Source organism: Dyella flagellata, from assembly GCF_030160275.1.
Taxonomy (GTDB): Bacteria; Pseudomonadota; Gammaproteobacteria; order Xanthomonadales; family Rhodanobacteraceae; genus Dyella_B; species Dyella_B flagellata.
In genome coordinates this window covers 115,343-173,013 of sequence record NZ_BSOA01000034.1, presented here as the reverse complement: position 1 = coordinate 173,013, position 57,671 = coordinate 115,343, and the positions used below count along the sequence as shown (strand labels likewise).

Annotated in this window: 49 protein-coding genes and 2 tRNA genes (2 of these 51 running past the window's edge); 23 read left to right on the top strand and 28 right to left on the bottom strand. The window is 60.6% G+C overall.

The annotated features are described in order from the left end of the window. Window positions 1-680 carry the 5' portion of a DUF433 domain-containing protein gene (locus QQJ96_RS15105; RefSeq protein WP_284332841.1) on the bottom strand. The gene continues 55 nt to the left of window position 1, outside the view, so 680 of the gene's 735 nt are visible here — the first part of the coding sequence; the start codon lies at window positions 678-680; the stop codon falls past the left edge of the window. A 341-nt stretch (window positions 681-1,021) separates the two neighbouring features. Between QQJ96_RS15105 and QQJ96_RS15100 the strand changes: the two genes are divergently transcribed. After that, window positions 1,022-1,309, top strand: a complete 288-nt coding sequence (locus tag QQJ96_RS15100; protein WP_284332840.1) for a DUF1488 family protein — start codon at window positions 1,022-1,024, stop codon at window positions 1,307-1,309. Window positions 1,310-1,377: 68 nt separating this feature from the next. Then, on the top strand, window positions 1,378-2,109 hold the full coding sequence (locus QQJ96_RS15095) for a hypothetical protein (RefSeq protein ID WP_284332839.1): 732 nt from the start codon (window positions 1,378-1,380) through the stop codon (window positions 2,107-2,109). Window positions 2,110-2,156: 47 nt separating this feature from the next. Here QQJ96_RS15095 and QQJ96_RS15090 read toward each other — a convergent pair whose 3' ends face one another. From QQJ96_RS15090 to QQJ96_RS15060, 7 genes are all read right to left on the bottom strand, one after another. Further along, window positions 2,157-3,122 (bottom strand): toll/interleukin-1 receptor domain-containing protein, encoded by a 966-nt coding sequence (locus QQJ96_RS15090; RefSeq protein WP_284332838.1) that lies wholly within the window; start codon window positions 3,120-3,122, stop codon window positions 2,157-2,159. Between the two features lie 52 nt (window positions 3,123-3,174). After that, a complete protein-coding gene (locus QQJ96_RS15085) occupies window positions 3,175-3,642 on the bottom strand; it encodes a hypothetical protein (protein WP_284332837.1) in 468 nt (155 codons plus the stop codon). A gap of 49 nt (window positions 3,643-3,691) precedes the next feature. Then, a complete protein-coding gene (locus QQJ96_RS15080; protein WP_284332836.1) occupies window positions 3,692-3,925 on the bottom strand; it encodes a hypothetical protein in 234 nt (77 codons plus the stop codon). A gap of 1 nt (window position 3,926) precedes the next feature. Further along, entirely contained in the window at window positions 3,927-5,312 is a 1,386-nt protein-coding gene (locus tag QQJ96_RS15075; RefSeq protein ID WP_284332835.1) for a DUF6861 domain-containing protein, read from the bottom strand. 195 nt (window positions 5,313-5,507) lie between these two features. Next, complete coding sequence (locus QQJ96_RS15070; protein WP_284332834.1) at window positions 5,508-5,849, bottom strand: hypothetical protein; 342 nt, start codon at window positions 5,847-5,849, stop codon at window positions 5,508-5,510. A gap of 23 nt (window positions 5,850-5,872) precedes the next feature. Beyond that, complete coding sequence (locus tag QQJ96_RS15065; RefSeq protein WP_284332833.1) at window positions 5,873-6,244, bottom strand: hypothetical protein; 372 nt, start codon at window positions 6,242-6,244, stop codon at window positions 5,873-5,875. A 2-nt stretch (window positions 6,245-6,246) separates the two neighbouring features. Beyond that, window positions 6,247-7,581, bottom strand: a complete 1,335-nt coding sequence (locus tag QQJ96_RS15060) for a DUF6861 domain-containing protein (RefSeq protein ID WP_284332832.1) — start codon at window positions 7,579-7,581, stop codon at window positions 6,247-6,249. A 381-nt stretch (window positions 7,582-7,962) separates the two neighbouring features. Between QQJ96_RS15060 and QQJ96_RS15055 the strand changes: the two genes are divergently transcribed. Further along, window positions 7,963-8,418 carry a hypothetical protein gene (locus tag QQJ96_RS15055; protein WP_284332831.1) on the top strand — a complete coding sequence of 152 codons (456 nt, stop codon included), beginning with the start codon at window positions 7,963-7,965 and terminating at the stop codon, window positions 8,416-8,418. 22 nt (window positions 8,419-8,440) lie between these two features. Here the strand turns inward: QQJ96_RS15055 and QQJ96_RS15050 are convergent, their stop codons facing one another. After that, the gene (locus QQJ96_RS15050) at window positions 8,441-10,036 is read right to left on the bottom strand and encodes an MASE1 domain-containing protein (RefSeq protein ID WP_284332830.1); all 1,596 of its coding nucleotides are present in this window, start codon (window positions 10,034-10,036) and stop codon (window positions 8,441-8,443) included. A 391-nt stretch (window positions 10,037-10,427) separates the two neighbouring features. Between QQJ96_RS15050 and recC the strand changes: the two genes are divergently transcribed. The 3 genes from recC to recD are packed head-to-tail and all read left to right on the top strand — an operon-like array spanning window position 10,428 to window position 19,520. Continuing rightward, window positions 10,428-13,913: an exodeoxyribonuclease V subunit gamma gene (gene recC, locus QQJ96_RS15045; protein WP_284332829.1), complete on the top strand. Its 3,486-nt coding sequence runs from the start codon at window positions 10,428-10,430 to the stop codon at window positions 13,911-13,913. Then, window positions 13,910-17,563: an exodeoxyribonuclease V subunit beta gene (recB, locus tag QQJ96_RS15040; protein ID WP_284332828.1), complete on the top strand. Its 3,654-nt coding sequence runs from the start codon at window positions 13,910-13,912 to the stop codon at window positions 17,561-17,563. The genes recC and recB overlap by 4 nt, the downstream gene beginning before the upstream one ends. After that, window positions 17,553-19,520 (top strand): exodeoxyribonuclease V subunit alpha, encoded by a 1,968-nt coding sequence (gene recD, locus QQJ96_RS15035; RefSeq protein WP_284332827.1) that lies wholly within the window; start codon window positions 17,553-17,555, stop codon window positions 19,518-19,520. Before recB ends, recD begins: the two co-directional genes overlap by 11 nt. Window positions 19,521-19,571: 51 nt before the next feature. Here recD and QQJ96_RS15030 read toward each other — a convergent pair whose 3' ends face one another. From QQJ96_RS15030 to pilV, 6 genes are all read right to left on the bottom strand, one after another. Next, window positions 19,572-20,393 carry an arylamine N-acetyltransferase family protein gene (locus QQJ96_RS15030; RefSeq protein ID WP_284332826.1) on the bottom strand — a complete coding sequence of 274 codons (822 nt, stop codon included), beginning with the start codon at window positions 20,391-20,393 and terminating at the stop codon, window positions 19,572-19,574. 88 nt (window positions 20,394-20,481) lie between these two features. Further along, window positions 20,482-20,901 carry a type IV pilin protein gene (locus QQJ96_RS15025; protein WP_284332825.1) on the bottom strand — a complete coding sequence of 140 codons (420 nt, stop codon included), beginning with the start codon at window positions 20,899-20,901 and terminating at the stop codon, window positions 20,482-20,484. A 13-nt stretch (window positions 20,902-20,914) separates the two neighbouring features. After that, entirely contained in the window at window positions 20,915-23,071 is a 2,157-nt protein-coding gene (locus QQJ96_RS15020; RefSeq protein ID WP_284332824.1) for a pilus assembly protein, read from the bottom strand. A 40-nt stretch (window positions 23,072-23,111) separates the two neighbouring features. Beyond that, the gene (locus QQJ96_RS15015; protein ID WP_284332823.1) at window positions 23,112-23,732 is read right to left on the bottom strand and encodes a pilus assembly PilX family protein; all 621 of its coding nucleotides are present in this window, start codon (window positions 23,730-23,732) and stop codon (window positions 23,112-23,114) included. A 15-nt stretch (window positions 23,733-23,747) separates the two neighbouring features. Next, on the bottom strand, window positions 23,748-25,097 hold the full coding sequence (locus tag QQJ96_RS15010) for a PilW family protein (protein ID WP_284332822.1): 1,350 nt from the start codon (window positions 25,095-25,097) through the stop codon (window positions 23,748-23,750). Next, entirely contained in the window at window positions 25,094-25,606 is a 513-nt protein-coding gene (gene pilV / locus QQJ96_RS15005) for a type IV pilus modification protein PilV (protein WP_284332821.1), read from the bottom strand. Before pilV ends, QQJ96_RS15010 begins: the two co-directional genes overlap by 4 nt. A 148-nt stretch (window positions 25,607-25,754) precedes the next feature. Between pilV and QQJ96_RS15000 the strand changes: the two genes are divergently transcribed. Beyond that, window positions 25,755-25,830, top strand: a tRNA-Thr gene (locus QQJ96_RS15000). A 170-nt stretch (window positions 25,831-26,000) separates the two neighbouring features. On the opposite strand, the gene QQJ96_RS14995 is transcribed toward QQJ96_RS15000, so the two are convergent. The 3 genes from QQJ96_RS14995 to QQJ96_RS14985 form a co-directional block, all read right to left on the bottom strand. Further along, a complete protein-coding gene (locus QQJ96_RS14995) occupies window positions 26,001-26,396 on the bottom strand; it encodes a type II toxin-antitoxin system VapC family toxin (RefSeq protein ID WP_284332820.1) in 396 nt (131 codons plus the stop codon). After that, window positions 26,393-26,659 (bottom strand): AbrB/MazE/SpoVT family DNA-binding domain-containing protein, encoded by a 267-nt coding sequence (locus QQJ96_RS14990; protein WP_284332819.1) that lies wholly within the window; start codon window positions 26,657-26,659, stop codon window positions 26,393-26,395. Before QQJ96_RS14990 ends, QQJ96_RS14995 begins: the two co-directional genes overlap by 4 nt. A gap of 518 nt (window positions 26,660-27,177) precedes the next feature. Beyond that, window positions 27,178-27,489, bottom strand: coding sequence for a hypothetical protein (locus tag QQJ96_RS14985; RefSeq protein ID WP_284332818.1), 312 nt, complete (start codon window positions 27,487-27,489; stop codon window positions 27,178-27,180). A 299-nt stretch (window positions 27,490-27,788) separates the two neighbouring features. On the opposite strand from QQJ96_RS14985, the gene QQJ96_RS14980 reads away from it, so the two are divergent. Next, entirely contained in the window at window positions 27,789-27,929 is a 141-nt protein-coding gene (locus tag QQJ96_RS14980; protein ID WP_284332817.1) for a hypothetical protein, read from the top strand. Between the two features lie 56 nt (window positions 27,930-27,985). Here the strand turns inward: QQJ96_RS14980 and QQJ96_RS14975 are convergent, their stop codons facing one another. The 3 genes from QQJ96_RS14975 to QQJ96_RS14965 form a co-directional block, all read right to left on the bottom strand. Continuing rightward, window positions 27,986-28,957, bottom strand: coding sequence for a DMT family transporter (locus QQJ96_RS14975; RefSeq protein ID WP_284332816.1), 972 nt, complete (start codon window positions 28,955-28,957; stop codon window positions 27,986-27,988). A gap of 47 nt (window positions 28,958-29,004) precedes the next feature. After that, window positions 29,005-29,829 carry an AraC family transcriptional regulator gene (locus QQJ96_RS14970; protein ID WP_284332815.1) on the bottom strand — a complete coding sequence of 275 codons (825 nt, stop codon included), beginning with the start codon at window positions 29,827-29,829 and terminating at the stop codon, window positions 29,005-29,007. A gap of 170 nt (window positions 29,830-29,999) precedes the next feature. Continuing rightward, on the bottom strand, window positions 30,000-30,416 hold the full coding sequence (locus QQJ96_RS14965) for a hypothetical protein (RefSeq protein ID WP_284332814.1): 417 nt from the start codon (window positions 30,414-30,416) through the stop codon (window positions 30,000-30,002). A gap of 309 nt (window positions 30,417-30,725) precedes the next feature. Here QQJ96_RS14965 and QQJ96_RS14960 point away from each other — a divergent pair, with 309 nt between their 5' ends. Further along, window positions 30,726-31,301: a glycine zipper 2TM domain-containing protein gene (locus QQJ96_RS14960; RefSeq protein WP_284332813.1), complete on the top strand. Its 576-nt coding sequence runs from the start codon at window positions 30,726-30,728 to the stop codon at window positions 31,299-31,301. Window positions 31,302-31,520: 219 nt separating this feature from the next. Here QQJ96_RS14960 and QQJ96_RS14955 read toward each other — a convergent pair whose 3' ends face one another. Next, window positions 31,521-31,859 (bottom strand): hypothetical protein, encoded by a 339-nt coding sequence (locus QQJ96_RS14955; protein WP_284332812.1) that lies wholly within the window; start codon window positions 31,857-31,859, stop codon window positions 31,521-31,523. Between the two features lie 321 nt (window positions 31,860-32,180). Between QQJ96_RS14955 and QQJ96_RS14950 the strand changes: the two genes are divergently transcribed. Continuing rightward, window positions 32,181-32,834, top strand: coding sequence for a hypothetical protein (locus QQJ96_RS14950; RefSeq protein WP_284332811.1), 654 nt, complete (start codon window positions 32,181-32,183; stop codon window positions 32,832-32,834). Window positions 32,835-32,851: 17 nt separating this feature from the next. Here QQJ96_RS14950 and QQJ96_RS14945 read toward each other — a convergent pair. Further along, a tRNA-Arg gene (locus QQJ96_RS14945) sits at window positions 32,852-32,928 on the bottom strand. Window positions 32,929-33,100: 172 nt separating this feature from the next. Between QQJ96_RS14945 and amaB the strand changes: the two genes are divergently transcribed. The 7 genes from amaB (at window position 33,101) to poxB (ending at window position 43,095) form a co-directional block, all read left to right on the top strand. Next, window positions 33,101-34,636, top strand: coding sequence for an L-piperidine-6-carboxylate dehydrogenase (gene amaB / locus QQJ96_RS14940; RefSeq protein WP_284332810.1), 1,536 nt, complete (start codon window positions 33,101-33,103; stop codon window positions 34,634-34,636). Between the two features lie 88 nt (window positions 34,637-34,724). Further along, the gene (locus QQJ96_RS14935) at window positions 34,725-35,501 is read left to right on the top strand and encodes an SDR family NAD(P)-dependent oxidoreductase (protein WP_284332809.1); all 777 of its coding nucleotides are present in this window, start codon (window positions 34,725-34,727) and stop codon (window positions 35,499-35,501) included. Window positions 35,502-35,523: 22 nt separating this feature from the next. Continuing rightward, window positions 35,524-36,291 (top strand): class I SAM-dependent methyltransferase, encoded by a 768-nt coding sequence (locus tag QQJ96_RS14930; protein ID WP_284332904.1) that lies wholly within the window; start codon window positions 35,524-35,526, stop codon window positions 36,289-36,291. After that, entirely contained in the window at window positions 36,291-37,328 is a 1,038-nt protein-coding gene (locus QQJ96_RS14925; RefSeq protein WP_284332808.1) for a quinone-dependent dihydroorotate dehydrogenase, read from the top strand. The genes QQJ96_RS14930 and QQJ96_RS14925 overlap by 1 nt, the downstream gene beginning before the upstream one ends. Window positions 37,329-37,338: 10 nt before the next feature. Beyond that, window positions 37,339-38,367 carry a UDP-N-acetylmuramate dehydrogenase gene (gene murB / locus QQJ96_RS14920; protein WP_284332903.1) on the top strand — a complete coding sequence of 343 codons (1,029 nt, stop codon included), beginning with the start codon at window positions 37,339-37,341 and terminating at the stop codon, window positions 38,365-38,367. A 1,230-nt stretch (window positions 38,368-39,597) separates the two neighbouring features. Next, a complete protein-coding gene (gene dld, locus QQJ96_RS14915) occupies window positions 39,598-41,328 on the top strand; it encodes a D-lactate dehydrogenase (RefSeq protein ID WP_284332902.1) in 1,731 nt (576 codons plus the stop codon). Between the two features lie 36 nt (window positions 41,329-41,364). Further along, complete coding sequence (gene poxB / locus QQJ96_RS14910) at window positions 41,365-43,095, top strand: ubiquinone-dependent pyruvate dehydrogenase (RefSeq protein WP_284332807.1); 1,731 nt, start codon at window positions 41,365-41,367, stop codon at window positions 43,093-43,095. A gap of 9 nt (window positions 43,096-43,104) precedes the next feature. On the opposite strand, the gene murJ is transcribed toward poxB, so the two are convergent. The 3 genes from murJ to QQJ96_RS14895 all read right to left on the bottom strand — a co-directional run bounded on the left by murJ (window position 43,105) and on the right by QQJ96_RS14895 (window position 45,445). Next, a complete protein-coding gene (murJ, locus tag QQJ96_RS14905; RefSeq protein WP_284332806.1) occupies window positions 43,105-44,685 on the bottom strand; it encodes a murein biosynthesis integral membrane protein MurJ in 1,581 nt (526 codons plus the stop codon). A gap of 124 nt (window positions 44,686-44,809) precedes the next feature. Then, window positions 44,810-45,118 carry a hypothetical protein gene (locus QQJ96_RS14900; protein WP_284332805.1) on the bottom strand — a complete coding sequence of 103 codons (309 nt, stop codon included), beginning with the start codon at window positions 45,116-45,118 and terminating at the stop codon, window positions 44,810-44,812. Between the two features lie 3 nt (window positions 45,119-45,121). Beyond that, the gene (locus QQJ96_RS14895) at window positions 45,122-45,445 is read right to left on the bottom strand and encodes a YbjQ family protein (RefSeq protein WP_126683637.1); all 324 of its coding nucleotides are present in this window, start codon (window positions 45,443-45,445) and stop codon (window positions 45,122-45,124) included. Between the two features lie 140 nt (window positions 45,446-45,585). Between QQJ96_RS14895 and QQJ96_RS14890 the strand changes: the two genes are divergently transcribed. The 3 genes from QQJ96_RS14890 to QQJ96_RS14880 all read left to right on the top strand — a co-directional run bounded on the left by QQJ96_RS14890 (window position 45,586) and on the right by QQJ96_RS14880 (window position 51,348). Beyond that, entirely contained in the window at window positions 45,586-48,300 is a 2,715-nt protein-coding gene (locus tag QQJ96_RS14890) for a M16 family metallopeptidase (protein WP_284332804.1), read from the top strand. A 308-nt stretch (window positions 48,301-48,608) separates the two neighbouring features. Continuing rightward, entirely contained in the window at window positions 48,609-49,559 is a 951-nt protein-coding gene (locus tag QQJ96_RS14885; RefSeq protein ID WP_284332803.1) for a glycosyltransferase family 2 protein, read from the top strand. A gap of 7 nt (window positions 49,560-49,566) precedes the next feature. Then, complete coding sequence (locus tag QQJ96_RS14880; protein WP_284332802.1) at window positions 49,567-51,348, top strand: ABC transporter ATP-binding protein; 1,782 nt, start codon at window positions 49,567-49,569, stop codon at window positions 51,346-51,348. Between the two features lie 73 nt (window positions 51,349-51,421). Here QQJ96_RS14880 and QQJ96_RS14875 read toward each other — a convergent pair whose 3' ends face one another. Next, window positions 51,422-52,633, bottom strand: a complete 1,212-nt coding sequence (locus tag QQJ96_RS14875; RefSeq protein ID WP_284332801.1) for an MFS transporter — start codon at window positions 52,631-52,633, stop codon at window positions 51,422-51,424. A gap of 115 nt (window positions 52,634-52,748) precedes the next feature. On the opposite strand from QQJ96_RS14875, the gene QQJ96_RS14870 reads away from it, so the two are divergent. Together QQJ96_RS14870 and ppk1 are read left to right on the top strand one after the other, a co-directional pair. Beyond that, window positions 52,749-53,534, top strand: a complete 786-nt coding sequence (locus QQJ96_RS14870; protein WP_284332800.1) for an AraC family transcriptional regulator — start codon at window positions 52,749-52,751, stop codon at window positions 53,532-53,534. A gap of 156 nt (window positions 53,535-53,690) precedes the next feature. Then, a complete protein-coding gene (ppk1, locus tag QQJ96_RS14865) occupies window positions 53,691-55,823 on the top strand; it encodes a polyphosphate kinase 1 (protein WP_284332901.1) in 2,133 nt (710 codons plus the stop codon). Between the two features lie 52 nt (window positions 55,824-55,875). Here ppk1 and QQJ96_RS14860 read toward each other — a convergent pair whose 3' ends face one another. Then, entirely contained in the window at window positions 55,876-56,433 is a 558-nt protein-coding gene (locus QQJ96_RS14860; RefSeq protein ID WP_284332799.1) for an NADPH-dependent FMN reductase, read from the bottom strand. 478 nt (window positions 56,434-56,911) lie between these two features. Here QQJ96_RS14860 and QQJ96_RS14855 point away from each other — a divergent pair, with 478 nt between their 5' ends. Next, window positions 56,912-57,671 carry the beginning of a sensor domain-containing diguanylate cyclase gene (locus QQJ96_RS14855; RefSeq protein WP_284332798.1) on the top strand. 833 nt of this gene lie beyond the right edge of the window, so the window shows 760 of its 1,593 coding nt (coding positions 1-760); its start codon is at window positions 56,912-56,914; its stop codon lies beyond the right edge, outside the window.

The following is a 57,671-nucleotide window of genomic DNA, read 5'->3' as shown; positions in this document are numbered from 1 at the left end:
TTGCGGTAAGGAACATCGCGGTTCTCACGTACCCTGGCTCCCACTGGCGGCATGATGGGCTCACGCGGCCGCCCTCGCATGGGATTTGTCTTTGCATACAACGCGGCCCGCTCCACATCCACCTTGGTAAGACTCGGATAAGCCGCCAGGACTTCTTCCATGGGATAGCCCGTATTGGCAGAAGCGGCCACATCGTAGACAGGAATCCGCGTCCCCTTAATCACGGGAGTCCCGTTAAGGATGTCGGGATCGGAAACGACCCAATCACGGGCATCCACCAATTGATCATAGTGACCAATGGTGTCCTCCACGTATCGACGCAAGTTGACTGACACCGGGTCCGAAGAAACGGTTATCTCCTCAAACGCCAAAGTCCAGTTCTTTTCCAAAAGCTCTCGCGTCACCTCATTCACTGAGGGAACCGGAATCAGCGCTTTCATCCGATCGATGATTTGGCGGCGTACGTTGGCCGTCAACAGTTCCGATGTTCGGTAGTAAACCGCCAGGAACAAGCAAGCGATCGGCGACAACTCACGCTCTCCAACGCGGAACAACTCGGCCGGCAAGATACGTTCATCCATCGCACGATTGACGTCTTGGATCTCAACGCCCGCGACAAACGCAGCCTCCGCCGTTTTGAGGCGACGGAGCGTGTTCATGGCAGCGGGATAGGTAGTCATCGCAGCACCACTAATATTTCAATTTTATAAGAATCATTCAATTAAGCCTGAATATATATACTAAAAATCGATATGTCAATTACTTAGCACTCTAGGGGCCAGGGATCGGCTTTCATTCATCACCCTTTTCGCGACCGCACTTCTCGATAGCTGCTGTCTTTTCGATGGCTTAAAAGTTATATAAATGTTAAATACACAAGCAGGGTGACGCTTCAGAAGACAAGGCCCGATGCCACCACCGGATGAAAGCCTTGGCGATGGATGGCCCGTTTGCCGCGATATACTCGCTGGATTGATGCCAAGAGTCGCACTTACACACTAGTTCAGCCCCGGAGATACTCATGGACGACAGATGGACGTTCCCAGAAGAGCCCCATTACGACATGGACTTCGCGGCCATCAAATTTGTCGCCGTGCACGGGACAGAACGTCAGGTCTGCGCCATATCAACGGCGGCGATCAACGACCAGTTCCGCACCGAGGACACCCCCGAAGCCGCTATGCGGAACTATCGCGAACATGCCGATTGGGTTCATGGCGTTGCCATCAAGCTCATTGAGCAGAGAGAACCCCACCACAAAGGGTTCTACCTCATCACATCCCAGATCGCGCAAATGTTTGGCCGTTAGGCCCTACGATCCGGATAAACATCCGTGGCGAACGCCGCTCGCCAGCATTCTTGGAACATCAAACGCCGATGAGAACGACAACCCCAATTGCATTATTCCTGTCGAGCGCGCAACTGGTACGCATGGGACAAGACTCCTTCCCGACCAAGGTAGCCTCGGCATGCCTGGCCGACTATCGCGGCAAGCGGATTCTCTTGACCGTCGCCCACGCAACCGGCGATCAGGGCGATTGGGCGCTGCAGGTTCGCTTCGCCCCTCAACAAAACCGAACCCTGTTGCGTTGGCTAGGCGCGATGAACTTCTTCGCCATCGGGAACCTCGGGTCCTCTGAATTGAAAAGAGTCGATCTATCGTTTGTAGAGATCGATCCATCCGTGACTGCATATCGGCAAGAGATTGATCCAACCAAGAACACCATCAAATGCGAAACGCCAATTACAGTCCATGCACTGACTCTTTGCGAAAAGCCAGACCCAAATGATACGTTCGGCTTTTGTGGCATGGTCCTTCCCGCACAAGAAGAGCACTTCGGGCAGCGATATTTCTCAGGCGAAATCCGAACCTACCCAGAGTTGTCCTTCCTTAGAACGGAGGGTAACTACCATGTCTTCAAACTGCCCTTTGACCATCCTGGGCATGAGCATTTCGAAGGCTGTAGCGGCGCCCCCATCATCAATAGCGCCGGAATCCCCGTAGCACTTGTTTGCTCAGGCTGCGACAAGCATGATGAGATATGGGGCATTTCTTTGGCGGCCTACAAAGTCCCAATCGACCTCGCGCTAGACCATGCCGCTGAATGACATTTCGCCATAGCAGCCGCGACCGCGCCTCGATGGGCAGAGTGAGCCTAACCGCGACGTTGAAGATGCTCAATGAGGAACGCCCACAACAGCTCGGCGGCCCCTTCTTGAGAAAGCTTCTGGTCATGCCCCCGTGAAAACGAAGACATACCCAAACTGGCCAAGTAAAGCATCTGGTCATCCGCTTTCACCGAGAGCGACTCGTTGAGGCTATTGCTGTCGGTCGTCTGGCCATTGGCGTAGCTGATACCCTTTTGAAACATGCCGCCCATGAAGACAGTCGCACGCGCGACGTCCTCACCATTTTTGTAAATGGTGGCAAAGAACCGATTCGCATCCACGCGCCGAAAGTCGCCTTCGAAACCTGGGTTGCGGGTTCCGAGTTCGGTCAGCGAGTTCTCGAAGAACCGCGCGATGTATTCGAACGTATCGAGCAGGAACTTGTCCTGATCCCGCTGTGTGAACGTCTTCGCCAACCGAAGGTTGCTGGACCTGGGACCTGTCGTGGCCACCGCCGTAGGGTTGCTTGATACGAGTGGATGGGCTGGTGCAGGAGGTCTTGCCCCCTTCGCACCCTGCCATCGTTCAGCAGATTTGCGAATCGCCTGAGCGACCTCCAAAAACGCCTGGTCCGTGTCGGGCCATTGGGTAATGGGCTTACCGTCACGCGGCGTAGCCAGGAGTTTTCCAAATGGAGCGTGATGCCAGTCGCAAGCGCGAAGGATGACCGGAATAACAATGGCCGTCCCGGCTTCGTGCCGGTCCAGGGCGCGCGTCATCTCGATGTCGTAGCAGTAATCCGACGCAATGAAGTCGGGACTCACAAGCAACAGGATGATCTCGTCGCTCTCGATGTGCTGATTGATAGCCTTATCGATCTCCTGACCTGCACCAATGCGCCGATCGTGCCAGACCTCGATGATCCCTTGCCGCTTCAACATGGCAAGCTGTTTCTCGAGCTGGTCCCGCAGCCCCTCGTCAGCATGTGAGTAAGAAAAAAACAGATTGGGCAAGGCGGCGCTCCCTAGGCGATTGGATTCGAATGGTAGTCCAATGGATCTGATTTTATCCAAACGGGAACGTGCCTGCTGCGCCGCGACCAGCGCCGCTCCCGAAGCAAGGGCTCCCTGCTACTCGCATCAGTTGTGCGCGGCACCGCCACGTGGGGGTACTGGCAGTTGCCTGCCACCATCCCGTTTGACGCGGCTTTTTCTCGAAAAGTTGTCCTAGCGCTTTCAGCACGAAGCGCCCGTGCTTCTCGTGTAGCGCGTGGAGGTCATCACCCACCTCATCCGCAAATGCAAAGGCTACTGTTTGAAGCTTGTCGTGCTCGAAGCCTAGGGATAGATGGGCAGTGTGTCCTGCCATTTCGTAGGGTCTGGCGGTGCGAAACACCCAGCCGGTCTTCATATCGAATTCGCGGTTGAACGTCACACCGCTCGACTCGACGTCATGCAGCGTCATACCCGCTAGAAAAATCAGCTTTGAATTGAAACTGACCGCCCCATGGGTGATGTCAAATACGTCTGACACTGACACGCCTTACTTCAATGGGATCGAGTACACGGGAGTGAGTGCATCCTCACTCAATATTTGAAACGTACGGGTCAATTCCAGATTGAATGAGCCTCTTCTGCAATTCAAACAACACCTTGTTCGCCTCCACAGGACCGGCCATTATCCGTGCTGCATCTTGCTCGGATATTTCATCCTCGCGCATGGCAATTTGATGAGTACCAACGTCGTACTTGACGTAAAACTTGGTTCCTTTTTTTGATACAAGCAGCCCATCGGCATCATAAATAACTTCGCTCATTTCAATCTCCAAACACAGGGTTCACTACATAGCTACCGGCAGGCACGGGATCGATGACGGCCTCAGGCAAGCCACCCGGCCAAGTAGCGCCGCCAGGACGCCAGAAGCCATTGGCTGCAAATTCGTTGCCGGTAGGAATCCTATATCCAGCAGGATTCGGAATATCCACTCGAACTGGCGCATCCCCGAGATAGCCTTCGTCCAGACCCAGCATGTTCTCCAGGGCTCGAACATCACCCCCGGATTTTGCTATCGCATCGTCCGCCAACGACTTTGGAAAAACCCAAGTTTCGGTCCGCCCGATCGTGCCGGTTGGGGCGGCCGGCTGGATGCGCACTGCACCATCCTCGAAAAGCGCTGCATGCGCATCCCGGTAGGACTGGGTTAGGTAGGTCGAGGGGTCAGGACGCTCACCCTTGGGGATGTTTAGGATGCTGTCCTCGTTGTAACCAGGCGAGTATTCTGGCTTAAGCGTCTTCGGGCCTGCCTTAGCAGCTGCATCTGCCTTGTCTGGAACTTCGGTGCCGCGAGCACTATCAGCGCCGGGAGTATCGGAGGCCTTCGGCGAACCGGCTGCGCCCTGCCTTTTCCCCTGCAACGGCCGCGTTTCTTCTTTCTGCGCCTGCGCCCGCTCTCGCAGCTTCGGCTGCAGGCGCTCATCTTCCAGCAATTTCCCTTTGTTCGCCGCCAGCCAGTCGGCAAACTTCGAACCCAGGCGTTCGCTCTTGCGAATCGCCTCCATAAGCGCTTTTTCGCTCTTGCCGCGGGTGAGATAGGCAATCAGCGCGATCAGGATCGCGATGATCATCAGCACGTGGCCATCCGCGAAGCGATGGGCGGCCATGTTCTCGTTGTGGTAGTAGTCTGCGCTGTAGGGCGCGTCGGGACGGTCCTGCTCCGCCGGCCCCCAGGCGATGCGGAAACCTTGCACGTAAAGGCGCAGCGCTTGCGGGATGGTATCGGCCAAGCCCTCGGCCAGCATCTTCAGGCCCAGGAACATCAGCACCCACTCACCCAGCAGGTTCCCCGCCTCAGCGCCTACGACTGCGCCAGGAATCGCGCCGACGCCGCCGGCCAGCGAGCCCAAACCGGCGCCGACCGCCGTGCCGAGCACAACGCTGCCGCCGTAGTAAAGCGCCATGTCCCGCACGGCCGAGAACAAGATGTCCCAGACGGCATCCAGACTGATGCCTTCCAGTTTGCGGGTTACCGTTTGGCGTGCGATCGGGCCGGAGTCGGCCAAGGCCGCACGCATTCGCATTACCCGGCTCTTATAGCCGTAGATGGTTCGGTAAACCTTGTGCTCTGCTTCCGAGGCTTCGGCCTCAAGACGATGCTCGGCCCTCTGCAGCGAGTTCCAGAAGCCATCCAGCATTCCGTCGGACATCCCTTTCCCTTTTTAAATCCAGTAAAAATCCACGCCTGTGGGGGCATCGCCCGAACCGGCCGCCAGCGTGCCCCAACCGGCGAAACCTTAGCACGTGGTCCAGTGACAGGTGTATGGCACGATCGGCAAGTTGGGGAGACTTGTTTCTGTCATACCTTCTGAGGCCGCCGCGGACGCCCGACTGTTTCATGGGCATCACTTCGAATACTTGACCTGCTCCATGATCAAAGGCGGATTGCCGTATTTGTAGTCGAACTTGTACTGCCCCGTCTTATCGATGAAGAACTCAAGCCAAACCCATCCTTCCGACTGCCCGTGCGGCTTGAGTTGCTTCAGCTTCAACAACAGATCAAGTACATCAAGCGGGAGCTTTATGCTTTGCTTAGCGCCGTTGAGCAGCAGCGATGCCGTGAAGACTTCCCTAGGCACGCCTGCCATCTCCGCATTTTCATAGTGGACTTGAATCTCGTCCCAGGGTGACTTCACCAAGCCGGCCACGCGCGCGGCAAACTTGTCCTGTAAATCAATCATATCCACTTCAAATCATCCCCAAGGACCGTTCAGAGACCCTCTGGAATTCCGCTGCGCCCGTCCATCTTCGAGATCTCCCAGCGGTGCAGATCGTTCCACTCGAACTTAATGTCATAGTCGAGCTGATTATCCACAGTTAGCAGGAAGACACCTTTCTTCTTGTCCAGATGCTTCAAAAGCTCAGCGCCCTTTTCGTTCATCAACTCATAAAAAGGCCCATGCCTGATCGCTCCCACGAGCGTCACTCCAGTTCCACCCACATAAGAGGCGTTCGAGCCGTAGCGAAGTTCCTCCGCTCTAAACCTGTAGTAAGCCTTCGTCCAGCCTGGATCGAGCGATCCAACCAGGCTTACAAATTCTTTTGCGAGGTCGATGACGATCGCGGAAGCTTCGTTATTCATGTTTAGAAGGCTCTTCTGGTGTAAGTCTGGCCGGCCTGATTCAAGAATTTATCGGAGAACGTATCCACAACGTTTCCGCCAGCATCGGTCACTTCGTATTGAACACTCAGTGATCCCGGCCTGCCTGTGACAGGATCAAAGTCGCCAAGCGTATGCACGAAATCTACTTGATAGCCCTTAGCAGTATAGCGGGCATAGTCATTCTCAAGGGTCTTGAAGGCAGACATATTGAAGTTGCCTTCTTGTGGAAACAAATTTCCTGAACCCTGGTCGAGCACAAACCGATGACCGACCAAGTGCCCACCCTGGTCTCCTGCAACACCCGCTGCTGCTGCATCCGCCTGCGCCTGCACCTCTGCAGAACTTCTAGCGGCGCCAGAAAAGGATTCTTTCAAAGTGCCTGATGCCGAAATGGGGTTGCCATTGGCGTCAAGCGTCCATGTGACGGTGTTCTTACCGACTGTCTTCGTTACGGTGCTCTGCGCGACTTTGCCCGCGGGTGTCGCTGTCGCTGCTCTCTGCTGCGGCGAAGGACTACGTGCCGCCTGATTCGCCTCAGGCTCTTTCTCGCCTGCAGCCCGTTCCCGTATTTTCGGCTTCAGGCGCTCATCCTCCAGCAGCTTCCCTTTGTTCGCCTCCAGCCAATCGGCGAACTTCGAACCCAGCCGCTCGCTCTTGCGAATGGCGTCCATCAACGCTTTTTCGCTCTTGCCGCGAGTGAGGTAGGCCACCAGCGCGATCAGGATCGCGATGATCATCAGCACATGGCCCTCGGCGAAACGGTGCGCCGCCATGTCCTCGCTGTGGTGGTAGTCCGCGCTGTAGGGCGCATCGGGTCGATCCTGCGCCACCGGTCCCCAGGCGATGCGGAAGGCTTCCACATAGAGCCGTAGTGCTTGCGGGATAGTGTCGACCAGGCCCTCGGCCAGCATCTTCAGGCCCAGGAACATCAGGACCCACTCGCCCAGCAGGTTGCCCGCCTCAAAGCCAATGGCCGCGCCGGGGATCGCACCGACACCGCCCGCCAATGAGCCCAGGCCGGCGCCGACCGCCGTGCCGAGCACGACACTGCCGCCGTAGTAAAGCGCCATGTCTCGCACGGCCGAGAACAAGATGTCCCAGACCGCATCCAGGCTGATGCCTTCGAGCTTCCGCATTACCGTCTGGCGCGCGATCGGGCCCGAATCGGCCAGGGCCTCGCGCAAGCGCATCACCCGGCCTTGGTAGCCGTAGATGGTCCGGTAGACGTTTCGCCCTACGTCGGAGGCTTCCGCTTCGAGTCGATATTCGGCTCTCTGCAACGAGTTCCAGAAGCTATCCAGCATTCCGTCGGACATCCTTTCCCCCTTTTATGCACAGTGAAATGCCCCTTCTAAAGTGGGGCATTGCCTAAACGGGACGTCAGAACTACTGAGCGTGATCCTACCGGCGGAACCTTAGCACGCGGTCTGACGCTTGGTGTATGGCGCGTTTGGCAAGCCGGAAGGACTTGTTTTTGTCACATTTTTTATCGGCCGCGGACGCGGCAGCCGTGCCGAGGTAATCGCTTACGGCCTTACCAGGGCAAGCGCTACTCCCATTTTCACAGGCCCATCACGCCCCTCTGTGGCTTGCTGAATGGCGCACTCAGTGCCCTGCGCCATCACCTTTCCAGCGCGGGTCGGAAGCTAGATTGCATTCCACTTCAATTAACCGCTCACCGCGCAAGGGGAAACATCATGCATAAACTGTCTCGTGCTGCGCTCGGCGTATGCCTGAGCCTGAGCTTGTCCGGACTGGCCATGGCGGCGGAACCTCATGCCACCGGCCTGGGCCAGGCCTGGCCCAATGCCGTGGACGTCAGCACAAGCCCGAACTGGCATGTCTACGTATTCGTGTTGAACGGCATCGAATACATCCAGGTCAATGACCTGAATGGCCATGTGATTGGCGCGGTCGGGACGGCGGGCGGGCAGTTCTTTACGCTGCCGGTGGGGGAATCTTCAAACTACGTGACGACGCCCCAGCAGCGGGCCGCAAAGACTTCCTCGGTCGACACGGCGGCACCGACAACGGTCTACAGAGATAGTACGACCGTAATTACGGTGACTCCTCAGAATAACGGCATGACGAACCTAAACGCGTCCCCCAACAGCACATGCACGGACCCCGAGCAATGTGCCGGCTTCAATTGAAATAGGGATTTCGCCGGCGGCGCTAGTCGCCGCCGGCGACAGGGTCGAACAACAGTGCGCTGACAAGCCTTCCGTCGGGATACGTACGCACCTTCGCTTTCCCTTCAAAAATCGCCGCTCGATCTCGAATAGCACGCAGGCCCAGGCCACTGGCCGTTCGTGTCACATAAGCATGCAGTTCGTCCCAACGAATGTAAGACATGCGAACCGGGTCGGACTTGAGGCCAATCCTAACCATGACAGCATGACGACCATGCCCTTGGATGCAACGGATTTGTACACGGATGTCGCTCATGTCTTCTTTACAGCAAACGTCGGCTACCGCCTCACAGACGATGCGATAAACGGTCATTCGCAACGTCGTGGATAAGCAACTCAAGGGGCCACGCACGTCATACGAATACTGCAACCCAGCATCGGCCAGTAGTCGGACCAAAGGTCCCTCGCTAAGCGCTGTAGGCAACCCTCTCTCCCGTACTGAAACCGGGTACAAGCTGTCCGCCAGTTTATGAAGCTGCTCTTGCGCAACAAATGCGTGACGTTGATAGCCACGATCATCCAGTGCCGGCTGCAAATGCCGAAGACGTCCCAACATCATGGTAAAACCGGCCTGAATGGTTTCGCGCACTTGCTCCAACGTTTGCGATGCCATCCGCAACTGCATTTCTCCAATGTAGACATTGCGTTGCGCGACGGCGAAGGCCATGCGTACGTCTTCCCGCTTTTGCTCGGCATGACGATCAAGTGCCGCAATACGGGCTCCCATCAGAAGCATGCTGGAGATGGCAAAGGCGACGAGAATTTCCGCCTGGATGGTGTGCTCGTCGTATAACCCGGGCATCAATAATTTGATGGCGCAGCTCGCGATGGCTCCCCCTATGGCTGCGCCTTGCCAGCCATGCCGGAGGGCAAGCCAGACCACCGGCAGGAACATCGCGACCTGGGCCAACTGGCGCATTTGTGAATCTGCTGGCGAAGAAAATCCGAACCACAGTAAAAACGCCAAAACCGGCAGACCTAGACAAGTGCTCTCGAAGACCAGGCGGCTGTCCGCGACCCGGCTATACAATTGGCGCCAACCGTGTCGCTTGACCACTTGGTAGATAGCCAGCACAAGCGGGGCGATGGTTAGCGTGCCCAGGTAACCGCCGATGAAAAAACGCGCAGCCATGGCACCATTGTGGACCACGTAACCCTTGGGCAGGTCCATCAAATTCACGCTCAATATGGACCTTCCCGCAAGCACGCATGACAGCAACAACGTGCAAACAAGCAAGGCCCCAACCCCTGCCGCGTTTCCGATCGGCTGCCAGCGTTCGCGTACCCAATAAATGAGCGGCGCCACGAAAGCGGCCGGAGACAGCAAATTAAAGACGGCCCAGGTAGCGCCCCAAGTATCCAGACAAGCGTAGCTCAGGTAAGCGTAATACCCCAGGTCACCAACCAATAGCGCCGGCCAATAGCGGTACGGGAAAAGCAGAAAAGCACTCAGTCGCAAGCCATCGGCGATCATCCAATACGAGACAGACAACTCTCGCAATGCCGCCGCCAACACACCATAGCCCACAGCCACCGCAAGATGGCGAACCCAAGGTCTCTCCCAAAATCCCTTCCCCATCCATCACCCCTTATGTATTTTGACCGGCCCCCTCACGACGCCGGCAGGGACGTCCAAAGCGAAACGATCATTCGATTGCAGGCGTGAAACTGTGGTGAAGCGGCGTGCGCTCCTGTTCGACGAGCTTGCGCCGTGTCGGACAATGCGCGACCCGCCACAGATTTTTTGCGATGCCTATCACAGGGATCGAGGCGGAACCGGAGGCGCTGTCTGAGCTGGGCGCGCGCATGAAGCAGTCCCTTCAGCCCGGCATGCGCCGAAGCGGACAGGGTCGATAGCGGCTAGAATCCCCTGGCGGCCCGACGGCCTGCCTTGCAGGGCGATCGCAAGCCACGCGACAGGGTGAAGCCATCGTCCCAGCCGCCATAACAACAAGGAAGCGCAAGCAACCGTGAGTGCATCCGAGCAACAGCCTCACCTTCCCTTCGTCGAACCCGGCCTGATGGTGATCCACGGCAATCGCCAGGAGGATCTGCGCGACCTGCTGGCTGCCTGGCTGCAACGCACGCCATTGGCTCCGCTGGAAAACGAGCTGATGCTGGTACAGAGCAACGGCATCGCCCAGTGGCTGAAGCTTGCATTGGCACGGCCGGTCAAGGCCGGCGGCTTGGGAGTCAGCGCGGCGGTCGACATCCAGCTACCGGGACGATTCCTGTGGACGGCGTATCGCAGCGTGCTGGGCGAAGCAGCCGTGCCGGCCACCTCGCCTTTCGACAAGTCGCGCCTGGTTTGGCGCTTGCTGCGCTTGCTGCCACAGCATCTGGAGGAGACCGCTTTCGCGCCCTTGCGCGCCCTGCTGGGCGAGGCCGGCGATTGGCGGCGGCTCTACCGCCTGGCCATGCAGGTGGCCGACCTGTTCGATCAGTATCAGGTGTTCCGCGGCGACTGGCTGGAAGACTGGGAGCACCGTAACGACGTGCTGCGCGATAGCGTACGCAACCGCGTTGTCGAATTACCTGCCGCGCAGCGCTGGCAGCCCAGGTTGTGGCGCTTGCTGCTCGATGACGTTCCTCCCGCGCAACGCGACAGCCACCGCGCGGGAGTACACCGCCGCTTCATGCAGCACATGCAAGCGCCTGGCTGGTCGACCGAAGAGATCCCGCGCCGTATCGTGGTATTCGGCATCACTTCATTGCCGCCGCAGGTGCTGGAAGCGCTTACGGCGCTGGCTCGCCACAGCCAGGTGCTGCTGCTGGTCACCAATCCCTGCCGACACTATTGGGCCGACATCATCGAGGATCGCGAGCTGCTGCTCGCCGAACACCGTCGCCACGCGAACAAGCCGGGGCTGCCGCCGGAACCTCGTTACCAGGATCTGCATTTGCACGCCAATCCCCTGCTGGCCGCCTGGGGCAAGCAGGGCCGCGATTTCATTCGCCAGCTTGATGCCTTCGACCAGCCCGAGCGCTACCGCGATCGCTTCAGCTCGATCAAGCGCAGCATCGACCTGTTCCGGGAATTCGGCAACGACTCCTTGCTGCATCAGGTGCAGCAGGCCGTGCTGGAACTGGAGCCGGCGCCCACTGACCCGACCGCGCGCAAGCCGCTGCCCGATACCCGTTCGCTGCATTTTCATGTCGCGCACAGCCCGCAGCGCGAAGTGGAAATCCTGCACGACCAATTGCTTGCCCAGTTCGAGCAAGCCGCGCGCGCTGGGCAACCTCTGTCACCGCGCGACGTGATGGTGATGGTGCCGGATATCCGCACCTACGCACCGCACGTGCAGGCCGTGTTCGGACGCATTGCCGTCAGCGATCCGCGCTACCTGCCCTACAGCGTGGCCGACCAGCCGGGCCGTGGCACTTCACCGTTGTTGACCGCGCTGGAACACCTGCTCAAGCTTACCGAGTCGCGCTTCACCGCCAGCGATGTGCTGGACTTGCTCGACGTGCCCTCGCTGCGCCGCCGGTTTGGCATCGGCGAAGACGATCTTCCTACGCTACGCCGTTGGATTGCCCAAGCCGGTATTCGCTGGGGCCTGGATGGTCGGCAGAAGCAAGCCTTTGACCTGCCACCGCAAGAACAGAACAGCTGGCGCTTCGGTATGCGCCGCATGTTGCTCGGTTATGCGACCGGCGATGGTCCGTCGCTCAACGGTGTCGCGCCCTATGCGGAAATCGGCGGCCTGGATGCCGAATTGCTAGGGCCGCTGAGTCAACTGCTGGAAACACTGGAGCGCTACTGGCAGCTATTCGCGTCATCGGCAACACCGGGGCAATGGAGCGAGCGCCTGCGTCATCTACTGCGCGACTGCTTCGATCCGCGCGGCGACGAAGACGACGCCCTGCGTATCAGCCGCCTGGAAGACGCCCTGGACAGCTGGCTGGATGCCTGCCAGGAGGCAGGCTTCACACAAGCCATTCCCCTGGCCATCGTAAGCGAGGATTGGCTGCAGGCCATCGACCAGCATCAACTTTCACAGCGTTTCATGGGTGGCGCGGTGAACTTCGGCACGCTGCTGCCGATGCGCGCAATCCCTTTCCGGGTGGTGTGCCTGCTGGGCATGAACGATGGCGATTATCCCCGCCGCCTCTCGCCACCGGATTTTGACCTGATGGCAAACGCCGGCCAGCACCGGCCGGGGGACCGCTCGCGGCGCGAGGATGATCGTTATCTGTTTCTGGAAGCCTTGCTGTCGGCGCGCGACGCGCTACACATCAGCTGGGTGGGACACAGCGTGCGCGACAACAGCGAGCTGCCGCCCTCGGTGCTCGTGGGCCAGTTGCGGGACTACCTTGCCGCGGGTTGGTGCTTGCCCAATGACAGCACCGACGCCGGGTCCCGCGATCGGCTGCTGGATGCCATTACTACCGTGCATCCGCTGCAGGTGTTCAGCGAACGCTACTTCGATCCCGCCTCGCCGCTTTTCACCTATGCCTCGGAATGGGCGCACGCGCGCCGCGCAAGGGCCGACACAGAAGTCTCGCCGCTTCCCCCCTGGCAAACAGAATCAGTGCTCGACATCCGCAGCTTGCAACGCTTTCTGGCCAGGCCGGCTGCCTGCTTCTACAGCGAGCGCTTGAAAGTGCGCTTCGAGGACATCGACGCGGGCATGCAAGACGAGGAGCCGTTTGCGCTGGACGGCCTGGAAAATCACGCTGCCACGCAAGCGTTGCTGCAATGCGCGCTGATGGCGGACGACGCAGATACCGAAGCGGCCCTGCTTAGCGCTGCTCAGCGCTTGCGGCAGCAGGGCGTTATGCCGGCAGGCGGATTCGGTGCGCTGGCCGTGGAAGCTATCGGCAACAATGTGCACCAGATCATGCACCAGTGGCGGGCATCGCTTGCCCATTGGTCTGGGCTGGCACCCGCACAAGAGTTGCGCTACACGCACGGCGACCTGAGCGTAGAGGGCTGGCTCGACGATCTGCGCACCAGCGATGACGGTTCGTTCGTACGCCTGTTGCCGATGGCCGGTCAACTTTGCCAAGGCAAAACCATACGCTACGACAAGCTGCTGCAGCCCTGGGTGCTGCAGTTGCTTGCCAATGCGAACGGGATTGGCCTGGCCAGCCGCTTCCTGGCTTCGGATGCCACGGTAGTGTTGAAGCCTCTCGACAAGCATGAAGCGGCTAGCTGGCTGGAAGCATTGATGGATGGCTGGCAAACCGGCATGCAGCGGCCCCTGCCGATCGCACGCCTCACCGCTTACGCATGGCTGCTGGCAGAGCGCAACGAAAAGATTCCAGCCGATGCCGCCCGCCTCTGTTATGAAGGTAGCGATGCGCCGGGTGCGCCATCCGGCGAAGTCAATCGGGAGCCTTGCCTGGCGCGCACCTGGCGCAGCTTTGCCGCGCTACACGCCGACGGTTTCGAGCAGTGGCTGCCGCTATATCGCCCGCTGCTCGACGCCGCCGTGCTGGAGAGTGACGCATGAGCGCGATGACGCCACTGGATCCCTTGCGCCTGCCACTGCAAGGCCTACGCCTGATCGAGGCCAGTGCGGGCACCGGCAAAACCTGGACGCTTGCCGCGCTGTACCTACGACTGGTGCTGGGGCATGGCGGGCAGCAGGCGCAACTGCCGGCGCAGATCCTGGTGGTCACGTTCACTCGCGCCGCTACGGCCGAGTTGCGTGAGCGCATACGCGAACGACTTGCCACTGCAGCTGCCGCCTTTCGCGGGCAACAGCAAGCCGATGAATTCCTGCGCCAACTGATCGCGGAATACCCGCACACAGACGAACGCGCGGCCGCCGCCCGCCAACTGGACCTAGCGGCGCAATGGATGGACGAAGCGGCCGTTCACACCATTCATGGCTGGAGCCAGCGCATGCTCGCGCAGCATGCGTTCGAAGGTAGCGAAGCGATCGATGAGGTAGCGGATGAAAACGCGCGCCTTGCCGAAGCCGTGCGCGACTACTGGCGTCGCTACTACGCGCCGTTGGATGAAGCCGAGGCGGCTTGCATCGCCACGCAGTGGCGAAGCCCGCAAGCATTGCAACGCGCCGTGCGCCCCTTGCTGCACCTTCCCGTGGATCGCGTGCGCATTCAAGGCCGGCAGTTGCCGATAATCGAAGACCTGCCCGAAACCTTGCGCCGCCATCAGGCGCCGCGACGTCAGGCCGAACAAGCTGCGCGCGCGTTGTGGCAAGCCGATGTGGATGCAATCGAATCGATGCTCCACACGGCCGTGCAAACCAAGGCACTGAAGAACAATATCTTCCTGCCCAAGACGGTGGAGCGCGAACTGCCGGCCCTGCGCCAATGGGCTGAGGGAGCCGACATCGAGCAGGCTACGCTGGAGCGCTACACCCAGGCCAAACTCAACAGTGCGGTGAGCAAGGGCAACGAACCGCCTGAGCACGAAGTTTTCGCGGCCATCCAATCCTTGCTTGATGCCTGTAAGGCCGAACCGCCGCTGGTCCCCTTGCTGCTTTCGCACGCGCTGCCGTGGATCACCACACGTACCGACCAGATACGCGAACGCCAAGCCAAGCCCGGTTTCGACGATATGCTGCGCCAGCTCGACGCGGCTTTGCACGGCCCACACGGTGCGCAGCTCGCCGATACCATCGCCGGACAATATCCGATTGCCCTGATCGACGAATTCCAGGACACCGATCCGTTGCAATGGCGTATCTTCCAGCGCATCTACGCGGATCGCCCGGGCACCGGCTTGTTGTTGATCGGCGATCCCAAGCAGGCCATCTACGGTTTCCGCGGCGCGGATATTCATACCTATCTGGCAGCACGGGAGCAGGCCCAATCGCCGACCTGGACGCTCACTACCAACTACCGCTCCACCTCGCCCTTGGTGGCAGCGGTGAACCGCATTTTCCACTATGCGGATCAATGGCCACAGGGCGCGTTTGCGTTTGGCCAGGGCTCGCATGGCCTGCCCTTCCAGCCCATCCAGGCCGCCGGTGCACAGCGTAGCCTGCTGAAGGATGGCCAGCCCGTCGCGCCAATCCACCTGGAAGTGCTCAGCGGCGACAAGCCGATGGGTGTTGGCGTTTACATGGACACGGCCGCTGCCCATGCGGCATCGCACGTTGTCGACTTGCTGGAAGCCGCGCAAACCGGCCGCTGCAACTTCGTTGACGCAGCCGGCGGGACAGTCGCATTGCGCCCCCGCGACATCGCCGTGTTGGTGCGTAGCAAGCGAGAGGCCGCTTGCATGCGCATGGCGTTGCGTCAGCGCGGGGTGTACAGCGTCTATCTCTCGGAAAACGAATCGGTTTACGCCGCCGAAGAAGCGCCGGATGTGCTTTTGTGGCTGCAAGCCTGCGCGATGCCGTCCTCCGACCGAGCCATGCGCGCAGCGCTCGCCAGCGCCACCCTGCAGCGTAGCCTGGAGGAATTGGATCGGCTCAATCACGACGAGGCCTATTGGGAGTGGTGCGGCGAAAGCTTTCGTGAACTGCAAGCCCTGTGGCAACGGCACGGCGTGCTGGCGATGCTGCACAATCTGCTGCATGTGTTCGACCTGCCTGCACGTCTGTTGGCCAAACCCAGCGGGGAACGCGTACTAACCAACCTGCAACACCTGGCGGAACTGCTACAGCACGCGGCGACGAACCTGGATGGCGAGTACGCTTTGATCCGCTACCTCGCCTCGCAAATAACGCGCGCCGGCGAAGGTGATACGGAAACCGCTGAAGAACAAGTGGTACGCCTGGAGAGCGAGGCCGACCTGGTCAAGCTCATTACCATTCACAAATCCAAGGGCTTGCAGTATCCCGTGGTGATGCTGCCGTTCGTCAGCCGCTACCAGGAAGCGCCGCGAGGCAGCGTGCAGCCCTGGCATGACGATGCGGGAAAGACCTGGATCGACCTGGATCCCGATGCGGAAGCGCAACAGCGCATGGAGCGTGAGCGCCTGCAGGAAGACTTGCGTCTATTTTATGTCGCCCTCACGCGGGCCGAGCATGCGTGCTGGCTGGGCGTGGCTTGCGTTGCCGACCGCAACAAACCCTTGTTGCACCGCTCTGCCTTCGGCTATGTGCTTTCGGGCGGGGAACAAGCCATCGAACCGGCCGAATTACGCACGCGTGTCGAAGTGCTGCGCAACGGCGCAAGCGATATCCAAGTGCACGTAGCTGAGGAATTCCTTGGCCTGCGCATCTTCCATCCCGTGCGCCGCGCGGGCGGCGAACGCCATGCGCGCGCCTATGCATTGTCACCGCCTGAACCATGGTGGATATCGAGCTATAGCGCGCTCACCCACGGTGAAGCCGGGTCGACTCGCCAGAGCGCCCCGGAAACCGCTACCCAGGATGTGCTCGCAGAAGCGGTGCGCGAGTCAACCGACTGGGCAGCCGTCAGCATCGATTACGGCATGCACGCGTTTCCGCGCGGCGCGGATGCCGGCACTTTCCTGCATGACTTGCTGGAGTGGATCGCCGAAACCGGCTTCGCCACCGTAGCCCGGGATGCCACCGCACTCGAACAGCAGATCGCACGCCGCTGCCAGCGCCGTAGCTGGCAAGCATGGATATCCCCCCTCGGCCTATGGTTACCCGCTTTGCTGCAGACGCCTCTGATGCTACCTGATGGCGGCACGCTGACATTTGCGCAACTCACAGATCGAAGACGCTATCAGGCCGAGCTGGAATTCTGGTTCGAGGCGCATCGTGTCGATACGCAGCAGCTGGATCAGCTCGTTACCCGCCACACGCTGGGCGGCGTGCAACGCCCCTTGCTGCCAGCCACTCGCATCAACGGCATGCTCAAGGGCTTTATCGACCTGATCGTCGAGCAGCAGGGCCGCTACTACGTGATCGACTATAAATCCAATTGGTTGGGCGACTCTTCCGCAGCCTATACGCCCGCTGCCATGCGCGAGGCCACGCTGCAATCCCGTTACGATCTGCAGTACGCCATCTACACGCTGGCCTTGCATCGCCTGTTGCGCGCACGCTTGCCTGGATACCACTATGACCGCCACGTAGGCGGTGTGCTCTATCTGTATCTGCGCGGCGTGGATCAGGCCGGCCATGGCATTCATACCGAACGGCTGCCCTTCGCCTTGATCGACGCCATGGATCGGCTGTTCGCGCAGGAGGCGCAATCGCATGTCGCGTGATGCCATGCTGGCAATGCTGGTTGAAGCGGCGGCTCGGCACCTGTTGCGCTCGCTGGATCTGGCGTTCGCGCGTTTTATCGCCGACTGCGATCCGCATGCCGAACCCGCGTTGTTGCTGCTAGCGGCCCTGACGAGCCGGCAGCTAGGCGACGGCCATCCATGCTTGGATCTCCATGCGCTGGATGCACTCGCCGCAGAACAGGCATGGCCGGCGCCGTGGTTTGAATTGCTTTCCACCACCGTCTTACCCGTATCGCCGGTCATGGCCAACGCGGATGGCGTTCCGGCCGAAGCACCCCTGGTGTTGGACGGTGGCCGACTGTATCTGCGTCGCTACTGGAACTATGAATGCCGCGTGGCCGCGGGCATTGCCACACGACTCACCGAAAGCATGCTGCCGGCGGAAGAGCTGCACGAAGAATTGCAGCGTCTGTTTCCCACTCCTGCGGGCGAACCTGTCGTGTGGCCCCGCGTAGCATGCGGGCTCGCGGCGCGTGGCGCTTTCAGTGTGATCACTGGTGGACCGGGCACGGGCAAGACCACCACGGTTGTGCGCTTGCTCGGCCTGCTGCAAACCTTGCATCTACGCCAACAGGCCACGCCGCTGCGCATTCGTCTGGCCGCGCCGACCGGCAAGGCAGCGGCGCGTTTGAATGCCTCGATCGCGCGCCAGATCGCCTTGCTTGACGTGGAAGAGCAGGTGCGCGCGGCGATTCCCATGCAGGTGGAAACCCTGCACCGCCTGCTGGGTGCGCGCCCGGACAGCCGCCGCTATGCCCGCGATAGCCGCCATCCCTTGCACGTGGACGTGCTGGTGGTCGACGAAGCCTCGATGGTCGACCTGGAGATGATGGCCGCCGTGCTGGATGCACTACCGCCGCAGGCGCGGCTGATCCTTCTGGGCGACAGGGATCAGCTCGCCTCGGTGGAAGCCGGAGCTGTGCTGGGCGAACTGGGGCGGCGTGCGGACCAGGGTTGCTATAGCCAGGCCACCGCGAAGTGGCTGCTTGCTGCAGGCGGTGATGACGTTACTGGGTTCGTACGGGAGGATGCGCAAGCACTCGATCAGCACGTCGCCATGCTTCGCAGCAGTCATCGCTTCCACGCCGCAAGCGGTATCGGGCAGCTAGCCGCCGCCGTTAACGCCGGCAATGGCGCTGCCGTGAATGCGTTGCTCGACTCGGCATCCGGCGACGTCACGTGGGTGGCTTCCAGCGTCAACGCCACGCCGATCGCGCCGCTGGTCATGGATGGACAAATCGTCCCAGTGGACACCGACGGCCCGCAAGGTTTCCGCCACTATCTTGAACAATTGCGACTGCAGCGCCCTGCCCTGGATGCCGATGACGCAAGCTACCAAAGCTGGGCACACGACTTGCTGGAGGCCTTCAACCGCTTTCAAGTGTTGTGCGCAGTGCGCCATGGACCTGCCGGGGTCGAGCAACTGAATCGCGATATCGCCACCATGCTGCTGTCCGCTGGGCTGATCGAAGCGGACCGCGGCTGGTACGAAGGCCGGCCGGTGATGATGATGCGTAATGACTACAGCCTTGGCCTTATGAATGGCGACGTCGGCATGACTTTACGCATGCCTGGGGCCGACGGCGAACCGCGCTTGTATGTCGCCTTTCCTATCACGCGTGGCACGTCATCCCATACACCGCAAATGGACGATGCGCTAGTGCGCTGCGTATTACCTTCCCGGCTGGGTGACGCGGAAACCGTCTACGCCATGACGGTGCACAAGTCGCAAGGCTCGGAGTTCGAGCATACCGCGTTGGTGCTGCCGGAAGATTCGCCGGTCGTGCTCACACGGGAATTGCTGTATACCGGAATTACCCGCGCGCGGCGTTGGCTGACTTTGGTCGGCACGCAAACTGCGATCGAGCATGCGCTGGCGCAGCGGACGCGGCGCTATTCGGGACTTGCGCAGAGGCTTTCCAGCCACGTCCTTTGAAGCGCCATCGCCAGACTGCATGCATGGCAACGCTGGGATTGTCATCCCAGCCTACGTATCCATCGGCAATGCATCCAGGCGCTGCAGCAAGTGGGGATGCTCGGGCAAACGAATCCCGAAGACTTCGCGCAGCACCTCGCAAATTTCTTCCGCGCTCCCAAGCGTGCGTTTCACCGATTCGCCACCCAGGGTATGCAGCGTGAATTGGCGACCGGACAGATTCATCCGCTGCATCGGCGCAAGACGGGCGACCCTCAGGGTGTGCCGGAAATGCGAAGCCGGATAAGTCGACGTGTAATGATTGGCGACCTCATAGTCGGCCGAAAAGCGGGGTTGCAGGTCAAAGCGGTAGAGCGTGAGCCATTCGCCGCGTACCAAGGATTGTGACCACCAGTTGCCGTCGGCCTGGGTCAGGCGAAAAGGTTCATGCGGCGTAGGCTGTTCGATATCCGCACGCAAATGCAACACGCCACTGAGTGTTTGACCACCAAAACCGACATCCGCCAGCCAGCTCTCGCCATCCAGCTCAATACGCAGCAGCATATGGGTTTGTGGCGTGAGCGAAGCAGGATCGCGCCCCCATAGGACGCGCGCTATCAAGCCCTCCACCTGGAAGCCGATCGTGGTAAGCGCGGCTCGCAGCAGCGAGTTCTGTTCGAAGCAGTAGCCGCCACGACCGCTGCGCACCAGCTTGCGTTCGATCCAGGCGAGGTCCAGCGAAACCGGCAAGTGCAGGAAGGGATCTAGATTCTCGAAGGGAATCGAGGCGGTATGCGCGGCGATAATCGCCCGCAAGGTGGAAAGATCTGCCCGCACCGGGCCGGTATGGCCGATGCGCTGCAGGTAGGCGTCCAGGTCAAAACGATGAGACATGCCAGCGCAAAACCCCAGGAGAAAGCGCTGGGAATGCTAACAGCATGAGCAACGCGCGCAAACAATGACGGGAGATGGTTCGAACTCCCTACCAACAGCTTCCATTGACGTTTGCTTTGACATCCGCCTGGTCCGGCAGCTTACGCCCCGCGTTGTCGATCGACAGCTTGCCACACGCATCGCCAAATTGACGGCCGATCGGCATAGCCATGGCGACAAAACCTTGCCCGGCACTGTCCAGCACCCTCGATGTCAGCGCGTAATAGCCGTGCTCTGAAATCGCCTGATCGGCCATTCCAAGCTTGCCCAGGTCAGTCGCATAGCGATTGTAGGTGGCGTACCAGCGTTCCTGCGCATGCGCGATCGCCATCAATGCCTGGTGTGCGTCCGCGCGATGCGAACGCAATACGTATCGGGAGTAGGATTGCGTTGCCATCGCGGCGAGGATCGAGGCAATCGCCATTACCGCGAGCAGTTCCACCAGGCTAAATCCACGCAAACGATCCATGGCTGCACTCCTTTCAGCTATCAGGCGTAAGCAATGACCAGGAGCGGCGACGCCATAGCGGGGCATCGAGGGACAACGGCAAATCCAGTCCGCCCTTGCCAGCTTTCAAGTTCATGCCGGGCATGATCAACTTGCCACCGCCCGGAAGCATTGCCATCGGCAGCATGCCGCTAGCCGGCGGGTGCTCGATCTGGGCGCCGACGTACGAGCCATTGGCGAAATTCACGATCGCGCGCGCACCGCCCGTGGCCGCATCGATGGCCATGATCGCAGCTGAGGGTGTGTCACCGTCGGGTATCAAACTGCTCACCAGCACGGTATTGGTATTGAACAGTGCCGTGGGCGTGCTAACTACGCGTTCACCCGCAACTACATCCAGGTCGATACGCCAGCCGCCAGCCCGCATCGGCACCGGATTGGACGTGAGCGTGCGCAATGTTGCGCTGCTGCCGGAAACGGCATCGGTAACCGTTTCTTCGCTCAAGGTTTGTGGCTGAAGATTGTCACGGGCGGCGGTAAGCGGCTGGCCCTTGCCATCGACCCGATCGCGTATGCCATAGATCGACTGGGTGGTGGCATCGCGCTTATCGCCACTGCCCAGGTACTTGCCTGTTCCGAATACAACGATGAAGCGGTTCGTCGCCGGGTCCGGAAAAAGGCGTGGCATCACGGTGATGGCTTGCGCTCCCTGCGTAGCCGGGCGATAGGCCAGCGCTACGCTCCAATGGGCGGGATTGGGTGAGGACAAATCGAAGCGCCACAGGTTGCCGGCCAAGTCACCGGCAAAGGCGATGTCATCGACTTGATCGTTGTCGTAATCGCCCAGCACGGGCGTGGCCAGTCCATAGCTGAAGACACCCTCCTTGGCGGGTGTCTTCAGCTCCGCTATCACCACGCCGGTTTGGGCATCCAGCACGAACAGCGCGCTATAGCTTGGCGGTGTCCCGGATGCCTCTACGCATTGCGCGGGCCGGTCCGGTTTGCCGCAATCGGCAAAATAGCCGCCAGGAACCAGCACCGCCCAGCGGCCATTCGCCAACCGCGCGATGGCGGGCTGGCCATAGGTATAGCCAAGGTCCGCCGGAGCATAGATGGCGCCTGTCTGCGCCATACCGGGCGGTGCGTCTGCATCGAACTCCCACAACACGGTACGCTCGGGATGGGCCTCGCTGGCTGATTCGGGCTTGGTGATATCCAGCGCATACGCGCCACGACCACCCAAACCCAGGCCACCCACCAACAGGCTATGCCATTCGCGCTGGCCATGCTGGCTGAAAAATACATCACGTGTGACGGGCGTTGCGTCCACCGTCGGCTGGAACCGGAAATCACGGGCATGCGTAAGATTGCCGAGCTTGCCGTACGCCGCGCGTGGCACGTAAGCCCAGCGCTCCTTGCCTGCTTCTTGTGCCACTGCATAGGTGCTGCATTGACCTTGCGCATCCTTCGCCGTGCAGGTGGGCACTGGCGCTTGAAACGCGTGCAACATGCCATCATTGGCAGCGACGTAAAGCATCGGCATGCGTTTGGCGTTGGCCGACACGAAGGTGGCATAGCCTTGCACCATGAATTCGTTTTCCGGTGCTGGAACGGAAGTGCCGCCGATCTTCGTAGGCCAGCTGCTGGCGTACCTGCCCGATGGGGGGCCCACATACACGGCCTGCGAATGAATGATGGCGCCCAGCACGCTGCTGCGCGGGCGCAAGCAGCCTTCCCGCTCCAGCGTACGAACACCTCGCAAGTAGGCCACGCGCGCCTGGCGTGTATCGGCGCCAAGCCCAGGCTGCGGCAGCATCAGCCTTTCCGTCTGGTAGTCATCGAAAATCGACTCGGGTTCGAACGCTATGCCGACGATCTCTCCGGTTTCCCTGCGACTGGCGGTCAATATCGTGCGGCTGGCCGGCGGGGTAGCCCGTGGATCGGTGAGCATCGCGGCGGCATCCCACACCACGCCGGTTGCCGCACCGTCCGCATTCAAGCTGACGGCCTTCAGCCGGCCGGACCAATCATCCGGGTCGTAACCGCCCAGGAAAGCAAGCGTTCCCGCCGTCAGCACGTTGCCGTCCAACGCGAGCGTGGCCAGCGACGACGCTCGCGAGCGATCCAACGGCAGCGGGCTAAGCTCCACAGTACCGGGCAGACTAGGCTCGGATGCCTGCGCGATGGACATCGACATCACCAAAGCACACGCCAGCCATGTGCTGAGAAATTCAGGGCAGGAGCGGCGCATTGAACGTACTCTGCACCACACTCAAGGTCTTGGCGCTGCCGCCAGTCGCGCGTGCCGTGATGCGATAGATATGAATATCGAGCTGCCCGCCATGGCCTGGGCCAGTGTTGCCGGACTCGTGCGAGCCGCCGACGCCCGGCGGATGCTCGGCACCGAGGTCTTCGATGATGTAGACGGGATTTTTCGCTAGTGCCGCGGTAGGCTGCCCGGCGTTGCTGACGTAACCGTGGTGGTCCGGCCCCAGATAGGCGACGCCAATATCGGGTAGCCAACCCGGTAAAAACTGGAATCGAGCGACCACGCCGCCGGGCGCATAAGCAAAGGCATCGGGATTATAGATCAGGCAACCGTCATCGGCCGGGATGCTGCTTCGTTCGCAATGCAGATGCGTGCCAACCTGCCCAGCCATCGACCAGAGTTTGTATTCCACTCCTCGCAACGCTGTTTCCGCGCTCATTCTTGCTTGCTGCGCGTTGCGCAGGCCGCCGGCCATGCGCTCCTGCAGCAATGAATGGCGTGAGGCGTCAATGGCGAGCATGCTCAGCACTAGCAGAAAAATGAGCGCCACCAACAAGGCAAAGCCGGCTTGACTCCCTCTCATTCTCGCAACCTCGCTTCAGGGATTGGCATTGCGCACGGCGACCACCGCCGTAAACTCACGCCGCAGCACGGGCAACGGAAAACCTTGCTGCACCGGCGTTACTTTTCGTCCCTTCGCCATCGGCGATGCGGGCGTAGCTATCTCGTCCCAGGCGTAGCTGTAGGCCAATTCATCCGGGGTAAGCGAGTACAGCGGGTTTTGTCCCGACAGCAGCAGGCCGATTTCGATCAGGCTGACCGATCGCCACAGGCAACCACGATCGTTGCCGCCAGCAATCGATAGAGGTAACGCCGGGCAATCATTGCGCGTGCTCTGATCCACCTGCTCGGCGGTGTAATAGCGAACCCTTCCATCCAGTGCTTGTACGCCATATTTGAAATCCAGCCGTTCCACACCACGTGCGATTTCCTCGCCGGTGCCGCCCAAGGCCTTGTTCCCTCCATTGACTCGCCGCACCAGGGCGCCCGTGGCGTGCCGCATGCCATCCCCGTTGTCCACCACTTTCAAATAGTAGGTGACGGTTTGCAGGTCGCGACTGAGGCTGAACAACCTTGGTGCAGCCATGTTCTGAAACGCATGCGGCTGCACGAAGTTGTTGCTGCTGGAAACAAGCTGGCTGCTGCCCATCCCCCTCACCGCAAAGATCTGCGCACTGGAGCAATCGGCCAGCATCACCAGCGGAGCATCTTTCCTCACCTCGCTCACCTTCGGTTCGCCGCGCAACGGATGCAATCGCACGGTCATCGAGCCGTCCGCGTTTTTCTGCAGCGTGCTGCCCTGCTCGCTGTCTTCCGGCGTGATCGTCCAGCCGCTCGCAGGCTTCAGATAGCGCACCGTAAGTACCGAGGCACCGATCACGCGACTGTCGATACCCTTACCCATTGCGGGAATATTGAAGCCATCGGGATTGCGCTTGCTGCTCGGATCCACCGGTACGCAGCGGCTGGTGGTGCAGTCGTAGCCACGCATCGCCAGGAAGGAAGGCAGTGAATAGGGTTCGCGCGGGGTAACGGGATACGCGCTGTCCCACGAGGTGGTCACATCGCTCAGGGCTCGCATGAGCAAATCGGGATCGCGCGCATAAACCGTAGGCGCGCGCAGTCCGTCCAGATAAACACCCGTAGCGCTTTGCTGCGCGGAACCACCCGTGCCGGCGCAGTACTGGGCGCCGGCCATGGCCAGATCATTCCTGATCTGCGTGATCGCAAAGCGCCCTTCTTCCTGCAGCAGCGCAAGCTGTTCCTGCGCCTGGCGAGTGCTCGAAGCAGAAGTGAACACTGACACGACGCCCAGGCTCACCACGAGGCCGAGTGCCATCGCTACCATCAGCTCCACCAGGGAGAGTCCGTGGCATCGCCGGATCATGGCTGGAACTCCCAGGCGAAAGTCTGTGGCGAAGCTTGGGCGTCCCGTGAATCGCGCTCGGTCCAGCTGATGGTCATCGAGCAATTGCCGCCATAGGGCGGTCGCAGCTGGATTTGATCGTGAGCGGGGGCATGGGCTAGGCCGCTGTGCTCGCAATGGATGTTGGCCTTGGCACTTGGCGGCAGAAAGGTCGCGAGCTGGCCATTCCATCGCTGCCGATCATGCAGCGCCAGCTGCACTGGCGTGCACCCGGCAGCGCAATCCTGCCTGCTGCCGTCCGGATAGCTGCCGTTGTAGTCACCACTCCACACGCCGATGGGATTGGCCCGCATGCTCTCAGCCATGTTCTGCGCCAGGAAGGTCACCTGCGTGCGCAAGTACGCCGCCTGGTCGGCGCGCGCGGCCATCGCCATCAAGACCGCCACCCCGATCAGCCCAAGGCAGGACACCAGCATGGCGACCAAGACCTCGACCAGCGTGATGCCTCGCGGATTCCCTGGCGGCAGCACCGGCATTCCCTCGCGGTTGGACCTGACGGTACTGTCGCCCCACGACCCACCCCAGGGCAGTCAGGCATCGCCGCAAACTGGAGTCCGATTCCCACTTGTTCGGCAGAGCTTGCAGGCCGCGAACTACCCCCTTAAACTAGGCGGCTCCGCCGGAATAGCTCAGTTGGTAGAGCGGCGCATTCGTAATGCGTAGGTCGTAGGTTCGATTCCTATTTCCGGCACCATCTTTTTTAATTAAAACAGCGCATTACACCTCGCAGTGTGATGCGCTGTTTTGCTTTGGATGGCAGGATTTCGCAATCGTGTCGCGGCAAACTTATGCCACGTTGCTCCATGCCTTTTCTTGCCATGCTCAGATGTGCAATCCACGATGCACAGGCTGGCGTATAAGTTCTTAAAGCAATCGTGCTGATTGACCTTGCGCTGTGAGCAAGGCGACTGCCTTTTGATCGAACGAGACGAAGGTGTCGGCGCCAAGCCATTGCCCCTCAAAAGCGATCACTCCGTCAGCAAAATCACCGCCAGCTTCCTGGATGGACAGGCCTGCTTCCACGGCGGGCCTGTTGAGTACGATGTTTCGCGTATCCATTAATTGACGAATGGCAGCAGCGGTATCAGCCCGTGATACGTCATAACTGCGTAGGAGCACCCATACCAGCTCACAAAGCGCATGCAGGCTTACCGCGACGCTGTCGGCGCTTTCCATCACCGCCATTGCCGCGCGGCATTGCTTGACGTCATCCCCGACGATGATGCGCAACAGGACGTTGGTATCGGCGATGATTTTCACGCTTTACCCTTCCCCGCTGATGCACCTGCTTCGGCAATCGCCGCATCGATGTCTTCGATGCTCAGCACTTTGCCGTTGGTCTTGCCTTTCAGAAATCCGGCCAAATCGCGGAACGCCCTGGTTTGCTTGGCCGCCTTCAATTCAGCCCGGCCATCGGGCAGCAAGTCCAGCTCGATCCTTTCGCCTGGCTTGATACCAAGATGTTGCAGTACATCCTTCCGAAAGGTGACTTGTCCCCGTGCCGTAACGGTCAGTGTGGTCATGGCGATGCCCTCAGATTGCGACTCAGGCACAAATGTAATGCAAATATGCATTACTTTCAAGTGTGGTTCGAATGAGAACGAACACATGGCCAGCCTCCGGACGCGCTCAACGGCGCGCCTTGACGGTGGTCAGCGGCGCCGGCGTGAAGTCCAGTCGCAGTTCTTGTATCTCGGCTTAGAACCGCAAGTATCGGCGTGGCGCGCTGTTTTTGCTTTGGATGACACCCTACTCGCCATGGCGTACCGAAGCGGCCGCGACTAGCTCGCTGGCTTGCAGGACATGGCCAGTCCATCAGAGCGCACGGTCGCAAGCGTCGCTATACCCAACCGCAACTCCACTCTCGAACTCGACTCGCCATAAAGTCATTACATGAGCTTGCAGCGATCAAGCAATGTCATGGACTGCAACACTGGACAATTTTCTTTGGAAGCGCAGGCCCTTAGGCTCATGATGGCGTCGACCTGGATCTACGCAAGCAGTGCTGCATAGTGCACCTGGCTGATCCGCCACGTTGCACTCAATCCCCCACGTAACCTTCTTCGGCTTGATTGATCTTGTTGTAAAGATCTTGCAGATAGGCGAAATCCGCGGAGAACAGGTCCTCGATCACTTTGGTAGTGACCATCTCCAGCGAACCAAGCTTCGTCACGACACGGGACAACACGATAATTGACAGATAGGCCGGATTGGCCTGCACTCGATAATCTTTCAGCGGAATGATCTCGTCACCGGCGGTGGCCTGGCGCATCACACCGTGCCGGTGCAAGTTTCCGTCGCCATCGCGATAGCCGATCGGCAGGGTGAAATCGAATTCTGTAGATGTGCCCACAATGCCCCCTGATAGCTTGCGAACTACTTTACTTAATCAAACGACCTGCGAAAGAGCCTTGTCTCCAAGACTCTCATAAAGCCGAGCCAGACGCTTCATCTCAACGCCCTCCTGGCGACCCTACTGCGCATGGGCTATAAGGACAGCGATATTACAGTCCATCGCCTCCACGTTACCTTAAGTATCCCTCCAACGATTTGCCGATACCAGAACGCAACGTGGTGGAACTCAAGTAAAGCGGTTACGGAACATTTGATTTAGACGTCAACCACCCAGTATCCATCAGGCGGCATGTCAGAATGAAGATCACCATCAGGAAGGTATTGAATCGGGTTGGCAAGGCCTTGATGTTCGTGCTGATTGCTGCCGGTGTGCTGCTTCTGCTTGCCGAACGTTTCCAGGAAAACTCGTTCGTGAATTTCATACGTTCGTTGATGTAATGCAGGTTCGAGAGCGGGCCGCCATAGCCGTATTTCCTGTCCAGGAAGAATCGATACTAGAACCGCTCCGCTTCCACGCAATCCACCGGCACCGGCTTCACCCGCGCAGCCCACGCCACACCCGCGACCAGCAAGACCACGCCAAGCATGGTCTGCGCGCCCGGCAACTTGCCCCGCAATACAAATGCATAACTCAAGGCCGCCAGGGTTTCGAACACGATCAGCTGCCCGGCAATCGCAGTAGGCAAACGTTGGCTCGCTTCGTTCCAGCAGGTGGTTCCCAGCCAGGAAGCAAACAGGCCGATCGCCGCCATCAGGGTGATGAAAACGACGGGGCGCGGGCCGAGCGGCATGGGAAACGCACTGCCGCTGGCATGCATGCCCAGCCACAACAGCACATAGCCCGTTAGCGCCAATGGCAACGTGGCAACACCTTGAGCAGTAGCCCAGGTGCGCGGATTGCGCCCCGGATGGTGACGCAGCCAGTCGGCATTGCGCAGCGGGTACCAGGTCCAGCAAGCCATCGAGACCAGTGCCAGCAAGGCACCGGTGGCATAGCGCAGCAGATCGGCATGATCCTGGGCACGCATCGCTGCCAACTCGGCTTGATTGACGCAGGCAATGCCCGCCGTAATCAGCAACAAGGATGGCGCCAGGCGCGCCCACGGCAAATGGCCATCACGGCGGGCATTGCGCAGGTTGGCGGCGATCGCGATCACCACCGGCAGCGTGCCGATGATCATGGTGGGCAATGGCGCGCCCGCGCGTTGGATCGCAGCCGCCAGGCAGACGTAATAAAGCAAATTACCGACTGCTGCGAGCTTCAACGCCTCTAGCCAATCGGCGCGACTGAGCTGGCGCAGCGCGGCGCGGTCCAGCCATGCCAGCGGCAAAGCGATCAGGCCAAAGGCAAGATAACGGCCCACCGATTGCAGCGCAGCCGGGTATTCGGGCACCAGCAGCGGGCCGACGAAAACCAGGCCCCACATCAGGCCGGCCACCAACGCGTAAAGGGTTCCTGTCCACATGACGCAAAGTATCGGTGCAACGCCCGCAGCCGTCTTGTACGAGATTGCTATCGCTGCAGCGCTCGCTGGTAGCGCGCCGGGGTAGTGCCATAGCGGCGCACGAAGCTGCGGGTCAGGTGGGCCTGGTCGGTCAAGCCGCTGGCAACCGCGACTTGGGCCGGCGCCTCGCCGGCGGCGAGCATGCGCTTGGCCATGGAGAGACGAAAGGCCATCAGCATCTGCTGCGGGGTGGCGTGATGACAGGCCTGGAACTGACGCAGGAAGTGGAACGGGCTGAGCCCCGCTACGGCGGCAAGCTCATCCAAAGTGACGCGCTCGGACAAATGGGCTCGCAGGTATTCGATCACCCGCGCAAAGCGTGAAGGCGTTTCGGAGCGTGCCGCGTGCGGTATCCGTGCATGGCGGCGGAATTCGCCCAACAGTTGAAACAGCAGGCTGTCGAACGCAAGCGGTTCGCGGGCCTGCCAAAGCGCATCGAGCAAGGCCGTGATACGACGTGCTCCTGGCGCATCCGCATGCACCGCATCGCCAAACCACCAGCCGGGCTCGCCCGTAACCTCCGCCACCGCGGTCGGCTCGATATAGATCATGCGATAGCGCCAGCCGCCATCGGTTTCAGCGCTACCGGTGTGCAGCTCTTCCGGATTCATCAGCACTAACGAATCGGGTGGCGCCAGATGTTGGGCGCCCCGATAGCGGAAGCGCTCCACCCCCGATTCGATCGCCCCCAAGCCGTATCCCTCATGCACATGCGGCTCGAATGCATGCCGCACGATGTGCGCGCGGTACAGCTCGATGCCGGGGCGGTGCGCCGGGCAGCGGAATTGGGCGATATCCGCTGGGTTATCGAAGGAATGGGGGACGCCTTGCATGCCTCGATAATGGCACAGGAAACGACCCTCTTCCCTGCCTGCCGGTCCGGAAGATCATGGGCCCGGCCCGAAGTGACTGTCCTATGGCCATTGCTTTGGAAGTCATAACAAAAGAAGCCCGGCTTGCACCGGGCTTCTTGCGCTATCGGCACGATCGCTTTGGTTATCGATCATTGCTCATCTTCGCCACCGTAGTAGCGCGTGGTGTAGACCACCGTACGAGTGGTAACGACCGGCGCGGTTTCATAAACCACCGGTGCGCTCCGGTACACCACCGGTGCCGGTGCGTAGTAAACCGGCGGCGGAGGCGGCGCAACGGCGCTACCCACCAGGCCGGCCACGGCGCCCGCTACGACAGCGCCGGCGATCCAGCGGCCACCACTCCAATAACCTCCGCGATGATGCCAGTCATCATGGTCGTGCCAGCCGCGGTCATGCCAGCCGCCCCGATCCCAATCGCCATGGCGACCCCAACCATCGTGACCCCAGCCATCATGATCATGTGCCGACGCGGCCAGGGGCGCAGCCATTACGGCCGCAACGGCCAAACCCATCAACATACGACTGACTGCTACACGCTTGCTCATGACGCACCTCCGTTGGTGTCGGCCCAGATGCTCAGCTTGCGGCGCTTAATAAGCACTGAAGGTTTTCTTTTCTCTTCTGCGACACGGTTCCAACTGTAGACTTGCGTCACACGGCATCATGGGCGGTGGCTGCATTCGTGTGCACCCTGTCACACGCTCTCCTGGAACGACGGGTGGCAACAACAGGGTGTTTAGCGATTAGTAACGCATTGTGTGGGCGCCGTTCAGGCTTGTCGCCATTCAATGAGCACCATGGAATGCAGGGGTGAACGTGATGTTAGATTTAGCGACCGATCGGGGGATTCAAATATGAGCAAGTTCGTAGTCAAAACTCTTTGCGCGGCGGTCACGGCAGCGGCTCTCGCCGGCCTGGCTGGCTGCGGCCATCAGGCCAGTGCGGATCCCGCCCTGGAAGCGCAGCAGCAACAGCAAGCCGCCGGTCCGCAGTACGCGCAGGTGGTCAGCGTGACGCCGGTGCGCTCCACGGTGAACAACCCCCATCAGGTCTGCCAGGACGTGGTGGTGAATCACACCACGCCGCCCAGCGACCAGCACAACATCGCCGGCACGGCGATCGGCGCGGTTGCCGGCGGCCTGCTGGGCCACATGGTAGGCCACGGCAAGGGCAACACCCTAGCCACGGTGGCTGGCGCAGCGGCGGGCGGCTATGCGGGTAACCGCATCGAAAATGCCCACCACCAGAGCCAGGTGACCTCCAGCACCGAGCACGAGTGCAAGACGGTCAACGACACCAGCGACCGCGTCGTCGGTTACGACGTACAGTACGTCTATAACGGCGTGACCCGCACCACGCGCATGGACCACGATCCGGGCAACCGCGTGCAGGTGCAGGAAGGCGTGACGTCGGTATCCGACGCTCGCTAAACCAGGCAACACTGCTGTTTCAAAAGGTGGCGATCTGGCGATCGCCACCTTTTTTCTTGCCCCGGTCTATCGAGGCCACGCGTAGGCTGGGATGACAGTCCCAGCATCCGGAAGCCGCGTGTAAAGCTGGGATTGTCATCCCAGTCTACGCGACCAATTTTCCGGACATAAAAAAACCTCCCGCGAGCACGGGAGGTTGGGTACGGCAAGCGCTTACGCTTAATGCTTCTGCTTGTAGATGCGCTTGCTGTTGTGGTTCTCGGAACGATTGAGGTTGCGCTGTTCCTGCTTGGTCAGATGGCCGTTGTGCTTGGCCTCGTCAACCGATTCGCGGCGGGCGATATTGGCATCGTGCGCTTCGTCGTGGTTGGCCTGGGCCTGCGTCATGGTGCCGTTCTTCAAACCGTTCTGGATGCGATCCTGCTGGTTTTCCAGGCGATTATTCACTTCGTTAACGCGCGGATGGTTGGGTACATCGGTTTGCGCGAGAACGCTGCCGGATGCCATCGCTGCACCGATGACCAGACCGACAATGACGAGCTTCGACTTTGCATTCATGGGTAGTTCCTTGGAATGGATTAGCGGACGTTCTTTGGAATCGACGCCCTGCCGTGGCTGGCAAGACGGCTTGCATACGTCGAATGGGGTCATCTGCTTGAGTGTCGCCGATGGTGTCTCCAATAGCGTCCTGCTCCATCGTGTGCCCCTCACCCTCCGTAAGCGCCAAGAACGACCGGCCATGGCCCGCGTTGACAAGCGCACCAACGAAGGTGGAGTTGGTTCAGCTCGCCATTATGTTGCGTTGCAAAGACGGTTTCGCGTAAGCCTGCTTGCTGTCGCACTATGATCCGGCGTCGAGCCGCTACACGGGGTGCCCTAATGAAGATGGAGCGCAGCAGCGGAACAGATTGGATCGGGCTCGGACTTCGCGCGATCAAAGGGGGCGGCGTGGTGGTCGGCATGGTCGTGGACGAAGGTGTTCCTCGAATCGTGTTGTCGACGTTTATCCCCACCGCCGCAAGCGACGACCGCCTTGCCCTTGAGCCCTATCGCGCCGCATACGAAATGCAGCGCGGTCCGCACGGTGGCGCTTCGGCGCAAGCCGTAGCCGCCGTTGCCGAGGGACATAAACGTCAATGTGCACTCGCGACGAGGGGCCTGGGCGACATCGTTTGCAAGCTGCATAACACCGGCTACCAGCAGATCGTTGCGGCGCTGCTGGTCAATCGCGCCGGCTGGATCATCGACACCCTGGCGTACAGCCTTGCCTGGCCCGAACATGTGCCGATTGCCGAAGGCCTCGCGGTGCGGGATGCCCTTCGCTTCGCGTGCGGCCGACACGCTCTCGAAGTCGCCGAGCTGGACGAAAAGTCCCTGCACGAGCTTGCGTCGAAACAGCTCCGACTGTCGCCCCATGACCTGGATATCCGCCTGAAATCGCTTGGCGCGACAGCCGGCAGGCCTTGGCGAAAGGAGCAAAAGCTAGCCTGCCTCTCGGCCTGGGTCACGCTCACCGCACGGCAGCGATGCTGAGGTAGGCCGGCAAAAACTGGTGCCCCCGACACGATTCGAACGTGCGACCTTCCCCTTAGGAGGGGGACGCTCTATCCAACTGAGCTACGAGGGCGGAAAGGGCCTGCCGCATGGCGGAGATCCGCCTGCGCAGGGGCGAAGTATAGGTGATGGGCCATGGTGGCGAGCAAGCGGCGGGGCTCTCGGCTCGGCCGGCACGAGCCCGCCTGATAGAATAGGGGTTTCCCCATGTCCAGGCGCTCACGCGCCCCGTCCCAGGAGTCCCAATGTCCCACGAAATCCTCAAGGCGCTCGGCCTGACCGGCGAGCAGTCGGGTACGTATCTCGGCAACGGCGAGTGGTCCAAGACCACCAACGCCGGCACGCTGCAGCCGCTGAACCCGGCCACCAACGAGGTGATCGGCACCGTCTACGCCTCCAGCGCCGCCGATTACGACATCATCGTCAAGCGCGCCCAGGAAGCGTTCAAGGCATGGCGCACCACCCCTGCCCCCCGTCGCGGCGAAGCCGTACGCCTGTGCGGTGAAGCACTGCGCAAGCACAAGGATGCACTGGGTTCGCTGGTCGCACTGGAAATGGGCAAGATCAAGCCCGAAGGCGACGGCGAAGTGCAGGAAATGATCGACATCGCCGATTTCGCGGTTGGCCAGAGCCGCATGCTCTATGGCTACACCATGCATTCGGAGCGTCCGGGCCATCGCATGTACGAGCAGTACCAGCCGCTGGGCCTGGTCGGCATCATCAGCGCCTTCAACTTCCCGGTGGCGGTGTGGGCCTGGAATGCGATGCTGGCGGCGATCTGTGGCGATATCTGCATCTGGAAGCCGTCGCCGAAAACGCCGCTGTCGGCCATCGCCACCATGAAGATCTGCAACGAAGCGCTGCAAGAGGGCGGCTTCCCGGATCTGTTCTTCCTGTTCAACGACGCCGGCACCGAACTGTCGCAGGCGTTCGTGGACGATCACCGCGTTCCGCTGATCAGCTTCACCGGCTCCACCAAGGTGGGTCGGATGGTGGGCGAGCACGTGGCCAAGCGCATGGGCCGTTCGCTGCTGGAGCTGGGCGGCAACAACGCTATCATCGTGGACGAAAGCGCAGACCTGAAACTCGCGATTCCGGCGATCGTATTCGGCGCGGTAGGCACTGCCGGCCAGCGCTGCACCACCACGCGCCGCCTGTTCGTGCACGAATCCATCCTCAGCGAAGTGACCGACAAGCTGGTCGCCGCGTACAAGCAGGTGGAAGGCAAGATCGGCGATCCCACGCTCGCCACCACGCTGATGGGTCCGCTCAACAGCAAGGAAGCCGTGAGCGCTTATCTGGCCGCGGTCGAAAAGGCCAAGGCCAGCGGCGGCAAGGTGCTCACCGGTGGCGCGGCTTTGGCCGATCGCAAGGGCAACTTCGTGCTGCCCACCATCATCACCGGCTTGAACAACGCCGATGAAGTGGTGCAAACCGAAACCTTCGCGCCGATTCTCTACGTGATGCCGTTCAAGACGCTGGACCAGGCTATCGACTTGCAGAACAGCGTGCCGCAGGGCCTGTCTTCCTCGATCTTCACGCAGAACCTGAAGGCAGCCGAGCAATACCTGTCGGCGGCGGGTTCGGATTGCGGCATCGCCAACGTCAATATCGGCACCTCGGGTGCGGAAATCGGCGGCGCGTTCGGCGGCGAGAAGGAAACCGGTGGCGGTCGTGAATCGGGTTCGGATGCGTGGAAGGTGTACATGCGCCGCCAGACCAACACCATCAATTATTCGGACGCGTTGCCGCTGGCCCAGGGCATCAAGTTCGATCTGTAAGCTGCTCTCCGTAGCCATGCAGGGCATGCGCTCCCTCCCCTATGTTTCGTAGGGGAGGGTGTTGTCTTCGGCCAACAGGGATTGCGACGTGACTTCATCCCCATCACCCTCCCCGTTCGACTTTCGCGGCTACCGCGTCATCGTCACCGGCGGCAGCAAGGGCATCGGCCGCAGCATGGCATTGGCTTTCGCCGCCTCCGGTGCGTCGATATCGATCTGCGCCCGCGGCCAGGCCGCACTGGATGAAACCGCCAAAGCCATCGCCGCCTACGGTGTGCCCGTCCATGCGCAGTCATGCGATCTGGGCGATGCATCCGCCATCAAGGCCTACATCGACGCTGCCGCGCACGTACTCGGCGGGATCGACGTGTTGATCAACAACGCCAGCGGCTATGGCTTCGAGGACAAGGAAGAGGACTGGGCAGCTGGCTTTCATATCGACATGATGGCGCCCGTGCGTACCTCGCAGGCGGCGTTGCCCTATCTATCCAAGTCTACCCACGCCAGCATTCTGCACCTCAGCTCCATCGCCGCGCTGTATCCGCGCCCCAATACGCCGCCCTATGGAGCGGTAAAGGCGGCGCTGAGCCACTACACCACCTCGCAAGCCTTGGGGCTGGCTGCGCAGCGCATTCGCGTCAACGCCATCGCGCCAGGTTCGATCGAATTCGAAGGTGGCTTGTGGGATCGCTGCAAACATGAAGATCCCGCGCGCTACGCCACCGTACTCTCGAAAATTCCGTTCGGCCGCTACGGCACACCTGACGAAGTCGCGCACGCTGCGTTATTTCTCGCTTCACCGTGGGCCGGCTGGGTGACGGGACAAATCCTGTGCGTCGATGGTGGCCAGCGGCTATCCCCATAAACCAGACAGGGCGATGACGATCATGCAGGATCTCAACAGCACCGAACGCTTCAGCGATCGCGTCGCGGACTACGTCCGTTATCGCCCTACCTACCCTGAAGCCTTGATCGACTGGCTGCGCAAGGCACACGGTGTAGTGCCTGACTGGCGCGTTGCCGACATCGGTGCTGGCACCGGCATTTCCAGCAAGCTGTTTCTCGATGCCGGCCATACCGTCATCGCGGTGGAACCCAATGCCGCCATGCGTACCGCAGCGGCAGAGTGGCTGGGAAGCCACGTCAAGTTCCTGGCCGTGGATGGACGAGCCGACGCCACCAACTTGGATGACGCCAGCATCGATCTCGTTTCCGTGGCGCAGGCCTTCCACTGGTTCGACCCGGAGCGCACCCGACGGGAATGCCATCGCATTCTTCGCCCGGGCGGCCTTGCCGCGATCTACTGGAACACGCGTCGGCTCACTGGCACGCCGTTTCTGGAAGGCTACGAAGCCCTGCTGCATACCTACGGCACCGACTACACCAGCGTAGACGAGCGCTACGCCGATGAGCCGCGCATGCGCGAGTGGTTCGGCGCTGGCTGGCGCGGAGCAGCCAGTTTCGACCATCACCAGCTGCTGGATTTCGAGGGGGTGCGCGGGCGGCTGATGTCTTCCTCCTACGCGCCGCAGGCCGGCCATCCCAAGCACGAGTCCATGATCGTGGCGCTGCGCAAGCTGTTCGATGCCTGCGCAGTGGACAGTCGGGTAAGCTTCGACTATGACACCCAGGTTTATGTTGGTGAGGTTCCCTGATGTATCGATGGTTGCGCCCGCTGCTGTTTAAACTGGACGCCGAAGCGGCGCATGGCCTGACGCTGTATGGCTTGGACGTGGCCTGGCGCAGTGAGCTGATGCGCTTCATTGCAACAGCGCCGGCTGATCTACCGGTGGAAGCATTCGGCATCAGCTTCCCCAACCCGGTCGGCCTGGCTGCAGGTCTGGACAAGAATGCCGACCACCTGGATGCACTGGGCGCGCTCGGCTTCGGCTTCATCGAAGTGGGCACGGTGACGCCACGGCCACAGATCGGCAACGATCGTCCGCGTCTGTTCCGCCTGCCGCAACACGAAGCCATCATCAACCGCATGGGCTTCAACAACGGCGGCGTAGATGCGCTGGCGCGCAACGTACAAGCGTCCAGTTATCGCGGCGTGCTGGGCATCAATATCGGCAAGAACAAGGACACGCCCAACGAAAAGGCGGTCGACGACTACCTGTTCTGCCTGGAGCGTGTTTACGCGCATGCCAGCTACATTACCGTCAACATTTCCTCGCCCAACACGAAAGGCCTGCGCGACCTGCAGGAAGAAGCCACGCTGCGCCGCTTCATCGAAACCTTGCGCGAGGCGCAGGAGCGGCTCGGCTCGCAGCAAGGCAAGCGCAAGCCGATGCTGCTGAAGATCGCGCCCGATCTTTCCGAAGTCGAGCTGGACAGCATCGCCGATGTGTTGCTTGCTGCTGGCGTGGATGGCGTGATCTGCACCAATACCACCATTGACCATGCTGCTGTCGCCGACGATCCGCGCGGCAATGAGGCGGGCGGGCTGTCCGGGAAACCGCTGCGTGAGCGCGCTACCGAGGTGGTACGCGGCATGCGCCAGCGCCTGGGCGATCGCATTGGCATCATCGGCGTGGGTGGCATTCTTGAGGGCGACCATGCCATGGAGAAACTCGATGCCGGCGCCAAGCTGGTACAGATCTATTCCGGTCTCATCTATCGAGGTCCGGAACTGATCACCGAGTGCGTCAACGAGATTCGCCGCCAGCAGGAATACCGCGATGCACGCTGAACGCGTCGATATGGGCGGCTACACGCTTATCGAAAACGCTTCCTTGCTCCACCGCAATACCTTGCGAGTCGATGCACGCGCCAAGCTGCTGGCCGAAGTGCGCGATGCCAGCAAATTGCCGGAACTGCTGGACTTTCCCGCCATTCGTTCCAGCCGTTTGCTGGTGCTGGGAGAAGGCAGCAACCTCCTGCTTGCCGGCGATGTGGATGGCACCGTGCTGGCGATGGAAACCCGCGGCGTGCACGTGGAGCATGACGGCGGCCTCGCCCGTATTGCCGTCGCGGCCGGAGAGCGCTGGGACGACTTCGTGCGCTGGACCCTCGGCCAGGGCTTTGCCGGCCTGGAAAACCTGATTCTCATTCCCGGCACGGTCGGCGCGGCACCGATCCAGAACATCGGCGCCTACGGCACCGAAGTGGCTGAATTCATCGAGAGCGTGGAAGCCTGGGATCGCATCGAGCGACGCGTAGTCACGCTAGACCGTGACGCCTGCGCGTTCGGCTATCGCGATTCACTGTTCAAGCACGAACCGGATCGCTTCATCGTCACCGCCGTGCGCTTCGCCCTGCCCCGTCAGCACGCATTGCGCCTGGACTACGCTGGCATCCGCGAAGAATTGGAACGCATGGGTGTAAGCAATCCGGCGCCATTTCATGTCGCTGAAGCCGTCGTGCATCTGCGCACGCGCAAGCTCCCCGATCCCGCCGTGATCGGCAATGCCGGCAGCTTCTTCAAGAATCCCATCGTGCCAGCCGCCTTGGGTGAGGCCTTGAAACGGGAACACCCCGAACTCGTCGCGTGGCCAGGCAAGGACGGCCGCTGGAAACTCTCCGCCGCGTGGCTGATCGAAACCGCAGGCTTCAAAGGCACGCGTGAAAGCGATGCCGGCATCTCCAACCGCCATGCGCTCGTGCTGGTTAATCATGGCAAGGCCAGCGGCCAAGACCTGTTGGCATTTGCACAGCGAGTGATCGAAGGCGTGCATGCGCGCTTTGGCGTGAGGCTGGAGCCAGAGCCTGTGGTTATCGGTGCAAGCTAACTAGGCCTCATTGCAAACCTCCCCCTCGAATATTCCATCCTTTATGCGTCCCGACCAAAGGCACGTAGCTGGCTGTGCGTGCTTATCGACATATTCGCTTTTCGATATCCGCTACCGACAATCGTATCCATTACAAACTAACGTCAGGTAGCTTTCCTCGCTTACGAAACGTTACCAACGCGAGTACTGAAATGGGACCAAAGATCAACCCAGCAATGCTCGAACTCAAAAATATCCTTCCCAGGTCGTACTGATACCCGACTAGAGCAAAGGAAAAGTACATCATCCATGCAAGAAGAAATGCATAGGAGGACGAGTAGACATAGCAAATAAGTATTATTTTCATTTTCTCACCATCTCGTCCTTGACTGGGCTCAACAATCGCCCTCCGCGGCAGCCGCTGCCGTTCGACCGAGGACTAGATTGAAGAAGCATGGGATGGTTCGCTAGAAGGATTACCCAACGCGCAGTGTAGGACGACACCTACAGCGCGCGACTGCTTGACAGCGAATTACCCTACACAGCACGCCCAAAAAACTCATTCCATGAGCTGTTTGCAAGACCGCGCGAATTAAGAGAATTAAGCCCACTCATCCGGTAGACAACGCTTCCGCTGACGCATGACATCCCGGGCGAACTCCAAGGCCATGTAATAGTCGTCCGTTGACGACACAAAGGCAAAATTCCCCAGTGAATGCCATGCGCAACAGAAATGAGTGACGCATGATGTCGACTCCATTTTTTGAGGACTAGCCTCAATGAATGGGAACAATTCAATCCAACTTCGGCCACCCCGTCTCCCAGGACATCAGGTTGGACAAGCGCTCGAATGTGCACCAGAAGATTTCTCCGCTGCGCAGCGTAAAGAGACGCCGCCTCAGTATGGCCGGCTGCATAGAAAGCTGGCGGCCCGCCGAGGCGATCTTTCGGATCACCTTGTGCACGACTTCGCTGCGCCACGCTTGAAGTACAACGTAGACAATTCGCGTAGAGGTGCGATGCATGGCCTTAATAAGCTCAGTGTGGTCAGCCCTGATCACACGAACGCGCGAGCACAATCTGAGCATCACCTACGCTTGAGTCGCACCGCATAGCTTGGCGAGATTGCTGATCACCCTTCCCCAGCAAATCCGCTTTTCTCCGCAGTTCATTCCAGGAGCAGCCGTGTCCAATCTGATTGAATGCCCAACCATTACGCCAATTCAGCCAAATGCAAATGGAAGTCTTCTCATGGCGGAACTTCGATCGATCGTGGGCCGCCGCCACGTCATCACCCATGATTGGGCCATACGTCGATATCGCACGGGCCTTCGCTTCGGCTTCGGCCGGACACTTACCGTTGTCCGTCCAGCCTCCTTGATCGAGCAATGGCGTGTTCTCAAAGCATGCATCTGCGCCGATGTCATTGTTATACCGCAGGCTTCCAATACCGGCCTCACCGGCGGATCCACGCCAGACGGCAACGATTACGACCGTGACGTCGTCATCGTCAGCATGAGCCGAATGAAAAAGATCTATCTGATCGATGGGGGAAAGCAGGTCGTTTGCCTGCCTGGTGCCACGCTGCATCAGCTGGAAAAGATGCTTCAGCGCATCGGTCGCGAACCCCACTCGGTCATTGGCTCCAGCTGCATCGGCGCCTCCGTGCTCGGAGGTGTGTGCAACAACTCGGGTGGAGCCCTGGTGCGCCGGGGACCTGCTTATACCGAGATGTCCGCTTATGCTCACGTCGACAACAGCGGAAGGCTCCATCTCACCAATCATCTCGGCATCCAGCTGGGCTACACGGCGGAAGACATTCTTTCGCGCCTCGATCAGGGCAACTTCTCCGACCCGGACATCATTGACAGCACATCCGCCGGCTCCGATCACCACTACGCCGAACACGTTCGCCGGGTCGATGAAAACTCCCCCGCCCGCTTCAATGCCGATCCCCGTCGTCTATATGAAGCATCCGGATCGGCCGGCAAAGTCATGGTTTTTGCCGTTCGCCTGGACACTTTTCCCATCGAAAAAAATCCCCTCGTTTTCTACATCGGCACCAATCATCCTCACGAACTCACCGATATTCGCCGACACATCCTGACCCGCTTCGAGCACTTGCCGATTTCGGGCGAGTACCTGCATCGTGATGCCTTTGCCATTGCCCACAAGTACGGCAAGGACACATTCCTGGTCATCCGCCATCTCGGCACAGCATGCCTTCCCATCCTGTTTTCACTGAAAGCCCGCTGCGATGCACTCTTCGACCGAATGCCATTTCTTCGGCCGTATTTGACCGATCGCGTGATGCAAGGCCTGAGCCGCCTATTCCCCGACCATCTTCCACCTCGAATCAAAAGTTTTCATCAAAAACATGATCATCACCTGATACTTAAGGTTTCGGCAGAAAGTGGCGGGGAAACACGGCAATTTCTTAGTGATTATTTTTCCCGTGCCGAAGGCGAATTCTTCGAATGCACGAAAGATGAGGGCGAAAGGGCGTTCCTCCATCGCTTCGCCGCGGCTGGCGCGGCAAATCGCTATCGGGCCATCCATGCTCACGAAGTGGAGGACATTCTTGCGCTGGATATTGCGCTTCGTCGCAATGATCCCAACTGGCTTGAGTCGCTACCACCGGATATGGACAAGTCCATCCTTATCAAGCTGTACTATGGTCACTTCCTTTGCCATGTCTTCCATCAAGACTACATCGTCAAGAAAGGCCATGATTGCACGAAACTCGAGCAACGCATGTGGAAAATGCTGGACCAGCGAGGCGCCGAGTATCCGGCCGAGCACAACGTTGGGCATCGCTACTACGCCAAACGACCGCTACGCGAACATTACATGCACTTGGACCCATGTAACTGCTTCAACCCTGGCATCGGACACACCTCCAAAAACCGGATGTACGCGGAGAAAAAGGCATTACCAACAGATTCCGATGCCGAACTGCTCAAGCGCAGCAGCTCGCTGTAGCCTATGGACAATTTCATTTCGAAAAGGAGTTACGTCATGAATACATCCACTGTCGCCGATGTCTTGGTCGAAACGCTTGCACAAGCTGGAGTAAAACGCGTTCACGGGCTGGTCGGCGATAGCCTCAACGGCATTACCGAATCGCTGCGGCGCCGCCATGACATGCAATGGATTCACTACCGGCATGAGGAGTCGGCGGCCTTCGGCGCCGGTGCAGAATCGCAACTGACCGGCAAGCTGGCCGTTTGTGCCGGCTCATGCGGACCGGGCAATCTGCACTTGATCAACGGTCTGTTTGATGCTCATCGATCGCGTACCCCGGTGCTCGCGATCGCCGCGCAGATTCCTTCTTCGGAAATTGGCAGCGGCTATTTCCAGGAAACGCATCCGCAGAACCTGTTTCGGGAATGCAGCCACTATTGTGAAATGGTAAGCAGCGCTTCGCAGATTCACTATGCCGCGGCCACGGCGATACGTGCTGCGATCGGTCGGCGTGGGGTGGCGGTGCTGGTGATCCCTGGCGACGTAGCGCTCAGCGAAGCCAACGGCCCGGTGGCAGCGAGCGAAGGACTGCTGCCAGTCACACCGAAAGTTGTACCGCCGGATGCACAATTGGACCAGCTCGCCACGTTGCTAGACGGCAGTCGCAAAGTAACGCTGTTTTGCGGACGCGGTTGCGCCGGGGCGCACGATTGGGTCGTTCGCCTTGCCGAAAAGCTCAAGGCACCGGTGGTGCACGCACTGGGTGGCAAGGAACACATCGAATGGGATAACCCCTACGACGTGGGCATGACCGGCCTGATCGGCTTCAGCTCCGGCTACGAAGCGATGATGGGCTGCGACACCTTGCTGTTGCTCGGCACGGACTTTCCGTATCGTCAGTTCTTCCCCGAGGAGGCGAAGATTTGCCAGGTCGACCTGCGCGCGGAAAATCTTGGCCGTCGCTGCCGGCTCGACCTCGGATTGGTCGGTGATATTGGCGCCACCATTGAAACCCTGCTGCCACGCCTGAAGGCTGGCAGCGATGAAAATCATCTGAAGAGCAGCTTGCAGCACTACAAGAAAGCCCGCGAGGGCTTGAACGATCTGGCCACCGGCAAGCCGGGCAGCAAGCTGATCCACCCTCAGTACGTCGCGAAGGTGGTGAGCGACCTGGCCAGCGACGATGCGATATTCACTTGCGACGTCGGCACGCCGACCATCTGGGCGGCGCGTTATTTGAAGATGAATGGCAAGCGTCGTCTACTCGGCTCTTTCGTGCATGGCTCGATGGCGAACGCGATGCCGCAGGCGATCGGCGCGCAGACGGCCTTTCCCAATCGCCAGATCGTGAGCCTGTCCGGCGACGGCGGCTTCTCCATGCTGATGGGCGACATCCTGACACTGGTACAGCATCCATTGCCGGTGAAGATCGTGGTGTTCAACAACGGCACACTCGGCTTCGTCGAGCTGGAGATGAAGGCCGCCGGCTTCCTGCCCACCGGCGTATCGCTGGACAATCCCGATTTCTCCGCATTGGCACGAGCAGCAGGCATCTACGGCGTGCGCGTGGAAGATCCCGGCGATCTGGAAGCAGCTCTGCGAGATGCGTTTGCGCACAACGGCCCGGCGCTGGTCGACGTGGTCACCAACCGGCAAGAATTGTCGCTGCCGCCAAAGATCCAGCTGGAGCAGATGAAGGGTTTCAGCCTGTGGGCTCTGCGCACGGTAATGAATGGCCGCGGTGACGAGCTGATCGAACTGGCACGCAGCAATCTACGCCGCTGAACTCGCTAATCAGCCGTGGCCAAATCGCCGCGTGATCTTTTGCATGATCTCTCTGCCCGTCCTGATATGCAGCAGGAATGTCATCGCGAAATAGGCGATGCCATACGTCGACAATACGAGCGCGGCCGTAAGGATTGGGCCCCAGGCGGGCATGTAGTGTTCGACCAGGTAGGACGCCAACGCCGCAACGCCCGCCGCGAGCCATAACTTGGCCATCATCGACAAGGCGATGCCGGTGGGGCCGAGATTCTGGTTCATCTTCCGGCGCAGCAGATGAAACTCGATCCATCCCGCCACACCGGCCGAAGCGGTCAGGCCTACTGCGCCCCACTGCATGGGAAGCCCCAAAACCTTGGGCATCAGCAAGGCACTTGCCAGTCCCAGCACCACGGTAAAAGCGAGTCTTATCAGCGCAAAGCGCAACGGCGTGCGCGTGTCCAATAGCGCGTAATAGGTAGACGAATACAGGCGGCCAAACGTGGAAGCCAATAAACCGACGCCGGAACCGGCCAGGATCGCCCACACGTAATACGAATCCTTGGCTGTGAACGCACCGGATTGGTACAGCGCTGCCACGATCACGTTGCCCAGTGCAAAGAACGCCATCGCAGATGGCACGATGAAGAAGGCAATGCGTTCCAAGCCGTTGTTGAGGCGTGCGGAAAGCTTTGCCGCGACTTCGGCATCGACGTGATCCCCGGCCATGCGCGAAAGCGTCGGCAGTTCCGATGCGGAAACCGCCATGCCGAACAGGCTTACCGGCAAGAGGTTGATCGATGCCGCGGTCGTCATGCCAGCCACGGCGCCGCTGCCCAGCAGCGTCGAAATAGCCTGGTCGACGAAGGCGCTGATCTGTACTACGCCACGTCCCATGACCACGCCCAGAAAGCTGCCTCCCACCTGCTTCACGTGCAGACTCTTCGTATCCAGACGCAGGCGCAGGTTCGGCACCAGTTTCAGCACCGGCCCCAATTGCACCAGGAACTGCAGCAGGCAACCCAGCACCGTGCCCCACGCCAGGTATACGATCAGGCGGTTCGCTTCCAGGTGGCGAAAGAACAGCATGGTCAGGATCATGGAAAGATTCCAGATCACCGGTGCCGCGTAGGAGAGAAAGAACTTGTGATGGCTGTTGAGTATTCCCAGGCACCACGCCGACCACACCAGGATGCCGGTGCCGGGAAACAGAATGCGCACGATCAGGATGGTGAGTTCGCGCTTTTCACCCGTATAGCCGGGTGCGATCACCCATAGCAGATACGGCGTGGCCAGCACGCCAAGGGCGACGATGATGGCAATGATCAGCGCAAGGACCGCGAAGATCGCGCCAGCCAGGCGGTCGGCCTCCTCCTGTTTGTGCTGCGCGAGCAGGCGCGCGTACACCGGAATGAAGGACGCCGAGAGCACCCCCTCCCCGAACAGGTTCTGCAGGAAGTTCGGCACCCGCAGCGCCGCGCTGAAGATGTCCGCGGCATCGGACAGGCCGAAATAATGCGAGAACACCCGTTGCCGCACCAGGCCGAACAGGCGGCTGCAAAGAATGCCTGCGCCAACCAGCAAAGCGTGGCCACGGCCTGCGTTTTTTGTCATAGGGTTGATGGCCAGTCTGGGCAAACGGCAAGATTAGCATTGCCGCCAGGACGTAGGCTGGGATGACAATCCCAGCACCCCGAAACCTCAATGAAGGCTGGGATTGTCATCCCAGCCTACGCAGCTAGCGTGGCCGCCCCAGCTCATCCACCACCACGTAATGCCGCTCCCCGCGCTGGGGGTCGAAATACACCGCGGTGAGCTGGCCGCTGCCGGGATCGACGAAACGCTCCCCGGTGTCCTTCCACTGCGGGTCCAGGCCGCCGCGCAACAGCGGTTTATAGCGCCAGCGTTCGATCGCCAGCCCCACCACTAGCAGCAAGCCGCCAAAGATGAGCTGCGGCAGCAAGGCCACCATCACCCCGGTCAAGACGGCAACGCCCGCCCCTACCAGCAGCAGGCTACCGACCACGTAAAGCACAATAGGCAACATGGCTCAGGTCGGTGGGTCCAGTACGACGGCGGTGCCATAGGCCACGATTTCGCTCATGGTCTGGCCGATTTCGGCCGAATCGAAGCGCATCATCACCACGGCGTTCGCGCCCATCAGCTTGGCGTTGGCGACCAGGCGATCGAGTGCGTGGCGGCGCGCTTCTTCCAGCATCTGGGTGTATTCGTGGATCTCGCCGCCGACCAGCGAACGCAGGCCCGCCATCACGTTGCCGCCGATACCGCGGCTGCGCACCACCACCCCGAACACTTGCCCCTTCACCTGGACCACCTGATGGCCCGGAACGTTCTCGGTCGTCACCACCAACATGGCTCACTCCCTTCGTGGAATTTTCACGCACGATACTCCGCCTTTGTCCTACATGCGCGTCTCATCCGGCACTTAGGCAGACGCGCAGCGCTGTGGCAACATCCCAGGCTCTACTGTTGCCGTTAAAAAGGATCCCCTAGATGATGTCGAGCCCGTTCAAGACATTGGCATGGAGCCTGCTGTTGGGCCTGGGCCTGGCGGGCGCGAGCGTTCCCGCCCGCGCCGACGCCCCCGCGGCCTCCAAAGCCGTCGCCAACGACGGCAATGTGCTGCGAACCACCCTCGACAACGGCATGCGCGTGGTGATCGTGCGCGAAACGCTTTCGCCGATGGTCACCACGCAAATCACCTATCTCGCCGGCGGCTACCAGACCCCGGTAGGCCTTCCCGGCACGGCGCACGCGCTTGAACACATGATGTTCCGGGATAGCCAGGGCATGACCGGCGCGCAGCTCAATGAAATGACCGGCAAGATGGGCGCCGACAACAACGCCTTTACCACCAACGATGCCACGCAGTACTACTTCGTGGCGCCGTCCAATTATCTGGACCTGCTACTGCACATCGAATCGACCCGCATGAACGGCGCCTTGCTCAACCAGCCGGACTGGCAGCGCGAGCGCGGCGCGATCGAGCAGGAGGTGTCGCGCGACATCTCGCAGCCGGAGTTCCTGGCCTTCCAGAAGGCCGAGCACATTCTCTACGCCGGCACCGGCTATGCCGACGACCCGCTCGGCACGCGTCCGTCGTTCGACAAGACCACCGCGCAAGACCTGCAAAAGTTCTACAAGGACTGGTACGCGCCGAACAACGCCCTGCTGGTGATCGTCGGCGACGTGGACCCGCAGCAGACGCTGGCGAAGGTACAACAGCTGTTCGGCAAGATTCGCAAGGGCAACGTACCCGCCCACCAGCCGCTGAAACTGCAGCCGGTAAAGCCGGAAACGATTGCCTCCACCACACCTCAAGGCACCGGCGCGGTGCAGTTCATGTACCGCATGCCGGGCATGATGGAAAAAAAAGACAACGCCGCCGCGCAGGTCCTGCTGGACGTGCTGACCAATGCGCGTAGCTCGCTTGCCCAACTGGCGGTACAAGGCAAGGTACTTAGCACCAGCGCGCAAATGCAGCCTTTCAGCTATGGCGGCGTCGGTGTGCTCGAAGTCGCCTTTCCCAAGGGCGGCAATGCGAGCCAGGCGCAAGCCGACCTGGATGGCGTGATCAACGAGCTGTTGAAGAACGGCGTGCCCGCCGACCTGATCGAGGCGTCCAAGCAATCGGAAATCGCGCAGGCCGAATTCAACAAGAACAGCGCGGTGACCCTCGCCAGCGCCTGGTCGCAGGCCATTGCATGGATGGGTCTCAATTCGCCGGAAGAGGCGGAAGAACAGATCCGCCAGGTCACGGTAGACGACGTCAACCGCATCGCGCGCCAGTACCTGAAGCCGGACGAGCGCGTCACCGTGGTGCTCACGCCCAACCCGAACGGCCAGCGTCCACCGGATAGCAACGGCTTCGGCGGCTCCGAATCCTTCAACAGCAACGAAAAGCTGGATGCTCCCCTGCCCGCATGGGCCGCGCAAAAGCTGAGCAAGCTGGAAATGCCGCGCTGGACGCTGGCGCCGGTGCAAATGCAGCTGGACAACGGTATTCGCCTGATCGTGCAGCCGTCGAACATCAGCAAGACGGTCACGGTGATGGGCCATGTCGACAACAATCCGAAGCTGCAGGAGCCGGCCGGCAAGGAAGGCGTAGCACGCCTGCTCGGTTCGCTGTTCGACTACGGTTCCACCACCTTGGATCGCAATGCCTTCCACAAGGCGCTGGACGATATTTCCGCCACCGAGAACGGCGGCACCGATTTCGGAGTGGCGGCGCTGAGCGAGCACTTCGATCGCGCCATGCAGTTGCTGGCCGACAACGAACTGCACCCTGCGCTGCCGCAGCAAGGTTTTACGGTGCAGCAGGAAACGCTGGCGCGCGCACTGGCCGGTGAAATGCAGTCGCCGCAGTACAAGATGATGAAGGCGCTACGCGCAGGCCTGCTGCCGGCGGGCGATCCGGATCTTCGGCTGCCTACGCCCGACACGATCGGAGCGTTGAGTTTGCAGGACGTCAAGGATTATCACGCCAAGACCTATCGCCCCGACCTCACCACCATCGTCGTGGTCGGTGACGTCACGCCCGAACTGGCCAAGGCCACCGTGGAACGCTACTTCGGCACATGGAAAGCACAAGGTACTAAGCCTGACGTGATCTCCAAGCCGGTCACGGTCAATCCTGCCGGCTACGCGGTGATCGATAACTCCTATGCCTCGCAGGACCAGGTGCTGATGGGCCAGATGCTCGACCTGACCATGCATAACCCGGATCGCTACGCCCTGCAGCTGGGCAACAACGTACTAGGCGGCAACGGTTTTGCCTCGCGCCTGATGACCGATATCCGCGTGAAGCATGGCTATGCCTACGGCGCGGGCTCGGGCATGCATTTCGACCGTTCGCGCTCGATCTTCTTCGTGCAGTACGGCAGTGATCCGGACAAGGTCGCTCCTGTCAACACGCTGATCCGCCAGAACTTGGGGCAGATGCAGACCACGCCGATCAAGCAGGACGAGCTGGAGAATGCACGCCAGTACGAGATCCGCTCCATTCCGGTGGGTGTATCGAGCATCAGCAGCATCACACGCTCGCTGCTCGACTGGGCCTGGCACGGCGAACCACTGGATCAGCCGATGGTGGCGGCAAAGCACTACCTCACGCTAACACCCGCGCAGGTGCAGGCAGCGTTCAAGAAGTATTTGAAGCCGGAGAACCTGATGCAGGTGGTGCAGGGACCGCCGCCGGCGAAGCATTGATACATGTCCATCCCGCTCCCTTGCGGAGCGGGATGGACGATAGAGGCCAGGGCTGGCCTAGAGACAGTGAAAAATTCCATGTAAATACATAGATTTACGCACATCCTGGCGTGACGTATACTCCATTTCGTGTTATGGAGGCTTAGGCCATGCATACCGCCAAAGTTTTCAAAACGGGGAATCCGCCGGCCTTCGACATGCCGGCTAACTCGGCCCAAGAACGCCCAGAAACATATCGGCGCCTGCGAAATCACCGGGACGCGCTATTCGCCCCGCCTGTCCTCCGACCAGCCTGATCGGGGAACATCATGCGACCTGTCGTCTCCATCATCGTGCCGATATTCAATCGCCTGCACTATCTGCGCGCTGCGGTCGAGTCGGTCTTCGCGCAGACCTTTCCGGATTGGGAGTTGATTCTTGCCGATGACGGCTCGGACTGCGAAACGATCGCGTACTTGCACCAACTGCAACAGCAACAACCGCGAGTCAAGCTACTGCGGCTCTCGCACTGCGGTAACGTCGCGGCCGTCCGCAACGCTGGGTTACGTGAAGCGTCCGGCGAATACATCGCTTTCCTCGATACCGACGACTTGTGGGCTCCCGCCAAGCTGGAAACACAGATCGCCTCCCTGCGTGCAAGCAGCGACCGGAAATGGAGCTACACCGGATTCCGCATGGTGGACGCATCACTGAACCCCCTGCCCAGGTCGCCGCAATTCAATGCGGCGGATGGCTGGATCATCGATGCCCTGATGAATGCTCAAACCACGATCGCTCAGTCGAGCGTAGTGGTCCGCCGGGACTTCTTCGATGAGGTCGGCCCGTATGACGAGTCGATGCGATGGTGCAGTGACTACGAGCTTGAGGCGCGTTTCGCGCTACGTGGCGCGGCAGATTGTATCGATCAGCCGCTCGTCATGGTCCGTCGCCACACAGAACACTGCTGTGACGATGTGAGTGCTTGCCAGGACGTCGTACAGGCGCTTAAGAAAATCCGTCGACACGCCACCGGCGCCCACACCCAGGCAATCTTGCGCAAGCGGCTCGCCATCGCTTCGGCATTCCTTGCGAGGAGTCAGGCAGTGCATGGATTCAAACTATCCGCTCTTGCCACAGTGCTTGGGAGCCCGCACTACTCGTGGCGTTACAGTCGGTGGTGGTTGACCGCGGCAGAAGCGAGCATGCGGGCACTGGCTCCAATATCCTTGCAGAACGTCCTGCGCCGGGCGCGTTACGCGCTCAGACTCCGGCACCTCTGAACCGGTCATGTCAACGATACTCGCTCTCTGGCGCCTGCTCGATCATCGTCAGCAGTGGCGGCTGATCTGGTTGCAACTGTTGTCGGTAGTGATGGCCATCTGTACGGTCGGCGGCATAGCCTCCGTCGTTCCTTTCTTCACCGCGCTCGCGAATCCGGACATCATCCGCCACAATGCGATCCTGCAAGCAATTTTCCGGCGCCTTGAGTTCAGCAGCGAGACTTCGTTCCTGATCGCTTTGGGAGTGGCCTTTGCCGGGACGGTCCTGCTATCGAACGTCGTGAATCTATTCGGGCAGCTGGCCATCAATCGGTTTGCTTACCAGGTCGGCGATACGCTTTACGTTCGCCTGTTCCATGGATACTTGTTACGCGACTACGCGTTCCATCTGCGTAACAACAGCTCGGTACTCGCCACCAAGGTACTGCACGAAACCGCGCGGGTGACATCAGGACTGCTTCAGCAAGGACTCCTACTAATAGCGAATGCCGTAACGATCCTCTGCGTCGTCGCCTCCATCGTGTTGCTCAATGCCCCGACCGCCGTGGGCGTATTTGCGGGGCTGGGCGTGATCTATGCGGTGATTTACGCCTTTGCCCGCGGGCAGTTGCTGCGCAATGGAGAGGCCGCGGGCCGATATGGCGCCGAGCGGGTCGCCACCGTCAATGAAAGTTTGGGTGCCATCAAGGAAATCCTCCTGATGCAGGGGCGCGAGCTGTTCGTGCAGCGATTCGCCAGGCAATGCAGAGCGTACTCGCGCGCGCTATTCAGCATCTTTGCTGTCTCGCAGAGTCCGCGATATATCCTCGAATGCGTGACTGTTATTTGCCTCGTTGGCATCGCCCTATATTTTCGCAGCCGCGCCGGTGCCACTGGCCCGTGGGTGGCGCAATTGAGCTTCGTCGGGTTTGCCGCATATCGACTGCTACCGTTGCTGCACCAGGCGTTTACCTCGGTGGTAAAGATTCGTGCCGATCACCCCGCATTCGTCAGCATCAACCTCGACATGCCCCGCTTCCCGCCTGAGGAGACGCCGGTTCCCAGCGAAACGGAACAGGCGATGTGGCACGGCAGACCACGCAAGGAAATACGCTTGCACGAGGTGTGTTTTCGCTATGCAGCCGACGGCCCGGCGGCGCTCCTGAACGTCTCGCTCGTCATTCCCGCAGGCTCGGTCGTAGGCTTCATAGGGCGCAACGGTTCCGGCAAGACGACCTTGCTCGATCTGGTCAGTGGATTGCTCGCGCCGCAATCGGGATGCATCGCGGTCGATGGAGCGACGCTCGATAGCGCGAATTGGAACGCGTGGCGCTCCACCATCGCCTATGTGCCGCAGCAAGCATTCCTACTCGATGCAACGTTTGCGGAGAATATCGCACTGGGCGTCCCCACCGAGCGAATCGACATCGCGCGTGTGGAGACGGCAGTGCGGCAGGCCTGCCTGGAGCAGTGCGTAGCCGCCTTCCCCAACGGCCTTCAGGAAAGGCTTGGCGAGCGCGGCAGCCGTTTGAGCGGTGGGCAGCGACAACGGCTAGCCATAGCGCGAGCGCTGTATCGCGATGCTTCGGTGTTGATCATGGATGAAGCGACGAGCGAGCTAGACATCGCCACCGAGAGCGAGATCGTCGAGATGCTCAACAAGTTGCGAGGCGACCGCACCATACTCGTCGTCGCGCATCGAACCCAGTCGTTGCGCTACTGTGATCTGATCTTCGAGCTGGAGGGCGGCAGGATGGTCCGCAGTGGAACTTATGGCCAGATCCTGGCATCGACCGGGGCGTTAGCTTAGGGATACCCTGATCCAGCGTGTAGGCTGGGATGACAATCCCAGCATCGGGATGCCGTGTGGAAAGCTGGGATTGTCATCCCAGCCTACGATGTTCCAAATCCGGCAAAAACACCGCCAGCACACCTATCAACGGCAAATACGCGCATAGCGAATACACGTAGCCGATGCCATGGGCATCTGCCACGCGCCCAAGCACCGCGGCGCCGATGCCCGCCATGCCGAAGGCAAGGCCGAAGAACAAGCCGGAGACCATGCCTACCCGTCCCGGGATGAGTTCCTGCGCATAAACCAGAATCGCCGAAAACGCGGACGACAGAATCAGGCCGATCAGCACCGACAGCACGCCGGTCCAGAACAGGTTGGCATGCGGCAAGGCCAGGGTGAACGGCGCCACGCCGAGGATCGACACCCAGATCACCCACTTGCGCCCGATCCGATCGCCCACCGGGCCGCCGATCAGGGAACCGACCGCGACGGCGAACAGAAACACGAACAGGTGCAGCTGCGCGGCCTGTACCGACAGGCCGAAGGTGTGCATCAGGTAGAAGGTGAAGTAGCTGCTGATGCTGGCGAGATAAAAATACTTGGAGAAGATCAGCAAGCCCAGGACAGCCAGGCACACGACCACCTTGCCGCGGCTCAACGCTTCACCGGGGACGTGGCGAATCGCCTGGCTGCGGCTGACGTGATGCAGCCGGTACCAGCGCCCCACCTGCAACAGCACCACCATCGCCAACAGCGCGGCCAGCGAAAACCAGGCGATACTGCCCCGCCCATGCGGCACGATGATCCACGCTGCCAGCAACGGCCCCAGCGACGAGCCGGTATTGCCGCCGACCTGGAACAGCGATTGCGCCAGCCCATGCTGCCCGCCTGAAGCTAGGCGCGCCACGCGCGAGGATTCCGGGTGGAACACCGAGGACCCTGTTCCCACCAGCGCGGCCGCCACCAGCAGCACTTGGAAATTCGGCGCAGTGGCCAGCAACAGCAGGCCGCACAGGCTGGAGCCCATGCCCACCGTCAGGGAGTAAGGCATCGGCTTGCGATCCGTCACGAAGCCGACCAGGGGCTGCAGCAGCGAAGCGGTCACCTGATACGTGAGCGTGATCAGGCCCACCTGGGCAAAGCTGAGCTGGAAGCCGCTTTTCAGCAGCGGATAGATGGCAAGAATCAACGACTGGATCATGTCGTTGAGCAGATGCGAAAAGCTGATCGCGCCCAGGATGGGGTAGTCCGTGCGCGAGGCGGTCGACGGCAGCGAAGCCGTTACGGCGGAGTTCTGCATAGTCCCTCGGGGATGGGGAAGCGGAAAAATTGCCAGACTGTAGTTGCCACCTTAAAGTAGCGACGAACGGCCTGCATGCATCATTGGGTCAACTTTTGTCGAAATTGGGCCAAATGTGAGAAATACACGGGTTGTCAGCTACGAGGACACACCTCGCGACGTCGTCGCCACCGGCAACGACTATCCAGGCGGCCTGGTCCTGCCCAGTCATCACCACAAACGCGCGCAATGCCTGTACGCAGTCACCGGTGTGCTCACCGTAATGACCAGCGAGGGAAGCTGGGTGGTGCCGCCTTACCGTGCGCTGTGGATTCCGGGCGGGGTCTCCCATGCTGTGCATATGGGCGGCCTGACCAGTACGCGTAGCGCCTACGTGCTCCCTGAAGTTGCCACCCAGGCTGGCCTGCCCACACGCTGCACGGTGATCAGCGTATCGCCGTTGTTGCACGCGCTACTGTCCGAAGCGGTGGACCTGCCCGCCGAGTACACGCTCGACAGTCGCGACGACTACCTGATGCGCCTGCTGGTGCAGGAAATCGCCCGCATGCCGGCGCTGCCCCTCAATACACCCTTGCCGCAGGACTCGCGGCTGGCGCAGTTGTGCCGGTCACTGCTGGCGTCGCCTTCGCTGGACGCCGATATCGACAGCATGGCCCGCAAGGCCGACATGAGCCGCCGCAACTTCACCCGCCTGTTCCGCGAGCAGACCGGCATGAGTTTCAGCGCCTGGCGCCAGCAGGCGTGCCTGATGGCCGCCCTGGTGCGCCTGGGTCGGGGACAATCGGTGACGCATGTAGCGATGGAGCTTGGATATAGCAGCACTAGCGCCTTTACCGCGGCGTTCCGGCGTACGCTGGGGGCTGCGCCTAGTCATTACCTCATCGCGGGTGACGCTTCCTGACTGTTTGAAGCCTGAAGCGCGTTTTTTTGCGCGACGTATGTCATAACGATGTCAACGCGGCCCCGCACTATGGCAAAGCCGTGGCATGCTGGGTGCTACGCACCAGCCATGAAATCCATGCATCGCCCGATCAGCAAACCCTATATCGAGGACGCCATGTCCGCAGCCACCCTGCCCAACACGGAAACCGCAGAAGCCGCGCCGGCGGTCGACCTCAACGACAAAGCGCATTACATCCACCGCGAACTGTCGCAGCTGCAATTCAACAACCGCGTGCTGGAGCAGGCGCTGGACGAGCGCACCCCGCTGCTCGAACGCTTGAAGTTCCTGCTGATTTTTTCCAGCAACATGGATGAATTCTTCGAGATCCGTGCGGCAGGCCTGAAAAGCCAGCTCGCGTTCGGGCACGAGATCGTGGGTCCCGACGGCATCCCGCCCAAGCAGGCGCTGAGCGAGATCAGCGAGATCGCCCATCGCCAGATCGCGCGCCAATATGCGATCCTCAACGAGCGCGTGCTGCCGGAACTGGACGGGCACGGCATACGTATCGTTCGCCGCGAAAACTGGTCGCCGGCGCAGAAGCGCTGGGTGCAGCGCTACTTCCGCCAGGAAGTGGCACCGATGATGACGCCGATCGGCCTGGACCCCACCCATCCGTTTCCGCTGCTGGTCAACAAGAGCCTCAACTTCATCGTCGAGCTGGAAGGCGTGGACGCGTTCGGGCGCGATTCGGGCCTGGCCATCCTGCCGGCGCCGCGCGTACTGCCACGCATCATGCGCCTACCGGACGATGTTTGCGAAGGCGGCGAAAATTACGTGCTGCTGTCCTCGATCATCCACGCTCATGCCGAAGAGCTGTTCCCCGGCATGGAAGTGCGCGGCTGCTATCAGTTCCGCCTCACCCGCAACGCCGACCTCACGATCGATCCGGAAGAAATGGACGACCTCGCCCGTGCCCTGCGCGGCGAGCTGTTCTCGCGCCGCTTCGGCGATGCCGTGCGCCTGGAAGTGGCCGACAACTGTCCGAAGAAACTCACCGACTACCTGCTCAAGCAGTTCGGCCTGACCGAGATGGAGCTGTATGAAGTCAACGGCCCGGTGAACCTCACCCGCCTGTTCGGCATCATCAACCGCAGCCAAAGCCCGCACCTGCAGTATCCGCCGTTCGTGCCGGCGATTCCCAAGGCGCTGAAGAAAGCCGAGGACCTGTTCCAGGTGATCAACAAGCAGGACGTCCTGCTGCTGCACCCGTACGAATCGTTTGCGCCGGTGGTGGATCTGGTGCGCCAGGCCGCGAAGGACCCGGACGTGCTCACCATCGAACAGACGCTGTATCGCACCGGCGCCACTTCGGAAATCGTGGATGCCCTGGTGGAAGCCGCGCGGGCCGGCAAGGAAGTGATCACGGTGGTGGAACTGCGCGCCCGCTTCGACGAGGAGTCCAACCTGAGCCTGGCGCAGCGCCTGCAGCAGGCCGGCGCGGTGGTGATTTATGGCGTGGTCGACGTGAAGACGCACGCCAAGATGATGCTGATCCAGCGCCGCGAAGGCCAGAAGCTGCAGCGCTACGCGCACCTGGGCACCGGCAACTATCACAGCGGCAACGCGCGCCTTTACACCGACTACAGCCTGCTTACCTCCGATCCGGCGCTGTGCGAGGACGTGCACAAGCTTTTCAGCCAGCTCACCGGCATGGGCAAGCTGTTGAAGATGAAGAAACTGCTGCATGCGCCTTTCACGCTGAAGAAATCGTTGCTGGACCTGATCGCGCGCGAAACCGCTCATGCCGAAGCCGGCAAGCCAGCGCACATGATCATCAAGATCAATGCGCTCACTGACGCAAAGGTGATCCGCGCGCTGTACAAGGCCAGCATGGCCGGCGTAAAGGTGGACCTGCTGGTGCGCGGCATGTGCTGCCTGCGTCCGGGCATTGCGGGCGTTTCGCAGAACATCCGCGTGCGCTCCGTTGTCGGCCGCTTCCTTGAGCACAGCCGCGTGTATTGGTTCGCCAATGACGGCGACGAACGCATGTATCTGGCGAGCGCGGACATGATGGAACGCAACCTGGACCGCCGCGTGGAAACCGGCTTTCCGATCGAGGACAAGAAACTACGCGCACGCATCCGCAAGGAACTCGATCTGTACCTGCTCGACAACACCACCACCTGGGAACTGCATACGGACGGCAGTTATGCACGACTGCACCCACTCGATGGGCAGGCGGCGCACGATGTGCAGCAACAGTTGCTGGAGAAGCATTGTGGCGTGGGGGCACCTGCGGCACCCTGATGGTGCCCATCGTCTTGTACCGGCGAAGGCCGAGGCAGAATGACGGTGGGGCTCATGCGTGCACGTGCCGCCTCACCCACTCCCCGTAACGGTCGACAAAACCCTGTAGAAACTTCTTCGTGCTTTCCACGCCGATATTCCCCTCGTCGTCGATCAGGCCGTCACTGAACTTCAGGAACACTTCCGGCTGCCCCATCAGTGGCACGTCCAGATAGGCCAGCACGTTGCGCAAATGCTGCTGTGCGAGCGCCGTACCCGTGGCGCCCACCGAAATACCGATCACCGCACCCGGCTTGTTGGCAAAGGCGTTGGTGCCGTACGGGCGCGAAGCGATATCAATGGCGTTCTTCAGTACGCCGGGGATCGAGCGGTTGTATTCGGGAGTGACGAACAACAGCGCGTCGGCTGCCTTGATCTGCGTCTTCAGCTGCTGGCAGACCGGCGGATACTCACTGTCGAAATCCTGGTTGTACAACGGCAAGTTGTCGATGCGCACGTGCTCGAACAACCACTCCGGCGACGCCAGCCGCTCTACCGCCTTGGCCAGTTTGCGGTTGAAGGAATCCTTGCGCAGGCTGCCCACCAGCACTGCCACCTTGATTGCAGACATGCCTTTCTCCTCTTAGGGATGCTCTGATCTATTCCACGTACCGCCGCCAGATCGCCAGGACCCTACCCCGGCAGCGCGTAACTTGGCGTGAGTTAGCCGCCACGTGCGTGGTCATGGCTTATGGCATGGGTCATGCATGAGAGTCTTTGTTACGCCGCCCAAAGGCGGTACCGTTCGATTTGGGGAGAGCCGGCTTTTATTCCGCCCTGGTCCAAAGGAAGCGACAGGTGATTGAACCTGCCTTGGCCGCCGCGGCAGCTGGCATAAAAAAAGAATCGGAAGCGCAGATTCACTTCAAGGAGCGGGGGTTGAAGCGTTGGGGCTGCTAGGGCACAAACTGAGCCGTAGGCGCGGGTGGCTGTGGGCCGCCCTGCCCCTGATTTGGCTGCTGTGGTCTACGCTGGCGGCGGCCGGCGCCAACGTGCCCTTAAGTGGCGCTTGGCGCGAAGCGGCGCGAGGGGACACTCCCGCGTCCATCATGGCCGCGTTCCGGCAAGGGGCACTGAAGACTTTCAATCCCTCGCTGCTGCAACGCTTTCCCCGCAATGCCATGGGCAGCTGGGTGGTGTTGCAACCTGAGGCAGCCGGCTCGGACGAGGAGCGCGTGCTGTCGATCTACCCTGCGCCGCTGGGCTCCGTCACCCTGTACGGCGAGCAAGGTTTCGTCCATACCTACGCCATAGCCGACTTCAACGATGCGTTCCACGGGCACGGCCGGCTCGCTTTTCGCCTCGCCCCCGGCCAGGCGCCCTTGGCGCCCATCCTGCTGAAACTGGAGCCCGACAACGGCGTGGCTGCTCCCGAACGCTTCGCCGTGCAAAGCATGGATGAATTCCTGCTCGCCGATTCCACCTGGCTCAGTTTTGCCACGGCCTGCTTCGCCGTCATGGTGACCATGGCGCTGATGGCCTTGTGCTTCGCCATCATGCTGCGTGACGTGACCTTCGCCTGGTATACCGGCTACATGCTTTGCTACGTGGTGGTGCAAGGCGTACAGACTGGCTTTCTGTTCCATCCGCTGGGGTTGGATTGGCTGGTCGGATCCGAAGTGCTGGTGGGTGCCTCGGCAGTAGCGCTGTCGGTATCGTTCGCGTCGCTGTTCATCAGCCGCTTCTGCGACGTCCAGCGTTACGCGCCGGCTTTGCAGGTACCGGTGATAGCGCTGGGTTTTGCCATGCCGCTGATCGTGGTGCTGCGCTGTACTGGTATCGATGCGCTGGTGATGATGGCGCAGACCT

Bases quoted from the DNA above. Each gene is read 5' to 3' on its own strand.
- QQJ96_RS15100 (WP_284332840.1), top strand. From the start codon at position 1,022: ATGGACGACAGATGGACGTTCCCAGAAGAGCCCCATTACGACATGGAC.
- QQJ96_RS15095 (WP_284332839.1), top strand. From the start codon at position 1,378: ATGAGAACGACAACCCCAATTGCATTATTCCTGTCGAGCGCGCAACTG.
- QQJ96_RS15080 (WP_284332836.1), bottom strand. From the start codon at position 3,925: ATGAGCGAAGTTATTTATGATGCCGATGGGCTGCTTGTATCAAAAAAA.
- QQJ96_RS15075 (WP_284332835.1), bottom strand. From the start codon at position 5,312: ATGTCCGACGGAATGCTGGATGGCTTCTGGAACTCGCTGCAGAGGGCC.
- QQJ96_RS15065 (WP_284332833.1), bottom strand. From the start codon at position 6,244: ATGAATAACGAAGCTTCCGCGATCGTCATCGACCTCGCAAAAGAATTT.
- QQJ96_RS15060 (WP_284332832.1), bottom strand. From the start codon at position 7,581: ATGTCCGACGGAATGCTGGATAGCTTCTGGAACTCGTTGCAGAGAGCC.
- QQJ96_RS15055 (WP_284332831.1), top strand. From the start codon at position 7,963: ATGCATAAACTGTCTCGTGCTGCGCTCGGCGTATGCCTGAGCCTGAGC.
- QQJ96_RS15050 (WP_284332830.1), bottom strand. From the start codon at position 10,036: ATGGGGAAGGGATTTTGGGAGAGACCTTGGGTTCGCCATCTTGCGGTG.
- recB (WP_284332828.1), top strand. From the start codon at position 13,910: ATGAGCGCGATGACGCCACTGGATCCCTTGCGCCTGCCACTGCAAGGC.
- recD (WP_284332827.1), top strand. From the start codon at position 17,553: ATGTCGCGTGATGCCATGCTGGCAATGCTGGTTGAAGCGGCGGCTCGG.
- QQJ96_RS15030 (WP_284332826.1), bottom strand. From the start codon at position 20,393: ATGTCTCATCGTTTTGACCTGGACGCCTACCTGCAGCGCATCGGCCAT.
- QQJ96_RS15025 (WP_284332825.1), bottom strand. From the start codon at position 20,901: ATGGATCGTTTGCGTGGATTTAGCCTGGTGGAACTGCTCGCGGTAATG.
- QQJ96_RS15020 (WP_284332824.1), bottom strand. From the start codon at position 23,071: ATGTCCATCGCGCAGGCATCCGAGCCTAGTCTGCCCGGTACTGTGGAG.
- QQJ96_RS15015 (WP_284332823.1), bottom strand. From the start codon at position 23,732: ATGAGAGGGAGTCAAGCCGGCTTTGCCTTGTTGGTGGCGCTCATTTTT.
- QQJ96_RS15010 (WP_284332822.1), bottom strand. From the start codon at position 25,097: ATGATCCGGCGATGCCACGGACTCTCCCTGGTGGAGCTGATGGTAGCG.
- QQJ96_RS14990 (WP_284332819.1), bottom strand. From the start codon at position 26,659: ATGACCACACTGACCGTTACGGCACGGGGACAAGTCACCTTTCGGAAG.
- QQJ96_RS14980 (WP_284332817.1), top strand. From the start codon at position 27,789: ATGAAGATCACCATCAGGAAGGTATTGAATCGGGTTGGCAAGGCCTTG.
- QQJ96_RS14975 (WP_284332816.1), bottom strand. From the start codon at position 28,957: ATGTGGACAGGAACCCTTTACGCGTTGGTGGCCGGCCTGATGTGGGGC.
- QQJ96_RS14970 (WP_284332815.1), bottom strand. From the start codon at position 29,829: ATGCAAGGCGTCCCCCATTCCTTCGATAACCCAGCGGATATCGCCCAA.
- QQJ96_RS14965 (WP_284332814.1), bottom strand. From the start codon at position 30,416: ATGAGCAAGCGTGTAGCAGTCAGTCGTATGTTGATGGGTTTGGCCGTT.
- QQJ96_RS14960 (WP_284332813.1), top strand. From the start codon at position 30,726: ATGAGCAAGTTCGTAGTCAAAACTCTTTGCGCGGCGGTCACGGCAGCG.
- QQJ96_RS14955 (WP_284332812.1), bottom strand. From the start codon at position 31,859: ATGAATGCAAAGTCGAAGCTCGTCATTGTCGGTCTGGTCATCGGTGCA.
- QQJ96_RS14950 (WP_284332811.1), top strand. From the start codon at position 32,181: ATGAAGATGGAGCGCAGCAGCGGAACAGATTGGATCGGGCTCGGACTT.
- amaB (WP_284332810.1), top strand. From the start codon at position 33,101: ATGTCCCACGAAATCCTCAAGGCGCTCGGCCTGACCGGCGAGCAGTCG.
- QQJ96_RS14930 (WP_284332904.1), top strand. From the start codon at position 35,524: ATGCAGGATCTCAACAGCACCGAACGCTTCAGCGATCGCGTCGCGGAC.
- QQJ96_RS14925 (WP_284332808.1), top strand. From the start codon at position 36,291: ATGTATCGATGGTTGCGCCCGCTGCTGTTTAAACTGGACGCCGAAGCG.
- murB (WP_284332903.1), top strand. From the start codon at position 37,339: ATGGGCGGCTACACGCTTATCGAAAACGCTTCCTTGCTCCACCGCAAT.
- dld (WP_284332902.1), top strand. From the start codon at position 39,598: ATGGCGGAACTTCGATCGATCGTGGGCCGCCGCCACGTCATCACCCAT.
- poxB (WP_284332807.1), top strand. From the start codon at position 41,365: ATGAATACATCCACTGTCGCCGATGTCTTGGTCGAAACGCTTGCACAA.
- murJ (WP_284332806.1), bottom strand. From the start codon at position 44,685: ATGACAAAAAACGCAGGCCGTGGCCACGCTTTGCTGGTTGGCGCAGGC.
- QQJ96_RS14900 (WP_284332805.1), bottom strand. From the start codon at position 45,118: ATGTTGCCTATTGTGCTTTACGTGGTCGGTAGCCTGCTGCTGGTAGGG.
- QQJ96_RS14895 (WP_126683637.1), bottom strand. From the start codon at position 45,445: ATGTTGGTGGTGACGACCGAGAACGTTCCGGGCCATCAGGTGGTCCAG.
- QQJ96_RS14890 (WP_284332804.1), top strand. From the start codon at position 45,586: ATGATGTCGAGCCCGTTCAAGACATTGGCATGGAGCCTGCTGTTGGGC.
- QQJ96_RS14885 (WP_284332803.1), top strand. From the start codon at position 48,609: ATGCGACCTGTCGTCTCCATCATCGTGCCGATATTCAATCGCCTGCAC.
- QQJ96_RS14880 (WP_284332802.1), top strand. From the start codon at position 49,567: ATGTCAACGATACTCGCTCTCTGGCGCCTGCTCGATCATCGTCAGCAG.
- QQJ96_RS14875 (WP_284332801.1), bottom strand. From the start codon at position 52,633: ATGCAGAACTCCGCCGTAACGGCTTCGCTGCCGTCGACCGCCTCGCGC.
- ppk1 (WP_284332901.1), top strand. From the start codon at position 53,691: ATGTCCGCAGCCACCCTGCCCAACACGGAAACCGCAGAAGCCGCGCCG.
- QQJ96_RS14860 (WP_284332799.1), bottom strand. From the start codon at position 56,433: ATGTCTGCAATCAAGGTGGCAGTGCTGGTGGGCAGCCTGCGCAAGGAT.